Genomic DNA, 57,671 nt, shown 5'->3' with positions numbered 1-57,671 from the left:
GAGTCGAGCCCGCAGGCCACCCGCATCAGGTGGCGGACCGCCTCCTCGTCCTGATGCTGGTAGATGGCGGAGACCACCTCGGCCGCATCCAGACCGTGGAAACGCTGCAGCCACAGCAACACCTGCTCGCCCTGCCCCTGCGCCAGGCTGCAGTAAAGCTCGGTGCGGTTGCAGGTCGAGACGATCACCGCCTCGCTTACACCGGGTTGGGCGACCAGCTCACGCAAGGCGCGATCGATGCAGTCCGGGCCGAAGGCGACCCGCTCCCGCAAGGCGACACTGGCGGTGTTGTGGTTGATTCCGAGGGCAAGCAAACTCATGAGTGGGCGTGGATCGTATCTGTGCGCTGGGAGTAAAGGCTGCCAATTGTACGAGAAAGGGTAAGTCTTTAAAAGCAATACGGCCGCCCCGTATACTGTGGCAAATCCCCTTTTCCGGAGCATGACCTTGTTGTTGCGTCTTTTCACCCTTGGCTGCCTGCTGTTGCTGGCCGGTTGCGCCACTACCCAACCCCAGCGTGATCAGGTCAACTGGCAGCAGGAACGTACCCGCCTCGAGCAGCTCAGCCACTGGCAGCTGTCGGGCAAGATGGCCATCATCACCGCCCAGCAGAAGGGCAGCGCCCGGGTCAACTGGCAGCAGGATGGCGACGACTACCGTCTCAACCTCACCAGCCTGATCGGCACTCACATCCTCGAGCTCTCCCGCAGCAAGGGCGAGATCACCCTGATCGACAACGAGGGCAAGCCGCACCAGAGCCAGGATGCCGAGGCGCTCATCTATCAGCTCACCGGCTGGAACATTCCGGTGGCCGGGCTGCCGGAGTGGATCAAGGGCCTGCCGGGCCAGGCCGCATTCGAGCTCAACCCCGACCGCAGTCTGGCCAGCGTGCGGGACGGTCAGTGGCAGATCGTCTATGGCGACTACCGGGATCAGGACGGCTACCGCCTGCCGCACCTGCTCACCATGACCGGCCAGGGCAGTCGCCTCAAGCTGCAGATCAACCAGTGGACCATAACCCGCTGATGGCGGCCATCGACAAGGACTCCCCCATGAGCGCCATGCGCTGGCCGGCTCCGGCCAAACTGAATCTCTTTTTGCACGTCAACGGCCGTCGCCCGGACGGCTACCACGAGCTGCAGACCCTGTTCATCTTCCTCAACCACGGCGACTGGCTCGAGTTCGATCCGCTCACCGATACCGACTTGCTCACCCTGAGCCCGGCCATTCCCGGTGTGCCCGACGAGCAGAACCTGATCATCCGCGCCGCCCGCCTGCTGCAGGCCAGGCTGCCAAGCCCGCAGGGAGCCCATATCCGGCTGGAGAAGGTACTGCCCATGGGCGGTGGCATCGGCGGCGGTTCGTCGGACGCCGCCACCACCCTGGTCGCCCTCAACCACCTGTGGCGGGCCGGCTTGAGTGAAGACGAACTGGCCGAGCTCGGCGTGCAGCTGGGCGCCGACGTGCCGGTGTTCGTGCGCGGCAAGGCGGCCTTTGCCGAGGGGGTCGGTGAGCGGTTGCAGCCGGTCGAGCTGCCGAGTGCCTGGTATCTGGTGCTCAAGCCCGATTGCCATGTGGCGACCGCCGCCGTGTTCCAGGATCCGGACCTGCCCAGAGATACCCCGAAAATGGCATTGCACAATCTGCTGGAAGGGGAGTGGAAAAACGATTGCGAATTGCTGGTGAAAAAGCGCCACCCCGAGGTTGCCAATGCGCTCGGCTGGTTGCTAGAATACGCGCCGTCAAGAATGACGGGCACAGGAGCCTGCGTCTTTGCTCAGTTTGAAGACGAAGTGGCTGCTCGGGAAGTGTTGGCAAAAGTGCCGAAAGGATGGGATGGGTTTGTCGCCAAGGGCGAGAACATATCACCACTCTTCGCTGCATTGCAACAAGTCAGTGATTGGGGTATCGCCAAGCGGTAAGGCAGCGGGTTTTGATCTCGCCATTCCTAGGTTCGAATCCTAGTACCCCAGCCATCTCCTGAACATCGAACAGGGTATATCGATTCACCTGCCGCAGCAGTCTTGCCGGGAGTGCACACTCCCCCTCGCCGGTTGCAGCATCCATCGTTACCCGCTCGTTGTCGGGAGGTCACTGGTCATCATGGATGACGGGGCGTCGACCAGCACGACGCTCAACCGACTTGCCGCATGCAACGTGGGCACCTGGCCTGAAAGCAGCCTATAGTGGTCTGACCCGTCAACTTGATAAATCGTTTGCCCCAAAACGATAAGGGTCTGAATAAGACTCCCCACATACTGGATGCAACCCCGAGGTTTCAAACCGTGCCTGACATGAAGCTGTTTGCTGGTAACGCAACGCCGGAACTAGCCCAGAAGATCGCAGATCGCCTGTTTATCAAACTCGGCAATGCTGCCGTAGGTCGCTTTAGCGACGGCGAGATCAGCGTACAGATCAACGAGAATGTACGTGGTGGCGATATCTTCATCATTCAATCCACCTGTGCCCCGACCAACGACAATTTGATGGAATTGATCGTGATGGTGGATGCTCTGCGTCGTGCTTCAGCTGGCCGTATTACTGCCGTTATCCCCTACTTTGGTTATGCCCGTCAGGACCGCCGCGTCCGCTCCGCCCGTGTTCCCATCACCGCCAAGGTCGTCGCCGACTTCCTCTCCAGCGTCGGTGTGGATCGCGTGCTGACCGTTGACCTGCATGCCGAACAAATCCAGGGCTTCTTCGACGTCCCGGTCGACAACGTGTTCGGCAGCCCGGTGCTGCTGGAAGACATGAAGTCCAAGAACCTCGAATCCCCCGTGGTCGTGTCGCCGGACATCGGCGGCGTGGTACGTGCCCGTGCCATCGCCAAGCTGCTGGACGATACCGACATCGCCATCATCGACAAGCGTCGTCCCCGCCCGAACGTCTCCCAGGTCATGCACCTGATCGGTGACGTGGCCGGCCGCGACTGCATCATCGTCGACGACATGATCGACACCGGCGGCACCCTGTGCAAAGCCGCAGAAGCCCTCAAGGAGCGCGGCGCCAAGCGTGTATTCGCCTACGCCACTCACCCGGTCTTCTCCGGTTCCGCCGTGGAGAACATCAAGAACTCCGTGATCGACGAACTGATCATCACCGACTCCATCCCGCTCACCGCGGAGATGAAGGCGGTCGACAAGGTCAAGCAGCTGACGCTCTCTTCCGTGCTGGCCGAAGCCATTCGCCGCATCAGCAACGAAGAGTCCATCTCTGCCATGTTTGAGCATTGATAGACCCTGTTGTGACAAAAACCGCCAGCTGGCGGTTTTTGTCTTTTTAGTCCCAGTTACACCCGGTACTGCCCTGCCCCGTCGCAGGTTAAGGATTGTTCCATGAATCGCTTGCGCCCGCTGCTGCTCCTTGCCTTCTGCAGCTTCCTGTTCGCCTGTCAGCCCGGCAATGAAGGCCAGCCCTTCGTGCTGACCCTGGCTCATATGAACGACACTCACTCCCAGTTTGACCCGGTCAACGCCGAGCTGAAGGGGCCCATCTTTGGCAAGCAGGGGGAGACCGACACCCTCTACACACGCTTCGGCGGCTATCCGCGCCTGCTCACCATGGCGAAATCCTTCCAGGCCGATGCGCTGGCCAAGAACCAGCCGATCTTGCTGCTGCACGGCGGCGATGCCTGGCAAGGCAGCGGCTACTTCAAGCTCAACGAGGGGATGGCCAACGCCGAGCTGCTGAGCCAGTTCGGCCTCGACGCCATGGCCCTTGGCAACCACGAATTCGATCTCGACAACCAGAAGCTCACCCGCTTCATCCAGGGGGTCAACTTCCCGGTGCTGGCCGCCAACCTGGATACCCGCGACGATCCGGATCTGCGCCACGCCACCAATCTCAAGCCGTTCGTCATCTACGCCTTCGATGGCAACCAGAAGAGTCCGGTCAGCGATCTCAACAACCTGCCCCAGGGCAAGCAGCTGGTCGCCGTGATGGGGCTGGTGCTGGAGGACATGGCCAACATCTCCCCCAACGTTGGCAAGCTGCGCTTTGGCAACGAAGTCACCTCCGCCCAGGCGACGGTGGACCTGCTGCGCCAGCACGGCATCAACCAGATCGTGGCGCTCACCCACATCGGCAACCAGCGAGATCTGGCGCTGGCGGCCAAGGTGAACGGCATCGACGCCATCGTCGGCGGCCACTCCCACAGCCTGCTCGGCGATTTTCGCAACATCGGCTGGGGCAACACCGGCGAGTACGCGGCGCTTGTCACCAACCCGGACGGGGTCGGCATGACCTGCGTGGTGCAGGCCGGCTCCTACGCCCAGGCCATCGGACTGGCTCAGGTGAGCTTCGATGCCCAGGGCCGGGTCATCGCCTGCAAGGGCCAGAACCAGCTGCTGGCCAGCCACGACTTCTTCGCCGATCCCGCCCGCCAGCAGGCGCTGGACGCAACCCGCAGCCAACAGGCTGCCAAGTTCATCGATGCCCAGCCCAACCTGGTGACCGTGGATGAAGATCCCCGCCTGCGCGGCATCATCGACAGCCACTACAAGCCCGCCCTCGAGCAGGCCTTCGGCCCCGTCATCGCCACCCTGCCGGCCGCCCTGCAAAATGCCCGTCGCCCCGGTGACAACGGCAGCGACAGCCACGGCTCCGACGTCGCCCCGCTGGTAGCCGAGGGTCAGTACTACTGGGCCAATACCCCGGCAGTACAGGCGCTGACCGGCGGCCCGGTCCACTTCGCCCTGCTGGCTGTGGGCGGCGTGCGCGCCGATCTGCCGGCCGGCGAGCTGCGCGAAGGGGATGCGGCGCTCACCCTGCTGCCGTTCAAGAACCAGCTCTCGGTGCTCACCCTGACCGGCGCCGACGTGCGCGCCCTCTTGACCGAGACCATCACCGCCACCCTGCCCGCCAGCGCTCACGCCGGCAAGTTCCCCTACGGCGGTCACCTGCGCTACACCTTCACCGAGACCACGCCGGGCAAGCGCGGCGCCCTGACCCAGTTGCAGTGGCAGGACGCTGACGGCCAGTGGCAGGATCTGGTGGATGCGACGCGCTACCGGGTGGTGATGAACGCCTACAGCGCCAACGGCAACGACGGCTGGCAGGCGCTGGCCCGCGCCCAGGCCCAGCACGCCGAGCGCCAGGATCTCGCCTGGCAGGATGGCAAATTGACGGCGTTCCCGGTCGAGCGGGTGGAGCAGAGCGGCGATCAGCTGAGCGCCCGCTACACCGCCGGCCATCAGCTTGACTGCAAGGCGAGCGGCATGGAATGCGGCACCGACGCCGCCTCCTTCGTGCAGTATGTGCGCGAGCAGCGCCCGACTCTGACGGCGCTGGCGGAAGAGACTGTCACCCTGGTGCGTGCCGCCCAGTAAGTCGGCTCTGCCACCGGCAAGCCACACCACGGGCCCCACGCAGGGGCCCGTTTTGCTGCCGTTGGCCACCGGTTCTCCCGCTTTTCCCCGGCACTGGCCGAGCTTTGGTTGAGTGATCGCCAGTCGGCGGCTAGAATATTGCGTCCCATTGCCCTGGGCAGTCGGCCCATTGCAAGCAGCGAGTGAAGAAATCAAGCGTGACAAGCCAAATCAAACTGATCGTGGGTCTGGGCAATCCCGGCCCGGAATATGCCAAGACCCGCCACAACGCCGGGGCCTGGTATGTGGAGCAACTGGCACGCTGGCACAACGTCAGCCTGCGCGAAGAGCCCAAGTTCTTCGGCCACACCGCCCGCATCCAGGTGGATGGCCAGGATGTGCGCCTGCTCATCCCTAACACCTACATGAACCTCTCCGGCAAGGCGGTGGCTGCGCTGGCCCGCTTCTACCAGATCGAGCCGGAAGCCATGCTGGTGGCCCACGATGAGCTGGACCTGCCCCCCGGCATCGCCAAATTCAAGCAGGGCGGCGGCCACGGTGGCCACAACGGCCTCAAGGACATCATTGCCAGGATGGGCAACAACAATAATTTCTTCCGGCTGCGACTGGGGATAGGTCACCCGGGCGCCAAGGAGCTGGTCGCCGGTTTCGTGCTGACCAAGGCCCCCAGCAGCGAACAGAGCCTGATCGACGCCGCACTGGACGAGTCCCTGCGCGCCACCGACATTCTGTTCAAGCAGGACATGACCAAGGCCATGAATCGCCTGCACAGCTTCAAGGCCGAGAAAGTCTGAATACAGATACCTGACACGCGTCAGGGTCGAACAATATGACAGGGTCGCCCAAGAACCTGTTCATGCTCTGCAACGAGAGGTTGTCAGCAAGGTAAAGCGCAGCGCAGGAACCGGAGCGTATAGTCATACGTGAGCGCTCTTGGTTTCACATAAGCGAGCAGCGCATGATCCTTGATCACAGCCTCGCAGCAAGAGCATGGGCAGGTTCTGCGGCCCTCACACAGCATCCATCAAGTAAGGTAACAATCCATGGGTTTTAAATGCGGTATCGTGGGCCTGCCCAATGTAGGCAAATCCACCCTGTTCAACGCGCTGACCAAGGCCGGTATCGAAGCCGCCAACTTCCCGTTCTGCACCATCGAGCCGAACACCGGCGTGGTACCGATGCCGGATCCCCGCCTCGATCAGCTGGCAGCCATCATCAATCCGCAGCGCGTTGTGCCGACCACCATGGAATTCGTGGACATCGCCGGCTTGGTGGCCGGTGCCTCCAAGGGTGAAGGTCTGGGCAACCAGTTCCTGGCCAACATCCGTGAAACCGAGGCCATCGGTCACGTGGTGCGCTGCTTTGACGACGAGAACATCGTCCACGTCGCCGGCAAGGTCTCCCCGGCCGACGACATCGAGGTGATCAACACCGAGCTGGCCCTCTCCGACCTGGATGCCTGCGAGCGCGCCATCAACCGCCAGTCCAAGCGCGCCAAGGGCGGCGACAAGGATGCCAAGCTGGAAGTGGAAGTGCTGGAAAAGATCAAGGTGGCGCTGGAAAACGGCCAGATGATCCGCGGCATGAAGCTGGACAAGGATGAGCTGGCCGCCGTCAGTCACCTCAACTTCCTGACCCTCAAACCCACCATGTACATCGCCAACGTGGCGGAAGATGGCTTCGAGAACAACCCCTACCTCGACAAGGTGCGCGAAATCGCCGCCGCCGAGAACGCGGTTGTGGTGGTCGTCTGCTGCGCCATCGAGGCTGACATCGCCGAGCTGGACGATGCCGACCGCGCCGAGTTCATGGCTGACCTTGGCATCGAGGAGCCGGGCCTGAACCGGGTGATCCGCTCCGGTTACGAGCTGCTCAAGCTGCAGACCTACTTCACCGCTGGTGTGAAAGAGGTGCGTGCCTGGACCATCCCGGTCGGCGCCACCGCTCCGCAGGCGGCCGGCAAGATCCACACCGACTTCGAAAAAGGCTTTATTCGCGCCCAAACCATCGCCTTCGAAGACTTTATCACCTACAAGGGTGAGCAAGGTGCCAAGGAAGCGGGCAAGATGCGCGCCGAAGGGAAAGAGTACATCGTCAAAGATGGCGATATCATGAACTTCCTGTTCAACGTCTAATCCCATGAGAGGCCAGCATTTGCTGGCCTCTTTTTTAACTGGCCAAGGCTCGTATCTGCTGGCAAATGTCGTAAAAAAAACCAGATTGTTGGGCTTTTGCACGACAGCGACCAATAACTCGCCAAACGCACCCAAATTCGGTTTTTCAAACAAAAAAAGGGTTGACGCCCCAGAGCCAGATACGCATAATTCGGCCCGCACAGTGACGAGGCAACGAGGCACTGGAAGCAAGGTTGGCTATGTAGCTCAGTTGGTTAGAGCATCGCACTCATAATGCGGGGGTCACAGGTTCGAATCCCGTCATAGCCACCATCTCTAGTTGGGGTATCGCCAAGCGGTAAGGCAGCGGGTTTTGATCTCGCCATCCCTAGGTTCGAATCCTAGTACCCCAGCCATTTTTCAAAGATGTTTGATAGAATCTGTCAGGCATCGCAGTTGGGGCATCGCCAAGCGGTAAGGCAGCGGGTTTTGATCTCGCCATACCTAGGTTCGAATCCTAGTGCCCCAGCCATTTTTAAAAAGATGTTTGATAGACTCTGTCAGGCATCGCTGTTGGGGTATCGCCAAGCGGTAAGGCAGCGGGTTTTGATCTCGCCATCCCTAGGTTCGAATCCTAGTACCCCAGCCATTATTCTGTTCTCTTCCACACAGTGGTTGACAACAAACGGCTATGTAGCTCAGTTGGTTAGAGCATCGCACTCATAATGCGGGGGTCACAGGTTCGAATCCCGTCATAGCCACCATTTTTAAAAACGTTCCTTCAATCATCTGATTGCAAAGAACACTGTTGGGGCATCGCCAAGCGGTAAGGCAGCGGGTTTTGATCTCGCCATACCTAGGTTCGAATCCTAGTGCCCCAGCCATTTTTGCTTGTATTCGACGCGAGTCGTGCACAAGACGGCTATGTAGCTCAGTTGGTTAGAGCATCGCACTCATAATGCGGGGGTCACAGGTTCGAATCCCGTCATAGCCACCATTACTCCTGCGGAAGTGGCGAAATTGGTAGACGCACCAGATTTAGGTTCTGGCGCCCTAGGCGTGAGAGTTCGAGTCTCTCCTTCCGCACCATAAAAAGCAGTACCAAACAGACCAGCTCAGGCTGGTTTTTTTGTATCTGGCGTTTGCCGCTCTCTTCCCCCTCCCCATCTCATCGCCCGCCGGCAACTCCTGCCATGTATCAATGGCTGGGTCTTTTGCTCTCCTCTACGACGGCGCTGATGCCCGGCTTTCGCTTTACCCCGCCCTTTGCATGTCACAGAGCACAGCGGGCAATAAAAAGGCGGCCCGCTGGCCGCCTTTCTCATCGATACAATCAGAACGGGAAGAACCAGGGAATGGCGATGACGCTCACCACCATCACCAGCAAGGTGAAGGGCACGCCGATGCGCACGAAATCCACGAACCGGTAGTTGCCGGGGCCCAGCACCAGGGTGTTGACCGGCGAGGAAACTGGCGTCATGAAGGCCGCCGAGGCGGCGATTGCGATGGTCATGGCGAACGGATAGGGGGAGATCCCCATCTGCTGCGCCGTGCCCAGCGCAATCGGCGCCATCAGTACCGCCGTCGCAGTGTTGGAGATGAACAGCCCTATGATGGCGCACAGGGCAAACAGACTGGCCAGCATCACCCGCGGCCCCATCTCCCCTACCGCCGAGATCAGCGCGCCGACGATTAGATCCACCCCGCCGGTCTTTTGCAGCGCCAGCGCAAAGGGCAGCATGCCGACGATGAGGATCAGGGTCGGCCAGTGAATGGACTTGTAGGCGCTCTCCATGTCGATGCAGCGGAATTTGCCCATCAGCAGGCAGGCGATCAGCGCCGCGATCACGTTGGGCACCGGATCGGTCACCATCAGGGCGATCATCACCCCGAGGCAGATGAGGGCGTGAATTGCCTGGCTGCGGGCTGGCGCCATCTCGTCCACTTCGGCCGGCAACCCCAGCAGCAGGAAGTCGCGGCTGTGGGTCTGCAGCAGGCGGATCAGGCTCCAGTTGCCCACCACCAGCAGGGTGTCCCCCAACTGCAGCGCCTCGTCCACCAGCTTGCCGCCAAGCGCCTCGCCGGCGCGGCGGATCCCCACCACGTTGAGGCCGTAGTGGGAACGAAACGCCACCTCGCGGATGCTCTTGCCGAGCAGGCGGGATTCGGGGATGAGCGACACTTCTGCCATGCCCACCTCCCGCGCCTGATCGGAGAAATACTCCCCGCGCAGGATCATGGGCTCGAGTCGCGCCTCGCTGCAGAACTCGCGCACGTCCACCTCGGGATCGGACATATCGATGAGCAGCACGTCCTTGGCCTGGAACTCGGTCACCCCGGAGACGGTGACCATCACCCGCCGAAACTTGCGCCAGCGCTCCACCCCGATGACGTTGGCCCCGTAGCGGGCTCGCAGTTGCAGCTCGTCCAGAGTCTGGCCGATCAGCGGTGAATCGGGCCGGATCGCCAGCCGGCGTGCCCGGCCGGCCAGCCGGTAGTCGCGAATGAGATCGCGCATGGTGCTGCGGCCGATCTGCTTGCTCTTGCCCTCCTCACCTTCATGCACCAGGGAGGTGCGCATCAGCAGCATGTAGAGGATCCCCATCCCCAGAATGATGACCCCCATGGGGGTGAAGCCGAAGAAGCCGAAGCCGTGGATGTCGTGGCGCATCAGCTCGCTGTTGACCACCATGTTGGGCGGCGTTGCCACCAGCGTCATCATGCCGCTGATGAGGCCGGCAAAGCCGAGCGGCATCATCAGCCGACCGGCCGGGATCCCCATCCGGTTCGCCACGCTCAGCACCACCGGGATGAAGATGGCCACCACCCCGGTACTGCTCATCACGGCCCCGAGCAGGGCGACCGCCACCATCAGCAGTACCAGCAATCGGGTCTCGCTGCTGCCGGCCACCTTCACCAGCGCATCCCCCACCTGATAGGCGATACCGGTGCGCACCAGCCCCTCCCCCACCACGAACAGGGCGGCAATCAGGATGACGTTGGGATCGCTGAACCCCGCCAGCGCCTCTGGCAGGGTCAGGGTGCCGCTCAGCACGAACAATATGATGATCAGCAAGGCAACCACGTCCATGCGGACCTTGTTGCTCACAAACAGATAAATGGCGCCCACCAGCATGCAGAGGACCCAGACCAACTCGGAATTCACACTTGCTCCTTTTGTTCAGCTCCACCCCGGCCGGAGCGGATTCCATCAGACCACAGCTCATTTCTCCCCGATTTGTTACATATCAATAAAGGGGCAGGGCATCATCGCATATCAGGGCGCCATCGGGGGCCTAAAGTTGCCCCTGCTGTTTCTCCATTCTTTGAGGTGGCTCGGCCCGGGTCGGACAAAAGTCCTGCCAGCCTCCCCCCGTCGCCCCTAGAATAGGCCCGGTTCACGCCCCCAATTTTTAAAGGAAACGAAAATGAGCATATTCGAGTGGTTCAGCATCAATCACACCCTGATGACCATACCGCTGGGCGGTGGTTACGCCATGTCGTGGATTGAAGCCGTCGGCACCCTGTTCGGGCTGGCCTGCATCTGGTGCGCCAGCCAGGAGAAGACCATCAACTACCTGTTCGGGCTCATCAACGTCAGTCTGTTCGCCATCATCTTCTTCCAGATCCAGCTCTACGGCTTGTTGCTGCTACAGCTGTTCTTCTTCTGCGCCAACCTCTATGGCTGGTACGCCTGGACCCGCCCGGCCAACGCCCAGGGGGATACCCTGCAGATCCGCTGGCTCAGCAAGTCCAAGCTCATCGCCACCGCCGCCGTGAGCGTGCTGGCCATCACCCTGCTGACCCTCTACATCGACCCGGTGTTCGCCACCCTGGCGCGCACCTCGGTCGCCCTGCTCAACCTGTTTGGCGCTAATCTCGCCACCCCTGAGCCCTCCCCCGATGCCTTCCCCTTCTGGGATGCCAGCATGACGGTGCTCTCCGTGGTGGCCCAGATCCTGATGACCCGCAAGTACGTGGAGAACTGGATCCTCTGGGTGGTCATCAACATCATCAGCATCGGCGTCTATGCCGCCCAGGGGGTCTATGCCATGTCCCTTGAGTACCTGATCCTGCTGTTCATTGCCGCCAACGGCACTCGCCTGTGGATGGTCAGCGCCAAGCGCCCGCAACAGGAAGCGATCGCATGAGCCTGCTGCCCCATCTGCAATGCCGCCCGGACCAGATCGCCGAACGGGTGGTGCTGTGCGGCGACCCGGCCCGGGTCGACCGCATCGCCGGCCAGCTCGACGGGTGTGACGTGCTGGGCCAGCACCGGGAGTTTCGCCTGATCAACGGCCGCTACCAGGGACTGCCCGTCACTGTGTGCAGCACCGGCATCGGCGGCGCCTCCGCCGTCATCGCGCTGGAGGAGCTGGTGCAGGCGGGCGCCCGCGCGCTCATCCGGGTCGGCTCCGCCGGCGCCCTGCAGCATGAGATCGCGCTGGGGGATCTCATCGTGGTGGAGGGAGCGGTGCGCAGCGAAGGCGCCTCGCTGGCCTACCTGCCCCCCGAGTACCCCGCCTGCGCCGACATCCGCCTGCAGGCTGCCCTGCTCGCCCATCTCGGCGCCAGCGGCCAGCCTCACTGGCACGGTCTGGTGCGATCCCACGACAGCTTCTATCGGGATGACGAGCAGAAAGTCTGTCGCTACTGGCACCAGCGTGGGGTGCTCGGGGCGGACATGGAGACCGCCTCCCTGCTCGCCGTGGGGCGCCTGCGCAAGGTGCGGGTAGCCGCCGTGCTCTGCAACGTGGTGGCCTTCGAGCAGGACGTGCAAGCGGGGGTGAGCGACTACGCGGCCAGCGAAGCCGCCATGATGACCGGCGAGCGGCTGGCCACCGCCGCCGCCCTCCACGCCCTGACGCAATAGACCGGGTCTGCCGGGGCCGCAACGGCCCCGGCAAAACGTTAAGCCCGGCACATTCAGAGGCGCCAAAGCTGGCATCCCGCCTGCGCTCTTGCTAGCCTCATGGCCCTCGTCAAGCCGGGCCTTCACCATGCAGCAACAACCCTATCCGCTCGGTCGCTTTCACGCCGAGCTTGCCGCACTCGAACCGCGCTTTGCCGCGGCGCTGGCAGACTGCACCCTGTTTTCGCGCCGCTACCTGCCCGGTGAACCCATCATGCGTCAAGGTGAGCGGTGCGAGCAGCTCTATCTGGTGGCCCAGGGGCGGATTTCCCTCAACAGCGCGGTGCACTCAGGGCGGCTGTTTCAACTCGGCGAAATCGAGTGCCATCAACAGATCTTCGGCGAGATGGAGTTCTTCAGCGCCACCCCGGTGCAGTGGAGCGTGGTGGCCGAGGCCGAGTTGGACGCCGCCGTCATCTGCGCCGACAAGCTCGCCAAACGGCTGCTGGCCGAGCCAGAGCTGACCCTCTTCTTCGCCGCAGCGCTCGCCAGCGACTATCTGGATACCCTGGACATCACCACCAGCCGATTGCTGCACCCCATCGCCTACAACATCGCCTTCGAGCTGTGGCGCGAGCGCCAGCGTACCCCCATGCTCGGCTCGCGCAAGCGGGCCCACGAGGCGGCGCGCTTTGGTACCACCGAGCGGGTCTATCGGCGCGCCCTCAAGGAGCTGATCGAACAGGGCATAGTTGCCGACGGCAGCGACGGCCCGGTCATCGCCGATCTGGCCAGGCTGCGCGCCTACCTCGACCTTTGATTTCCATTCATCCCATTTCGATTCACTCTGTCAGGAGCCACCATGTCTACTCACACCTATCCAGAGTTCACCTTCTTCAGCCGCTTCGTTGCCGACATTCAGGCGGGCCGCAAGACCATCACCATCCGCGACGAGAGCGAGGCCAACTGGCAACCCGGACAGCGGCTGGCGCTGTTTACCAACCCGGAGCACCAGCCCTTTGGCACCATAGAGGTGCTTTCGGTCAAGGCGGTCGCCTTCGATGAGCTCAATGATGAGCATGCTCGCCAGGAGAACATGACCCTCCCTGAGCTCAAACAGGTGATCCGCGATATCTACCCCGATCTGCCGCCGCTCTATGTCATTGAATTCAAACTGCTTGCCTGAGCCGGATTTGGTCTTTGCCGAGCGATGTGTTAATAGTGTCCTCTTTTGAATCAGGGAGGTGACCCGAGTGTTTGAGATAGCGAGCCTGCGAGAGGGCATGATGCACGGGGTCGAGCTGTTCCAGCTGCTGCTGGAGATCATCTCCATCGCCTGCGTGGTGATTGGGCTGGGCAAGACCCTCTGGCTGGCGGCGCGGGTGCGGGATCACGAGCCCGGCTTTCCCCATATCCGGCTCTGTTTCGGCAGCTGGCTGATTCTGGCGCTGGAATTCCAGCTCGCCGCCGACATCCTGGCCACCACGGTGGCGCCGAGCAAGGAGGAGCTGATCCGCCTCGCCATCATCGCGGTGATCCGCACCTTCCTGAACTACTTCCTCGGCAAGGAGCTGGAAGCCCAAGCGGAACGCCAGCAAGACAAGGCAGAGCGCCAGCAGGAACAGCGCAGCGAGCAGGCCAAGGCGGCTCAATAGCCCGTTTCCTTGCAGCAGCATCATCGCTGAGTGCCGTGCTATCCCGACCACAGCCGTGGCTCGGGATGGCCCAGTTGTGACCCTCCCCTCACTTTTGGCAATCAGCCAACTATGGAACCCTTTTCAAGCCTTTCCCCACCCTGTCGAGGGCCTGCGCATCTGCGTAAGATAAACCATCGCTTCCCCCAACCGGCCCAGCTGATGAACCCGCGACCTCTCCACACACCCGACATCGACCTCGATAACTGCGTCATCTACCAGATCTACCCCATGAGTTTTCAGGACAGCGATGGCGACGGCATGGGCGACATCAACGGCATCCGCCAGCGCCTCGACTATCTGGCCACCCTCGGGGTCGATATGCTCTGGCTCACCCCCCTCTATCGCTCCCCCAAACGGGACAACGGTTACGACGTGGCGGACTACCGCGCCATCGACCCCGCCTTCGGCACCCAGGCCGAGATGGAGCAGCTGATCGCCGAAGCGGCCGCTCACGGCATCGGCATCATGATGGATATCGTCGCCAACCACACCTCCACCGAGCATGAGTGGTTTGTGCAGGCACTGGCCGGCGATCCCCGTTATCAGGGCTACTACGTGTTTCGCGACCAAGCCTTTGTCGATGCCCACCCGGTCACCTCCATCTTCGGTGGCAGCGGCTGGCAGTATGTGCCGGCGCTTGATCGTTACTACCTGCACAACTTCGATGTGAGTCAGGCCGATCTGGACTGGGACAACCCGGCGGTGCGCGCCGAAATGGCGCAGGTGATCAACTTCTGGCTGGGCAAAGGGATCAAGGGATTTCGCTTCGATGTGATAGACATGGTGAGCAAGGAGTGGGACCGGCTTGCCATGAGCAACGGCCCGCGCCTGCACAACTATATCCGCGAGCTCAATGCCGAGAGCTTCGGCGGCAAGGGGATCATCACGGTGGGGGAGACCTGGGCAGCGGATCTCGCCCATATGCAGAATTATTCAAACCCCGATGGCAGCGAGTTCAGCATGGTGTTCAATTTCGAGCATCTGGGGCTCGGCAGTGACAAGTGGACCTCCCGCTTCGACCCCCTCGCCTTCAAACAGGCCATGGCCCGCCACCAGCAGGGGCTGCACGGGCGAGGCTGGAACAGCCTGTTTCTCGGCAACCACGACCTGCCCCGCGCCGTCTCCCGCTTTGGCGATGACAGCCCGACTTGGCGGGAAACCAGCGCCAAGCTGTGGGCCATGGTGCTGCAGCTGATGCAGGGCACTCCCTTCATCTATCAGGGCGAAGAGCTAGCCATGACCAACCGCCACTGGCAGCCGAACGAACTGCGCGACGTGGAGGCGATCAACTACAGTACCAGCCAGGCGGGGCTGGATCCTGCCGAGCTGAGTCGGCGGCTCGATGCCATCGGCCGCGACAACGCCCGTACCCCGATGCAGTGGGACGCTGGCCCCCACGCCGGATTCAGCACGGCCACGCCCTGGATTGCCCTCAATGCCAACCACCTCGAGATAAACGCCGCCGAGCAACTGGCCCGCCCCGACTCGCCGTTTCACTGCTATCGCCAGCTCATCGCCTTGCGCAAGGCTCACCCTGTCGTTCGCCACGGCGACTTCGAGCTGCTGGATGGGGACGACCCAGATCGCATCGGCTATCGCCGCCGCTGGCAGGATCCGGCAAGTGCAGAGCGGCATACCCTGCTGCTGCTCGCCAACCTCACCGAGCACCCCCTGATCATGCCGCACTTTGATCAGGTGGAGGCAGGTGCCACCCTGCTGATGAGCAACTACCCGGGGCAACCCGTCGCCACCTTTGCCCCCTATCAGGCGGCCGCCTGGCTGCTGCGAGCAAGGGAGTAACGGGCAGCGCTATCCCTCGTGCCATCCTCCGCCATGGAGGATGGCCCCTGCCCACTGATGATATCCCTCCCCTCGGCGGTCGATACGCCCCAGCGATTTACCCACTTAAAAACTTCGCGTTTTCAGGCCCGCACCGCCTTGCCAGGCAATATCCAACCACGGCTCGCTATCGACAATTGAAATAGTTCAACACCCTGTTTTTATTGGCAATAACTGCCATCAAAAACGTCGTTTTTATCATCAAGCGGCGATATTAAACGCTGTTTAGTCAGGGTTAAAAGTCAATTCAGATTTGCGCCCTTGTGGTTCTTCGCCGGCTCCTTATGGTTTCCATCCGAAGCGTGCGGCACCGCGCCGCACGCCGACGTTCAGGCTCGCGGGCACTCTCCCGCCATAACAACAGGAAATCATCATGCGCAAAACCGGCGTGGCACTCGCCCTCTCCACCCTCTTCTGGTTCCACTCGACCATGGCGGCCCCTCTGATCTTCCCGGATGACCCCACCCTCACCGACGGCCAGCACTCCCCCGCCCTCTCTCGCAGTTTCCAGCTGGCTCAGGACGATCTGGGCAACCGGATCCACCAGCTCCACCTGCCCCTCCAGACCGAACCGGAACTGGTGGCCGAGCTGGAGCAGATCGGCAGGGAACAGGGGTTCTCGGTCAGCACCCACGCTGACATGTACACCTGGACCGAGGACAACATGTGGCTGTCGCGCGATGGTGCCCTCATCTTCCGCCCCCAGGCACCGCTGGCCAACAAGGGGCGCTACCACGCCTTCGTCACCGCCCTGACCGAGCAGAGCCCGGAGGCCGAGCAGGAGGGGCACCACAGCCTCGGCAGCCAGGATTCCCAGGGGCTGGATGATTACATGCTCTCCCAGGCCAACTCCTTCGCCGAGGCGCAGGGGCGCGAGCTCATCCCCACCTTCTCCATCATCGATGGCGGCAACATGCTGACCGGCCAGCGAGCCGACGGCACCCCCTATGCCCTGATCGGCCGCGATGCCCTGCTGCAGACCACCCTGCACCACAGCCGGCTGGACAGTGAGCGCATCGCCGCTCTGCAGGAGAAGATGGAGCGCGACGGCGAGTTTCGGCTGCAACTCAGCGAAGAGGAGTGGCTGGGCAGACCCAATACCTTCCAAAAGGGCCATGACACCGAGGTGGACCTCATCCTGCTGGAGGCGGCCAACCTGCTGCCGCAAGGGCTGGATGAGCCGCAGCGCCACGCCTTTGCCAAGACCGCGCGCGCCAAGGCCGAGCTCGCCAAATACGAAGTGGACGGGTCAACCCGGGGAGCGGCGGAGCAGCGGATGTTTCTGAGCCCGCAGCAAGGGGAGCGGATTGCCGAGCGCTATCGCGCCATCCATGGCCAACCGCTGCCGGCCTCCTTCGATCTGCTGACCCGCCTCAAGCAGGAGTACGCCAGCCTGGTGGTAACCGCCGAACTTCACTCCGAGTTCAATGATGAGCAGATAGCCCAGGCACTGCCGACGCTGGCGGCCGATGCCGCCACCCTGGCCCGGCTGGGCCGCATGTTGCAGGCCGGTGGCTACCAGCGAACAGGGCTGACTGGCGCCGAGCAAGATCATCAGACCCGCCGCTTCCTCGCCATGATGGCCATCAGCCAGCACCTGATGGCGCAGGAGCTCAAGGTGGCCGAGCGGGATCTGGTGATCCTGGCCCAGCCCGGTTTCCACCTCGACATGGCCATGCGCCCGCTGACCGACGGTCGCATCTTGCTCAACGATCATGCAGCCAGCGCAGCGCTGATCGAGCAGGTGCTGGCTAGCAATGCCACCCTGAGCGACAGCGAGCGGCAGGAACTTGGCCAGAGCGTGACCAACCTGCGCCAGCAGAGCGAGCGCTGGCACAAGATCCACGCCCTCATCCGCCAGCAGTTGAGCGATGCCGGCCTGACCCCCATCGCCACTCCGGGCGCGTTCACCGTAGGCAAGCGGCCGGTGAACTGGATGAACGGCATCATGGGCACCCGCCAGCAGCCCTTCTACATCACCAATGCCGCCAGCATCGCCCCCCTCAATCAGGCATTCGCCGCCTGGCTGCAACGCGAGGTGGCCGGGCTCACCCCCTATTTCGTGGGTCAGGCTGCCAGCAGCAAACGGGAGGAGTTCAACCAGGCAGAAGCCCTGCTGCGCGGCAGCGGCGGGCTGGATTGCATCACCCTGCACCATGAGTAGCACCCCTCTCACGGGCTGGCATCGCATCAGACGGGTCCATTCCCCGAGGCCAGGTGCAAGGGAAATGATGGTGGCAGAGAGCCGCTAAGGTGATTCAAAAGGGCTCCTTAAGGAGCCCTTTTTATGACTAATGTGAAAGGCCCTCCCGCACCATGACCCTGTCATCTCGGCCATGAAACACTCTCGCATCGCCCGACGGCGCAAATTAATTTGCCGCTTGATTATTTATTTACGAGCCCGGATCGACCTATTTTGCGCCCGATCCAGTTAATCGAATTACCCTCAACAACCATCCCGCCCGACCCTCTGCCGACTTGCCCCCGTCACCGGCGATAGGCCGCCATCGCGCGCCGCCGCTGCCTTTGGCATGATTATTTATCCCGTTTGTTCCGCGTTTATTTCCACTCTTACTATGGCGGCGACCTATCCATGGCCGGCTGATCACAGCCGTCATTCAAACTGGCATAGCAAGTGGGCAATTCATGATCACCACAGACGGAAACAACGCGGTCGCCTCGGTGGCCTACCGCACCAGCGAAGTCATCGCCATCTATCCCATCACCCCCAGCTCCAGCATGGCGGAACAGGCGTCAGCCTGGTCGAGCGATCGAGGCCTGAACCTGTGGGGCGACGTGCCTCGCGTGGTGGAGATGCAGTCGGAGGGGGGCGCCATTGCCACCGTCCACGGCGCGCTGCAGACCGGTGCACTGGCGACTTCGTTTACCTCGTCCCAGGGCCTGCTGCTGATGATCCCCAACCTCTACAAGTTGGCGGGCCAGCTCATCCCCTTCGTGCTGCACGTGGCGGCGCGCACCGTGGCGACCCATGCCCTGTCGATTTTCGGCGATCACTCCGACGTGATGGCGGTGCGCCAGACCGGTTGCGCCCTGCTCTGCGCCAGCAATGTGCAAGAGGCCCAGGACTTTGCCCTGATCGCTCAGGTAGCCAGCCTCAACAGCCGACTGCCCTTCATCCACTTCTTCGACGGCTTTCGCACCTCCCACGAGATAGCCAAGATAGTGCCGCTCGATGACGACACCCTGCGCGCCCTGCTGCCGGCCGAGGCGATTCGTGCCCATCGGGAACGGGCGCTGACCCCCGACAAGCCGGTCATTCGCGGCACCGCAGCCAACCCTGACACCTATTTCCAGTGCCGGGAGGCCACCAACCCCTGGTATGACGAGGGCTACCGCCATGTGAGCGAGGCGATGAACGCCTTCGCTGAGCGTACCGGCCGCCACTACCGTCCATTCGAGTACGTGGGTCACCCAGAGGCCGAGCGGGTGCTGGTGCTGATGGGTTCCGCCATCGGCACCTGCGAGGAGGTGATCACGCGGCTGATTGAGCAGGGCGAGAAGGTGGGGCTGGTGAAGGTACGGCTCTACCGCCCCTTCTCAGCCTCGCATCTGCTGGCGGTCATTCCAGAGAGCGCCCGTAAGGTAGCTGTGCTGGATCGCACCAAGGAGCCGGGCGCCCTGGCCGAGCCCCTCTATCTGGACGTGGTGAGTGCGCTGGCCGAGGCGGTCAGTCGGGGAGAAAGAGCCAGCCTGCCGCGGGTCATCGGCGGGCGCTACGGCCTCTCCTCCAAGGAGTTCAACCCGGCCTGCGTGCAGGCCATCTTCGACGAGCTGGCGCTGGATAACCCACGGCCGCGCTTCACCGTCGGCATCTTCGACGACGTCACCGGCCTCTCCCTGCCGCTGCCGGCCCTCGATTATTCGAGTCCCAGCCTTGGCAACCAGCACAAGCTGGAGGCACTGTTCTACGGCCTTGGCAGCGACGGCACAGTGTCGGCGGCCAAGAACAGCATCAAGATCCTCGGCAACCACACCGACCTCTACCCCCAGGGCTACTTCGTCTACGACTCCAAGAAGGCGGGCGGCCTCACCGTCTCCCACCTGCGGGTCGGCGAGCGGCCGCTGCAGTCGGCCTACCTGGTGGACGAGGCGGACTTCATCGGTTGCCACCAGTGGCAGTTTATCGACATGTACCAGATGGCGGAGCGGCTGAGGCCAGATGGCATCTTCCTGCTCAACAGCCCCTACGACGCCGGGCAGATCTGGCAGCGGCTGCCCCAGGAGGTGCAACAGGCCCTGCGCCAGAAGCGTGCGCGCCTCTACACCATCAACGCCGCCCAAATTGCCCGCGAGTGCCAGCTCGGCAACCGCATCAATACCGTAATGCAGATGGCCTTCTTCCAGCTGACCGCCATCATACCGCCGACAGAGGCGACCGAGCTGCTGCGTCAGACCATCGCATCGAGCTATGGCAGCAAGGGGCAAACGCTGGTCGAGCGCAACTGGCAGGCCCTGGCCGCCACCTGCGAGGCCCTCGTGCAGGTGCCGCTGCAGGCACTTGACCCCGCCAGCCACCAGCGCCCGCCCGTGGTATCGACCAAGGCCCCCGACTTCGTGCAGACCGTCACCGCCGCCATGCTGGCGGGGCTCGGCGACAGCCTGCCGGTCTCCGCCTTCCCGCCAGACGGCACCTGGCCGGTGGGCACCACCCGCTGGGAGAAGCGCAACATTGCCAAGGAGGTACCCATCTGGCAGGCAGACCTCTGCACCCAGTGCAACTACTGCGTGGCGGCCTGCCCCCACTCCGCCATCCGCGCCAAGGTAGTGGACAAAGCGTCGCTGGAGGGTGCCCCCGCCACCCTGGATGCGCTCGATGTGAAGGCCCGCGACATGCGCGGCCAGCAATACGTACTGCAGGTGGCGCCGGAGGATTGCACCGGCTGCAACCTCTGCGTCGAGGTGTGCCCGGCCAAGGATCGCACCGAACCGAGCCGCAAGGCGATCAACATGGAATCGCGGCTCGACCACCTCGAGGCCCAGAAGGCCAACTACGACTTCTTCCTGGACTTGCCCGAGCGCACCGCCGAGCAGCTGGAGCGCATCGACATCCGCACCTCCCAGCTCATCTCGCCGCTGTTCGAATACTCGGGTGCCTGCTCCGGCTGCGGCGAGACCCCCTACATCAAGCTGCTGACCCAGCTCTACGGGGACAGACTACTCATCGCCAACGCCACCGGCTGCTCCTCCATCTATGGCGGCAACCTGCCCAGCACCCCCTACACCACCAACGCCGACGGGCGCGGGCCGGCCTGGGCCAACTCCTTGTTCGAGGACAACGCCGAATTTGGCTTGGGCTTTCGGCTCACCGTGGATCAGCATCGCGAGCGGGTACGCCGCCTGCTGGCGAGCCTGGGGGACGCCGTCCCAGTCGGGTTGCAACAGGGGCTGCAAGATGCCAGTCTGCCGGTCTCCGAGCAGCGCGCCCATATCGAGCAACTGCGCGCCCTGCTGCAGGGGCGCACCGACGCCGCGGCCCAGGAGCTGGCCCGTGATGCGGACTACTTGGTGGAGAAATCGGTCTGGCTCATCGGCGGCGACGGCTGGGCCTACGACATCGGCTACGGCGGGCTCGATCACGTGCTGAGCCTGGGGGAGAACATCAACGTGCTGGTGCTCGACACCCAGTGCTACTCCAACACCGGCGGTCAGCAGTCCAAGGCCACTCCCCTCGGCGCCATCACCAAGTTTGGCGAGCAGGGCAAGCGCAAGGGACGCAAGGATCTTGGCGCCAACGTGATGATGTACGGTCACGTCTACGTGGCGCAGATCTCCCTCGGCGCCCAGATGAACCAGACGGTGAAGGCCATTCAGGAGGCGGAAGCCTACCCAGGTCCGTCGCTCATCATCGCCTACAGCCCCTGCGAGGAGCACGGCTACGATCTGGCCCAGAGCCACGAGCAGATGAAGCAGCTGACCGCCACCGGCTTCTGGCCGCTCTACCGCTATGACCCACGCCGCAGCGAGGAGGGCAAGGCGCCGCTGGCACTGGACTCTCGGGCCCCCAGCGCATCGCTGGCCGAGACCCTGCAGCAGGAGCCCCGCTTCAAGCGGCTGGAACGCCAGTTGCCGGAAATCGCCAGCCAGCTCTATCGGGAGGCGGAGCTGGACGCCAACCGCCGCTTCGCCTGGCTGAGCCAGCTGGCCGGCAAGGAGGCGCCAGCCCAGGAGTAGAAACGCAGACCCACCAACAAACAGGGCTCCCCATGGGGAGCCCTGTTGCCATGTCGCGGTGACGCCATCAGGCGTGGATGCTGGCCAGCTCGTGGCGTTTCAACGCCAGCAGGGTGATGAGCAGCGCGGCGGTGGCGATCAGCGCCATGCCGATATAGGTGGCGCTGAAACCGGGTGCCAGCTCGGCCGGGCTCAGACTGGCCAGGTTGTGGCTGCTGCCCGCCGGCAGGGCTGAGTGGAACAGCACGGAGCAGATGGCCACCCCCACTGCGCCCCCCAGCTCACGGCCGAAGTTGAACAGCGACATGCCGATGCCGCGATCTTCTCGTGGCAGGGCGTTTTGCACCACCACTGACAGCGCCGGCAGCACCAGGCCCAGCCCCAATCCGGCAAACCCCAGTCCCATTCTGGCCCAGAGGTCGAAGTGGATTTGCCAGAGCGCCAGCGCCGACAGGGCGAACCCCACCACCACGAAGCGCTTGTAGTAACCGGTGCGGCCGATCAGCTTGCCGCCGACGAAGGCCCCCGCCGTGATGCAGACCATGAAGATCACCATGTAGAGACCGCTCTCGCTGGCCCCCATCCCCTTCTGCCACTGCATCTGCAGCGGCAGGTAGACCAGCACGGCGAACATCAACAGCTGCGAGGCCAGCGCCAGCAGCACGCTGACCAGATAACCGGGCAACCGGGCCAGATGGGCCGGCAGTATGGGATCGTGGGCCCGCCGCTCCACCAGGATCAACAGCAGCAGGGCTAGCGCCAGTCCCGCCGCCAGCCAGATGGCGGGCAGGGCGGTCTCCGGCGAGAGCAGCAGCAGGCTCAGGGTGGTGACGGTGATCAACAGCGCCGCCCCCTTCCAGTCGAAGCGACTGTGGCGGCGCACATTGAGGTGACCCAGGTTGCGGTTCACCAGCCAGAGCGCGAGCGCCCCGAGCGGCAGGTTGATCCAGAAGATCCAGCGCCAGCTGAGCTGCTCGGTGAAGTAACCACCGAGCAGGGGCCCGGCGATGCTGGAGACCGCATAGACCGCCGAGATGTAGCCCTGATACTTGCCCACCTCCCGCGGCGGTATGCTGTCGGCGATGACGGTGAAGGCGAGCGCGATCAGGCCGCCGCCGCCCAGTCCTTGCAGCACGCGGGCCGCCAGCAGGGTCGGCAGATCCTGGGCCAGGCCGCAGGCCACGGATCCGGCCAGAAACAGGCCGATGCCGATGTTGAGCATGCGCACCCGGCCAAACATGTCGCTCAGCTTGCCGTAGATGGGCAGGGCGGCGGTGGCCGCCAGCAGGTAGGCGGTGACCACCCAGGTGAGGGCGGCGCCGGCGTTCAGCTCGGCACCTATGATGGGCAAGGGGGTGGTGACTATGCTCTTTTCCAGTGAACCCAGGGCGATCACCAGGGCCACGCTCGAGAAGATGGTTTTTGGGGACATATAGGGGCTCGCTAATTTGAAATGCCAGGATCTGCGGCGCAGAACTTATTATTGTCTCATAAATCACCAGTCGATGGCCAAAACCACTGCCATGGCGCCGCCGACCCGCAACCATGACCCCGGTCGCGGCATTGCCTCCTGCATTCTGATAGGCTGGCTGTTCACACCCCAAGAGGAAGCAGCCCCATGTCCGAGCAGTTCCGGTTTGAGCAATACGATGCCCTGATCTTCGATATGGACGGCACCCTGGTCGACTCCATGCCCCTGCATCTGGATGCCTGGGAGGAGACCAGCGCCGAGATCGGCCTACCCTTCGATCGCGCCCAGCTCAATGAATTCGGCGGCATTCCCACCCGCAAGATAGTCGCCATCCTGGCCGAACAGCATGGGCTGGATATCGATGTGGACGCCTTCACCCGGCGCAAGGTGGCGCTCTATCTGGAGCATATCGACAAGGTCAGCGTGTTTCCCGCCATGTGGGAGCTGGTCAAGCGCTGCCACGGCAAGGTCCCGATGGGCATAGGCACGGGCTCATCGCGCGAGCACGCCCTGCACATTCTGAAGAACACCGGTCTGGATGCCTATATCCCCGTGCTGGTCAGTGCCGATGATATCGACAACCACAAGCCCCACCCCGACACCTTCCTGAAAGTGGCCGAGCTGCTCGGCGCCAACCCCGCCAACTGCCTGGTGTTCGAAGATACCCAGATCGGCCTGCAGGCCGGCCGAGCCGCCGGGATGGAGACGGTACTGGCGCTGGAGGGCGAGCTCTATCAGCGCTAGGCCACACTGCCCCTGCCACCAATGAAAACGCCTCCGCAAGGGAGGCGTTTTGCATGCAGCAGTGCCGGGATGACCCGGCCCCGCCTTACATGGCGTTGGTGGATTCGAAGATCTTGTCGGCCGAGGCTTCGACGAAGCCCGGGTAGAGTACGCCGTCGGCCTGCGGGTAGCGCAGGGCGAATTCGTAGAAACAACTCGGGATGGTGCGCACGCCGTCGGTGAAGGCCACGTCCGCCTTGTCGGCCATGGTGGACGACTGCTCCAGCATCACCTGCGGGTCCCCTTTCACCTCGCCACCCACGCCATTGAGCACGAAGCCTGCGGCCTTGAGGGCTGCGTTGACCTGCTGGATGGTGTCAAAGTCCTTCAGGCGGTTGATATTGACGGTGAAGTGGTTGGCACGATAACCCCAGGCAGCCATCCAGGCCGCATACTCGCTCTCCGCCAGCAGGGTCTGGTAATCGGCCCAGGAGACCTGCCAGGGGGCGCCGGCATAGAGGAAGGCCTGGGTGTCGGTCAGATGATCGGGCACCTGAGCCGCCAGCTTGTGGATGATGGCCTGGGCCGCGTCGGAGAGCTCTTCCACCTTCAGCTCGCTGATGAACACCTTGGGCGCGTCCGGGTCTTTATGCTCGAAGTGCTTGGCGTAGAGCTTCTTGGCCTTGAACACGTACTCGCCCTTCTGCTCGTAGCCGAGCGCCAGGAAGTGGGCGGCCAGCTTCTCCAGCCCCAGCTTGGGCAGGTTGTAGGTGCGAAACGCCACGTGGTCGTTGACGATGGGCTCGCCGCCACCCAGCAGTTGATGAACCTTGTGGGCACTCGGGGTGACTTGAATGTAGTTATCCCACAAATGACCGAACAGGGTGTCGATATCCTTTTGCATCTCTCTTTCCTTTGATTGCGGGTACAGACAAGGGCACCAGTTCAGTGCCCCTTTTATTGTCGTGGTCAGGCGCTGGCGCCAACACAGAGAGCGCCCGCCTTTGCCTTGTTTAGAACGTCAGACCGGGAGACAGCTGATCCGGCATGGCGGCCTTGCTGTCTTCGACGGAAGCCACCGGATACGCACAGTAGTCGGCGGCGTAGTAGGCGCTCGCCCTGTGGTTGCCGGAGGCCCCGATGCCACCGAACGGTGCGGCACTGGAGGCGCCGGTGATGGGCTTGTTCCAGTTGACGATGCCGGCGCGAATACGCTTGAAGAAGTGCTGCCAGTCCGCCTCGCTGTCGCCGAGCAGGCCGGCCGAGAGGCCGAAGCTGGTGGCGTTGCCTTGATCGATGGCGGCATCGAAGTCGTCGTAACGAATGAGCTGCAGCAGCGGGCCGAAGTACTCTTCGTCCGGAAGCGCGCTGACTGCAGTCACGTCTATGATGCCTGGGGAGACGAAGCCGGTGCCCGCTTCCAGATGCGTGAGAGTGAGCAGGCTCTCGCCACCGAGGCGCTGCAGGTTGGCTTGCGCCTCGACCATGCCAAGCGCTGCTCGCTCGCTTATCATGGCGCCCATGAACGGCTGTTCGGCGGCGTCATAGAGGCCGACCTTGATCTGGCCAACCACCTCTACCAGGCGCTTGACCAGGGCATCGCCCCGCTCGCCGCGCTCGACAAACAGGCGGCGCGAGCAGGTGCAGCGCTGGCCGGAGGTAATGAAGGCGGACTGCACGATGGCATGGACGGCGCCGTCGATGTCGCTCACGTCTTTCACGATCAGCGGGTTGTTGCCGCCCATCTCCAGGGCCAGGATCTTGCCCGGCTGGCCGGCAAACTGCTGGTGCAGGAAGTGACCGGTACGGGACGAGCCGGTGAAGAAGAGGCCGTCGATGTCCGGATTGCCGGCCAGCGCCTTGCCGGTGTCGACCTCACCCTGCACCAGGTTGAGCACGCCCTTGGGCAGCCCCGCCTCCTGCCAGATTTTCAACATGGCCTCGGCCACCATGGGGGTCAGCTCGGAAGGCTTGAACACCACGGTATTGCCGGCGATCAGCGCCGGTACGATATGGCCGTTGGGCAGGTGGCCCGGGAAGTTGTAGGGGCCGAACACGGCCACGACGCCGTGGGGCTTGTGGCGCACGAACGCCTTGGCGCCCGGCATGGGGTTCTCCACGGTGCCGGTGCGCTCGTCATGGGCGCGGATGGAGATGGCGATCTTGCCCTGCATGGCGGCCACTTCGGTGCGGGTCTCCCACAACGGTTTGCCGGTTTCGCGGGCGATGGTCAGCGCCAGCGCCTCCTTGTGCTCGCCGAGCAGGTCGGCATAGCGGCGCACAATGGCCAGACGATCGTCGAGGGCCAGATCGGACCAATAATAGAAAGCATGGCGGGCAGCCTTGACGGCAGCCTCCACCTGGGCGGCGCTGGCGGCCTCTCCTTGCCAGATCACCTGATTCTTGGCCGGGTCCTTTGACTCGAACGGCTTGCCTGCACCGGCCAGCCACTGACCGTCAATAAACTGAACTAACTGGCTCATCCTTCACTCCCTGTGGTTCGCAGGCAGCCTTGGCTGCCTGTTTCATATGCGGTTTTACTGCTGATATGGCTCAATCAAGATCGACGGCGCGCACCATGTCGCCATCCTGCACCTTGAGTGCGGCCGCCATCTTGGGCGGGATGATGGCTTCGTGCTTGTCCAGGTCGACCCGGATGTTGCCGTAGCAGGCGCGATAGTGCTCGTAGCGGGTATTGCAGACCAGATGGGTTTTGCCACCGATGGGCTCACCCACCAGCACCCGCAGCTTCTGGCTGCGGCGCACGCTGCGAATGTTCTTCACGTCGCACTCGACGGTGGGGCCGGCATCGAAGATGTCGACATAGCCGCGATTCACGAATCCTTCGTCCTGCAACATCTTGATGGCCGGACGGGTCTTCTCGTGGGTCTGACCGATGACGGCGCGCGCCTCGTTGCTCAGCAGATTGACGTAGATGGGGTACTTGGGCATCAGCTCGGCGATGAAGCGCTTCTTGCCGATGCCGGTGAGATAGTCGACGGTGGGAAAATCCATCGAGAAGAAATGCTTTTGCAGCCACTCGTAGAAGGGGCTGTGACCATCGGCATCGGAGACACCACGCATCTCGGCGAAGACGGTCTCGTCAAACAGCTCGGGGTGTTCGGCCATGAACAGAAAGCGGTGCTTGGAGAGCAGACGGCCGTTGAGCCCCTCGCGGGCGCATTCGCGCAGAAACAGGGTGCAGAGCTCGGAATTGCCGGTGTAGTCGTTGGAGAGGGTGAGGGTTTCCACGACGTTGTAGATGCCGAGCTTGGGGGAAGAGTGCACCACCTTGCCGATATGATAGTTGTAGAACGGCTGGGACAGGCCCACGGCCGCATCGATGGCGCAGGTACCGACCATTTCGCCGGTCTCCAGATCCTCGGCGACGAAGAAATAGAGGCAGTCACCCTTGCCCGCAGGCTTGTCCGAAAAGGTCTGGGTGGAAGCGTCTATCTTGCGCTGCAGCAGTTCATCGTTGACGGGCAACGAAGTCATGCCGGTGCCGGATTCGATGGCACAGGTCTTGAGACCGGCAAAGTCTTTTTGCTCGATGGGACGGATAACCAACATAAATGACAACTCCCTTTCATTGACGACAGGTGGGGTCCCGGCTCCTGCCGGGAGGGCTCCCCACCTCAATTTGGATCAGGCGTTAACCACCTGGGCAACCGCTTTCTCGAACCGTACCAGCCCTTCCTTGATATCCGCTTCCGGAATAACCAGAGACGGCGCAAAACGCACCACGTTGGTGCCGGCTACCAGCGCCATCAGCCCCTGGTCGATGGAGGCCAGCAGGAAGTCGCGCGAGCGTCCCTTGTAGTCGTCGTTCAGCACGGCGCCCAGCAGCAGACCCTTGCCGCGCACTTCACTGAAGCAGTGATACTTGGCGTTGATGGCTTCGAGACCCTCGCGGAACAGCTGTTCGCGCTGCTTGATGCCGCTGAGCACTTCCGGGGTGTTGACCACGTCGATCACCGCCTCGGCCACCGCGCAGGCCAGCGGGTTGCCGCCGTAGGTGGAGCCGTGAGTGCCCACTTTCAGGTGGGAGGCGATGTCGGTAGTGGTCAGCATGGCGCCGATGGGGAAGCCGCCGCCCAGCGCCTTGGCGCTGGTGAGGATATCCGGCGTGACGCCCAGACCCATGTAGGCAAACAGATCGCCGGTACGACCGACGCCGGATTGCACTTCGTCATAGATCAGCAGGGCGTTGTGCTTGTCGCACAGCTCGCGCACCCCTTTGGCAAACTCGTCGGTGGGACGAATGATGCCACCTTCACCCTGCAGCGGCTCCATCACCACGGCGCAGGTATTGTCGGAGATGACGGCAGCCAGCTCCGCCAGATCGTTGTAGGCCACGTGGGTGATGTCTGCGGGCTTCGGACCGAAACCATCGGAGTAGGCAGCCTGGCCACCGACGCTGACGGTAAAGAAGGTACGACCGTGGAAACCCTGGTGGAAGGCGATGATCTGGGTCTTGTGGGCACCGAACTTCTCGATGGCGTAGCGACGGGCCAGCTTGAGGGCGGCTTCGTTGGCTTCGGCACCTGAGTTGCAGAAATAGACCTTGTCGGCGAAGGTCGCGGCGACCAGCTTCTTGGCCAGGCGCAGGGCCGGCTCGTTGGTCATCACGTTGGAGAGGTGCCACAGCTTCTCGCCCTGGGTTTTCAGGGCCTCGACCAGCTTGGGATGGCAATGGCCCAGGCCATTGACGGCGATCCCGCCGGCGAAATCCACATACTCACGGCCTTCCTGATCCCAGACACGTGACCCTTCACCACGCACCGGGATGATCTTGGCGGGCGCATAGTTGGGAACCATCACTTCATCAAACACTTCACGTGTCACTGCCAACAACTCTGACATATTGCTCTCCTTCGATCTGGCGACAGAATAATCCACCGCCCAAAAGTTAAATCCATGTAAACACATCGGCATTGTCACAGAAAAAAAGCTAAAAGTCTGCAACAAAGCGCGTTACAGGGAACAATGTTCGACTGCCCGTGAGATTTTAGGCAACCGCATTGCATAACGGCTCAGGGGGTGTTGGCAAGAGATAATTTGGACAGGGAGGGAGGTGAATAAAGTGTCAGGGAAAATATTTTTGGCCTCCTTTCAATTCTGGGAGGCCGATCACAACTATTCAGGGATTAGCCAAAAAATTGGCCAGCAACTGATGACCCTGCTCGCTCAAAATGCTCTCCGGATGGAACTGAACGCCCTCTATATTCAACTGCTTATGGCGCAGGCCCATGATCTCGTCCGGGCTGCCATCGGCATGTTCGCTCCAGGCGGTGATCTCGAGACAATCGGGCAAGGTATCGCGCTCCACGATGAGCGAATGGTAACGAGTGACCCGCAGCGGGTCGTTGAGCCCCTTGAATACCCCCTCGCCGCGATGGCGAATGAGCGAGGTCTTGCCGTGCATCATCTGGCGCGCACGTACAACCTGAGCACCGAAGGTCTGGGCCAGCGACTGGTGGCCGAGGCAGACGCCGAGAATGGGGAGCTGGCCGGCAAAACGGGAGATGGCCGCCAGCGAGATACCCGCCTCATTGGGGGTGCAGGGACCGGGAGAGATCACCAGATAACGGGGAGAGAGCCGGGCAATGGCGTCCAGCGTCAGCTCGTCATTGCGCTTCACCACTACCTCCTGTCCCAGGGCGCCAAAATATTGCACCAGATTCCAGGTAAAGGAGTCGTAGTTATCGATCAACAACAGCATGGGTCAACCAGGGCAGAGAATTAACGGTCCAGATAGCGACCCTGTTCCATTTCACGCTCGCGCTGGCACTCGGCCAGGTAGATGGCGGCGGCGATGGCAGGGGTTTTGTGGTGCTTGTCGATGGCATTGGAGACCATCAGTTGCAGGGTATTGAGGTTTTTGGCCTTGCGAAACTTGCGCAGCCAGTGACCCTTGTCACCCAACTCTTCAATCGTGGTATTTGATTCGACAGACATGCTAACTCTTGGGGCAGACGCCCGCGTTTGAAATTGGAAGATGAAATAACGAATAGCAGGTCGGGTAAAACAAAGAAAGCCAGGCAAATACCCAGCTCTCTTCTACTACACCTTCCCAGTATGTCAGGCTCGAGGAACGAAGCCGACTACATCATATACGCTGGCCAGGGTTTTTTCAGCCCTTTCCCGCGCCTTTTGTGCACCGGCCGCCAAAATGGCCTGCAGATGAGCCTCATCCTGACGCAGCTCGTGGAAGCGGGCCTGAATCGGCTCCAGCAGGGCAACCACGGCCTCGGCAGTTTCGGTCTTGAGGTGACCGTACATCTTGCCTTCGAAATGCTGCTCCAGCTCGGGGATGGAACGGCCGGTCACCCCGGACATCAGGGTCAGCAGGTTGGAGACCCCCGGCTTGTTTTCCGGATCGAAACGCACCACCGCCGGCTCGTCGGAGTCGGTCACCGCGCGCTTGATCTTCTTGACGATCTGCTTGGGATCTTCCAGCAGGCCGATGAAGTTGGCCTCGTTGTCGTCCGACTTGGACATCTTCTTGGTCGGATCCTGCAGGCTCATCACCCGGGCACCTTCGGTCGGAATGAAGGGCTCCGGCAGGGTGAACACCTCGCCGTAGAGGTTGTTGAAGCGGGTGCAGATGTCGCGGGTCAGCTCCAGATGCTGCTTCTGGTCGTTGCCCACCGGCACCTGATTGGCCTGATAGAGCAGGATGTCGGCCGCCATCAGCACCGGATAACCGAACAGGCCGACGTTGACGTTGTTCTCGAAGCGAGCGGACTTGTCCTTGAACTGGGTCATGCGTGACAGCTCGCCCATCTGGGTGTAGCAGTTCAGGATCCAGCCAAGCTCGGCGTGCTGCGGTACGTGGGACTGGATGAACACGGTGCTCTTGGCCGGATCGATGCCGACCGCCAGATAAAGGGCGGCGGCGTCCAGGCAGGCCTTGCGCAGGGCGGCCGGATCCTGGCGGGTGGTGATGGCGTGCAGATCGACGATGCAGTAGAGGCAGTCGAAGTCATCCTGCATGTTGACCCACTGACGCAGGGCCCCCATGTAGTTGCCGATGGTCAGCTGGCCCGACGGTTGGGCCCCGCTCAATACGATAGGTTTAGTCATCAGAGTGTTGATCCTTGTTATTCGGCCTGCCTGGCCAGCTTATTCGGCCAGCAGCGCGTCGAGCTGGGCAAACTGTTCGCATACCCAGTCCGGGCGGGAATCTGCGATGGGACGGCCGTAGTTGTAGCCATAGGTCAGTCCCACCACCTTCATGCCGGCAGCCTGGGCGGCCAGCACGTCATTTTCGGAGTCGCCCACCATCAGGGTGCGCGACGGGCTGACGCCCAGCTCGTGGCAGGCCAGCAGCAGCGGCTCCGGGCTCGGTTTCTTGACGGGCACGCAGTTGCCCCCCAGCCAGAGTGCGAAACAGTCGCCGATGCCGAGGGCATCGAGGATCGGCTGCACGAAGTGGCTCGGCTTGTTGGTCACGATCCCCTGCTGGTAACCCAGCGCCTGCAGGCGGCGCAGGCTCTGCTCGACCCCGTCATACATGGCCAGCCCTTCCAGCAGGCAGGTATGATAGTGGCGATCAAACAGCGGACGGGCGCTGGCAAACAGCTCGGGCGCCGCGCGATAGTCCAGCGCGCGCTGGATCAGCTTGTCGGCACCGTTGCCGACCCAGGTCCGCACCACGGCTTCGTCGGCCTCGGCAAGCCCGAGTTCGGTCAGCGTACGGTTGACCGCCAGCGCCAGTTGCGGGGCGCTGTCGATCAGGGTGCCGTCCAGATCGAACAGCACCAGGTCAAAATCACGTTCAGCGTTTGACATGAGAGAGCTCCGCCCGCATCTCGTCGATCACCGCCTTGTAGTCCGGACGACTGAAGATGGCCGAGCCGGCCACGAACATGTCGGCACCAGCCTGGGCAATTTCACGGATGTTGTCGACCTTGACCCCGCCGTCGATCTCGAGGCGAATGTCGCGGCCGCTCTCGTCGATCAGGCGGCGCACCTGACGCAGCTTGTCGAGGGTACCGGGGATGAAGCTCTGACCACCAAAACCCGGGTTGACCGACATCAGCAGGATCACGTCCAGCTTGTCCATCACGTACTCCAGACAGGTGAGCGGCGTTGCAGGGTTCAGCACCAGGCCGGCCTGGCAGCCCTGCTCCTTGATGAGGCCCAGGGAGCGGTCAACGTGGTCGGACGCTTCCGGGTGGAAGGTGATGAGGGAAGCACCCGCCTTGGCAAAATCGGGAATGATGCGATCCACCGGCTTGACCATCAGGTGCACGTCGATGGGGGCTTCGATACCGTAGTCACGCAGGGCCTGGCAGACCATTGGGCCTATGGTCAGGTTGGGCACATAATGGTTGTCCATCACGTCGAAATGGACCACGTCGGCACCGGCGGCCAGCACCTTGGCGACATCGTCCCCCAGACGGGCAAAGTCGGCGGAGAGGATCGAGGGGGCAATCAGAAAGTCTTTCATCAGCGTCATCCATTGGCAGCGTGGCAGAAAAAGCGGCGCAATTTTACCGCAAATAGATGCTGAAAACGACCCGCACACGGTACGGAAAAAGCGAACGCCATCATCACCGCAAATGGATGCCGAAAACGACCCATACGCAGTACGGAAAAAGCGAACTCCATCATCACCGCAAATGGATGCCGAAAACGCCCCATACGCAGTACGGAAAAAGTGAACACCATCATCACCGCAAACAGGCACTGAAAACGGCCTGCACACGATACGGAAAAAGCGAACGCCATCATCACCGCAAACGGACGCTGAAAACGACCCATACACGATATGGAAAAAGCGAACGCCATCATCACCGCAAACGGATGCTGAAAACGACCCGCACAGGGTACGGAAAAAGCGAACGTCATCATCACTGCAAGCAGATGCTGAAAACAGGCTTCAATGCTATCAATAAACCGTGTTTACCCAGCCCCACCATCATCGGCCGCAGCAGATATAAAAAACGGCACCCCGAGGTGCCGTCTGTATCAGCCGAGTGGCGCCAGTTCGGCATCGCTCGGGTAGTAGCCCTGCTCCGGCTCGATGCCGGGCGGATAGAGCGCCAGCAACTCGGCCACCTTGTTGCGGGTGCCGCCGTTGCGGCTGATGGTGCGCTTGACCAGGATCTCGTCGAGGCGGGCACCGCGATAGAGCTCGCGGGTCAACTCGATATCGTGGTTGCTGATGAGTACGGGCACCCCTTTGCGAGCCGCGGTATGGCGAGCCAGCCTGGCCAGCACGGCCTGATCGTCCAGAGTGAAACCGCCGGCCGAATAGGTGGTGAAGCTCGCGGTAGTGGAGAGCGGGGCATAGGGGGGATCGCAATAGATCACCCAATCCTTTTCGGCGCGCTGGATGGCATCGGCATAGCTTTCACATATGAAGGTCGCCTTCTGCGCCTTCTCGGCGAAGGCCCACAGCTCTTTTTCCGGGAAATAGGGTTTCTTGTAGGAACCGAACGGGACGTTGAAGCCCCCCTTCTTGTTGTACCGGCACAGGCCGTTGAAACCGTGTCGATTCAGAAACAGGAACAGCAGGGCGCGCTCGAAGCTGGTGTCGGTCTGGTTGAACTGGGTACGCAGCCGGTAGTAGGCCGCCTTGTGGTTGTGCTCGGTCACGAACAGCTTGCGCGACTCAGCGATGAACCGATCCGGCGTCAACTTGAGATGATTGTAAAGACCGATCAGATCCGGATTGATGTCGTTGAGCACATAGGCGTCGTAGTCGGTGTTGAGAAACACGGACCCGGCCCCGACGAAGGGCTCCAGCAACACACGCCCGGCCGGCAAACGCTCGGCAATCTCTTCAACCAGGGAGTATTTTCCCCCGGCCCATTTTAAAAAAGCGCGTGTTTTTTTCATGGAAATCCGGTGTTAAGAAGGCATCGACCAAAAAAGGGGGACGATTCTACCCCCTTCCCGGCCAAAATGGCTATTGCTTCAACTCTTTTTGTACCTGCGCAAACGACTTGGGCCAGGGTTGACCCTTCAGCAAGGCGGGTGACAGCTTGCGAATGGCGGCCTTGGCCTGGTTGCTGCTGGCGTAGTCACCCTGCAGCACCACGTACCAGGGGCTGCCGCGGAACTTGGTCTGATAGACCCAGATCTTGCCGGCCAGACCATTTTCGGCAACAAACTTGTCGACCGCCTTGGTGTTGCTCGCCCCCATCAGCTGGATGCTGTAGTGGTTTCTGGGCTTCTTGTTCAGAGTGGCAGCTGGGGTCAGCGCCACCTTGGGAGCAGGTGCCGCCACCGGTTCAACCACGACTGGATTGGCCACCGGCTTGCTGGCCGCTGGCGTGACTTGGGCCTTGGCGGTGTTTGCCGGCTGGGCAGCCTGAGCGGTGGCATTGGATGTGACAGCCTGCTCAGCAGGAGCAACCTGAGTGGCCGCTGCTTGCGAATCGGCCCCGGTCAGCTCATCCACCACCGCGGTGGGCAGGGCGCCGCTGACGTTGGGCTGCTTCATCAGCTTCTCGACCACCTCGTCGGAGATCACCACCCGGCGCCCTTCGTAGTTGGTCGATTCGGTGGTCACGGTGTCGCTCTCCACCGCCTTGGGCAATACCTTGGCATCCGGCTGCCAGTCGCGGACCACACCGCCGGGATTGCTGGCGGCACCATCACTGACCGCACTCTGGCTGCCGTTCTGGCTGGTGTTGCTGCCACCGATGGTCAGCGGATCGCCACCCGAGACGGGGATGGGCAACGCTGTGGTTTGGGTGGGCTCGGGGGCGGAACTCTTGCTGTCGCCGCCAAACAGGGCCGGCAACAGATAACTCAGCGCCAGCAGACCGCCGGCCAACAGGGCCAGCAGGGTCGCAATCTTCTTGACGGGCAACTCGGCCTGACGTTTCTTGGGCCTTCTGTCGGTCATGATATCCTCCAGTAACTGCATGATGGTGGACGGATGTCCATTTGCCACTTTCAGGATCTCTTCCACTTTCGGCTTGGGCAAGAGGGCTGTCGGGATCTTGAGCTCTTTGGCCTTCTCATACAAGAAGATGCGTTGTTCGGGCGCGCCAAGCGGCGCGACTTCCAGCTCCAGCGCCGGCATCGCGCGCCCTTTCAGCTGCGCCTTCTGATTGCGACACCAGACGTCACTGCCGGAGAGCACGATGGCCAACTGATGGGGGATCTTCAGGGTATCGTTGTGACGACACAGGCTCCACAGCTCGCCGACCAGCTCGGCAGGCAGCTCGTCGGCCCGCTCAATGAGCAGCAGCAGGGTGGCGGGTTTGCCTTCCAGCATACGGAAAAAGCTGTCTGCCAGCGCATCCTGCGGATTGAACAACGGCCGGGCCACCACCTGAGGCAGCAGCAGCTGGCGCACGTCCACCATCTTCATGGCGGGGCTGCCGATCAGGCTGACGACCCGCACTTTTTCCGGCAACGCTCCCAGCAGGGATTCGCACAGAGTGCCGCGACCACTGCCTGGTTTGCCGGAAAGAAAGATAAAAGGATGATTGAATTCAATCAGATGCAGCAGCCGGTCAACCAGCTGCCGCTGGGAGGGAAATTTCAGCAGTTTATTCGTCACGACCAGACTCGATCACCGCCAGCAGTTCAGCATCGGAGACATCGGCCACTACCTGGGCATGACCTATCCCGACCGGCAGCACCAGACGCAGTTTGCCTTCCAGCACCTTCTTGTCACGGCGCATGTGGCGAATGAAGGCCGCAAAATCCATCTCTGACGGCGCCGTCACCGGCAGCTTGGCCGCCAGCAGCAAGGCTCGAATACGCTCTACCTGTTGCTCGGTCACGTCACCACGGGCCAGGGCGGTATTGGTGGCCAGCATGGTGCCTGCCGCCACGGCTTCGCCGTGCAGCCAGTTGCCATAGCCCTTCTCGGCTTCAATGGCATGGCCAAAGGTGTGGCCCAGGTTAAGCAGGGCACGCACACCGTGTTCGGTCTCGTCCTGGCCAACTACATCGGCCTTGATCTCGCAGCAGCGGCGGATGGCATAGGCCAGCGCGGCCGGCTCCTGCGCCTGCAGACGGGACATGTTGGCTTCGAGCCAGCAGAAGAATTCGACATCCCAGATGATGCCGTATTTGATCACCTCGGCCATGCCGGCGGCAAATTCGCGGGCAGGCAGGGTCTGGAGGCACTCGGTATCGATCACGACGTGTCTGGGCTGATAGAAGGCCCCGATCATGTTCTTGCCGAGGGGGTGGTTGACGGCAGTCTTGCCACCAACGGAGGAATCAACCTGGGAGAGCAGTGTGGTAGGCACTTGAATGAACGGAATGCCACGTTGATAGCTTGCAGCAGCGAAGCCGACAACGTCCCCTATCACACCGCCACCCAGGGCAATCAGAGTGGTATCACGACCATGGTTGGTTTCCAGCAGAGCGGACATGATCCGCTCAAAGGTAGCCAGGGTCTTGTAGGCCTCGCCATCCGGCAGGATCAGGTGTTCAACCTGATAACCCGACAGCAACTGGACAATCCGCTCAAGATACAAGGGCGCAACCACTGTGTTGGTCACAATCATGACCCGCTTGCCCTTGATGGTTTGCGTCAGCACCTCTGCGTGCTGCAACAGACCTGCGGCTATCTCGATGGGATAGCTGCGTTCACCCAGTTCGACCTTCAACCTTTCCATGGACGTCCTCTATATTACATGCCGATCAACTTAACGATTTGATTGGCAACAACTTTAGCGCTCTGGTCATCAGTCTGGATGACAAAGTCAGCCACTTCTTCATACAGGGCGTTGCGTTCTTGTGCCAGACGCTCGAGTACTTCGCGCGGCGGCTCTTCGGTTTGCAGCAAGGGGCGACGCTTGTCTCTTTGCGTACGTGCCAGTTGCTTCTCAATGGTGGTTTCGAGGTACACCACGATACCGCGAGCAGAGAGCTTGTTGCGTGTTTCACGACTCTTGATGGCACCGCCACCCGTCGCCAGCACGATACCCTGCTGTTCGGAAAGGTCACCGATGACCTTCTCTTCGCGGATCCGGAAACCCTCTTCGCCTTCAACATCGAACACCCAGCCGATATCGGCACCACTGCGGCGCTCAATCTCATGATCTGAGTCGAAAAACTCCATATGCAGTTGTTCTGCCAGATGTCTACCTATGGTGCTCTTGCCCGCACCCATGGGACCTATCAGGAAAATATTGCGTTTCTCAGCCATGTCTTTTCGTTAGTAATTACAAACTGTACGACCCCGACAAACTCTCGATCGGGGTACCTATGAACCTTATCTTGCGATGGATCAGGAGGGGGATTATCTCAATAGAAATCAGGACTGGCAACCGCAGCCCTTACGCCCCAGCCTCATTGGGGCGTAAGGTTATATGTGTTTTACCTTCACATGTAAAGTCTTCAGAAGGCGTCGGTGACTATCTTCGGCGTCACGAAAATCAGCAGCTCACGCTTTTTGTTCTCGCTGGTTGTCTTGCGAAACAACACGCCCAGACCCGGGATGTCACCCAGCAAGGGCACCTTGCTGACGTCGCTCTTGATGGTCTGTTGATAGATGCCGCCAAGCACCAGGGTCTCGCCATTGTTGACCAGCACCTGGGTAGTGATGGACTGGGCGTTGATGGAGACGGCATCACCGGTACCAGTCGGCACGGTTTCACCCTTGGTATCCTGGGTCACGGTCAAATCCAGGATCACCCTGTTGTCAGGGGTGATCTGCGGCGTCACTTTGAGGCTCAGTACCGCCTTCTTGAAAGTAACCGAGGTTGCCCCGCTGGAAGAGGACTCCACATAGGGGATCTCGGTACCCTGCTCTATCAGCGCCGGTTTCTGGTTGGCCGTGGTGACCCGGGGACTGGCGATGATCTCGGCCTTGCTCTCTTTCTCCAGTGCCGACAGCTCGAGATCCAGCAAGGTACCATCTGCCAGCCGCGCCACCTGGAAGGCCAGGGTGCCGGCCGCATTGGTCACCGGCAGATTGACGTTAAGCCGATCGTCCACCCCGGGTCGGGTGATGGTCGAACCGCCATTGTTGTTGCCGGAACCGTCATTGCCCTCGATGGTGCCCGAGGTGCTGTTGCCGTGGCCGTCGTTCTTGGTTACCCCCCAACGCACCCCGAGCGCCTCGTCAAAGCCGTCATCAATGGTCACCATCCGCGCCTCGATCACCACCTGCTTGACCGGAATATCCAGGATATCCAGCATGCGCTTGATGTTGCTGATGACGTCGGCAGTGTCCTTGACCACCAGCACGTTGGTCCGCTCATCGACGCTCACCGCCCCCTTGGAAGAGAGGAGCTTGGTGCTCTTGGACGAAAGCAACGTCGCCACTTCGGATGCCTTGGCATAGTTGATCTGCAGATACTCGGTATAAAGCGGTGCCAGATCGGCAACCTGGTTGCGACTCTCCAGCTGCTGTTTCTCGCGAGCGGCAATCTCTTCTGCCGGTGCGACCAGCAGGATGTTGTTGTCCAGCCGCTTGTCGAGCCCCCGTACCTTCAAGATGATGTCGAGTGCCTGCTCCCAGGGCACCCCGTCCAGCCGCAGGGTGATGTTGCCCGACACCGAATCCGTGGTCACCAGATTGAGGTTGTTGAAATCCGCGATGAGCTGCAGCACGGTTCTCACCGGGATATCCTGAAAATTGAGAGAGATGGGTTTGCCCTGATACTGCTTGCCGGCAGTCGCCGCGGTGCGCTTTTTCACCTCGACGATGAACATCTTGTCCGCCTGATCGTAACGGTAATCAAACTGGCCGTTGACCGAGAGTTCGAACAGGGTGTCGTTACCCTGGCGGAACACCTCAACCTGAGAGACAGGGGTAGCAAAATCCTGCACGTTGATCAGGTTCAGCAAATCGTCCGGTACCCGGGTGCCGTGAAACTTGGCAAGTACCGTCTGGCCACGGCTGCTGACGTCAACGGCGGCGGAGCTGTTATCCAGCGTCACCAGAAATTCCCCCTGCCCATCCTTGCCACGCCGGAAGTCGACCCCCGTCACGGAATTGAAGTAGGCACCACTGGCTGCCGTCTGTGGTGATGGCAAGACCGGCTTGCTGGCCACGGACGCTGCCACTGGAGCGCTCTGGCGAGCAAGCTGCTGGCTGTTGATCAGGGCGGACGAGGCTGCCGGCTGGGTATTGATAAGTGCAGACGAGGTCGGCTGGGGGGCCACCAGCCCGGAGGATGCAGTGGTGGCTGGCAGCGGCATGGCTGCTTTTTCTCCCAGCGCCACCAACAACTTATTGCCTTGCTGATGCACCTGATAGGGGGTCAGTTGATCGAGAGCGATCTTGATATCGAGACCAGCCCCTTTGCCCTCGACCTTGAGGTTGTCCACCCCTTGCTGCTTGATGGGCAACGGGTTCACGTTGAGCGCACCCACTGCCCCAGGCACATGCAGCAGCAGCTGGTTGGGTTCATAGGAGAGACGATCGGTAAATCCACTGACCGGTTCGCTGAAGCTCAGCTCCAGCAACAGCTGGTCCGCCATCAGCGGATTGACCTTGACCTCCTGCAGGGTTGCCACGGCCCAGGCCTGGCTCCATGCTCCGGCGCAAAACAGCAGGGTAACTCGGGCTACCATACCTATTGTTGTTTTCATCGCATCATCCCTGATTATCGTTTTGCTTCAAGATTGGCCATGCCCAGCTGAGTTTCTCGGGTCACCCAGCATCCTTTGCCATCCGGTATAGTCTCAATCAAATCCACATAGGTATCAGTGATCCTGATCACCCGTCCCTGATCCAGTCCCATATGTTGATTGAGGCCCACCCGGATGGATTGACCATCAGGTGTCCTGATCAAGGCCCACAACTGTCCCTGCTTGCCAAGTGAGCCCTGCATGCTCAGGCTGGCCAGTGAATAACGTTCAAGTACTTCTTTCTCTCTGTTGGCCACTATCTGGGCGCAATCCGGCTTCACCTTGGCATCCACCTTGGCACTGCTGGTTTCAGGCTGGGGGGCGATGAAGGGGCTGCGCTGATCGCTGAGGTGGTAAGCCATCGGGGAAAAGGGTTTGATTTCTGGAAGAGGCTCGATGGGTACTGGTTTTCTGGCCTTGGTGGCCGCCACATAGTTGTCCATGTCATCCTGCCCACCGCAGGCGGTCAACAACAGGACAGGCAACAACACGCAGAGTAGCTTCATTTGGTCTGCCCCACGGTTTTGCCATTGTATTTGTAGGTTTTGGCCAGCATCGACATGGCAATCATGTCACCCTGCTCCTTGCCCTGTCCCAGCGTGAACGATTCCAGGATGACGATACGCGGCAAGGCCGCCATGTCGGCCGTGAACTTGCCTATCTCATGATAAGTGCCCACCACTTCGATTCGCATGGGCAGCTCGGTGGAGAACTCGTGTTTGATCTCGGGCTCCCAATTGATGCGATTCAATTTGAGCCCATTGTCGGTAGCAATGAAACTGATGTCATCCAGCAATCCGGCCACTTCGTGAGTATTGGGCAACTGCTTGAGCTGGGTATCCACCAGCTGTTCGAGCTGCACCATCTGTGTCTTGTAGGCACCGAGGTTGGCAGCCAGCATCGCCTTGCTCTCGAACTGCGCCTTGAGTTCTGCCTCCTTGTTGGTCTCTTGGGTCAACAGGGTCAGTGAGTTGGCAATCACGTAGTAATAGATGGCCCCCCCCAGCAAGGCACAGAAGAACAGGATGAAAATCCCCTTGGCCAGCTTGGGCCAGCTGGCAATGTTGTTGAGATCCAGTTCATTGAGCTGTTGTAGATTCATTGCTGCCCCTTAGCCACATCGACCGTGGCACCTGCCGCACCCGCGACCTGGAACATCATGGAGAACTGGCTGAGCGAAACGGGCGCCACATCGGCCGCAAAAATCGTGCTGATCTGCGACTGCCCCAGCCAGCCGGAGCCATCTATGCGACGCATCATGCTGGCTACCCTGCCATAGGCCTCGGTCTTGCCATTCACATCTATTTGATTGTTCTGCAAGGCAAGCGTGTTCAGGTACACCCCGTTGGGAACCAGAGAAGGCAACTGGTTGAACAGGCGAACCGGCAGATTGCGGCGCATCTGCAGGTGCTCGATCAATTGCATGCGATCGATCAACTCCTTGCGTCGCTCCTTGAGCAGGCGGATCTCGCCAAGCTGGGCATCGAGGATGGTCATCTCCTGCTGCAAGCGCTGGTTGCGCTGCTGCTGATGGCCTATCTGCTGCTCCACCAGCCAGTCGGCGGCAAAGCCGAGTGAAGCCGTGATGGCCATGAAGATGCCCAGCATGACTCCGAATTGCTTCTTCTGCCGCTGTGCTCTGGCCTCACGCCAGGGCAGGAGGTTTATATTTGACATGGCGTGAAGCTCCTCAATGCCAGACCCAGTGCCGTCATGAACTTGGCACCGTGGACCGCCCCCTCCCCTTTCGGCTTGCCGAACAGAGCAAAGGGATCAGGGTGCAATACCTCACAATTCAATTCATTGCCGACCTGAGCCACCAGCCCGGGCAGCAGACTGCCACCGCCGGTCAGCACCAGTCTGGAAAGCTCTCTGTGCCCGGAAGAGCTACAAAACAGCTGTACATTGCGTCGAACATGCTGCAACAAAGTATTCATATGGGGCATTAAAACATCGAGTTCATAATCTGCAGGCAATGAATTCTTGGTTTTAGCAACCTCTGCTTCTTCTTGCGTCATGCCATAGAAAGAAGCTAAAGCATGGCTATATTGATCACCGCCAAAATTTTGAATTCTGGAGTAAATGGTTTGCCCCTTGACCAATGCAACAAACGTCATGGTACTCGCCCCGATATCGATCACGCCGACCGGCTTCTCCCACTCCTGCAGCTCCGGCAGGCAGGCAAGCACAGCACGCCCCAGCGCATGAGCGCCCACATCCACCACCTTGGTGATCATGCCGGCCTCCGCCAGTGCGGTTACCCGCCCGTTCACGCTTTCGGTACGGGCCGCACTCAGCAATACTTCCTGACGATCCTGATCGGTCACCTTGCCCAAGATCTCGAAATCCAGGCTTACTTCATCAAGGGGAAAAGGGATGAGTTGCTCAGCTTCGAGCTGAACCTGATTCTCCAGCTCGCTGTCGCTAAGACGGGTATCAACGAGAATGACTTTGGTAATCACATTGGAGCCGGTGACGGCGGTTGCAGCATATTGACTGCTGCCGGAGATGAGGCGCTTGAGGGCCTTTAGAGACTGGCTGACCCGCTCGATATCCTGCAGCTGATAATCGACAAGAGTGCCTTTGGGAGTGGCGACTTCGGCCACCGATTCGAGATGCAGCTTGCCGGGACGACCGGTAATGGTCACGGCCTTGATGGTCTGGCTCCCAAAATCAATACCCGCCAGAGGAAGCAGAGAACCTTTGTTGAATAGCCCAAACATATACACATCCATGCGTTATTGGGTTTTAGGATTGATTGTAGGACAGCTAATCAGAAGATGATGGCTTAACGCATCCTAAATGCTCTATCTATCAATGTCATAAAGTTTATGCCGAAAAGTGATACAACTCGCTTTCCGGCTGCCCCTCGCCTCCCCTTGGTTATTGAGCCGCAGAATGCTAACCTCCCGCCTCTTCTCGAGGAGCCGGGCTGCCGTCAGGAAAACCTCGAATTTCCGGAGGCAAAAGGGCTATACTCTGCGCCCGTTGGCTAATTTTAAGACGATTGGTAGTTCTTCCATGCTGAAATGGCTCGTACGCCTGTTTATTGTCATGATGCTGGGTGCTGTGCTGGGTGTTGCCAGCCTCATCGGTATCTACTTCTACATCAAGCCCCAGTTGCCGGATGTGACCGCGCTGCGCGACGTCAAGCTGGCCACCCCGATGAAGGTGTACAGCCGGGACGGGGAATTGATCTCCCAATTTGGCGAAATTCGTCGCATCCCGCTGCATCTGGATGAAATCCCCCAGTCCATGATCGATGCGGTACTGGCGACCGAAGATGCCCGTTTCTATGAGCACCCGGGGATTGACCCCATCGGCATCATTCGCGCAGCCACCGTCTGGGCCGTCTCCGGTCAGGCCCGCCAGGGCGCCAGTACCATCACCCAGCAGGTCGCCCGCAACTTCTTCCTGAGCAATGAAAAGACGCTGGTGCGCAAGATAAAAGAAGTCTTCCTGGCCTGGCGCATCGAGCAGAATCTCTCCAAGGACGAGATCCTGCAGCTCTATCTCAACAAGATCCCGCTCGGCTACCGGGCATTCGGGGTCGGTGCCGCAGCCCAGGTTTACTTTGGCAAGGAAGTCAAAGACCTGACGCTGGACGAGATCGCCATCATCGCCGGTTTGCCCAAGGCGCCGTCTATGTTGAACCCGATCCGCTCGCCGGAACGTGCCTTTGCTCGCCGCAACGTGGTACTTGGCCGCATGCTGGAAACCGGCAAGATCACCCAGGCCCAGTTTGATGAAGCATCCAAGATGCCGGTCAAGGCCCGCTATCACGGGGCCGAGATCACCTTGAATGCCCCTTACCTGGGGGAGATGGTGCGCCAGAAGATGGTGGAGCAGTTTGGTGAAGATGCCTACACCATGGGTCTGCACGTCTACACCACCGTCACCGCCAAGCGCCAGCGCGCCGCCCGTCAGGCCTTGCTCGACGGCGTGTTCGACTATGACACCCGCCATGGCTACAAGGGTGTGACCGCCCAGCTGTGGAAAGCGGGCGAAGCCGATTGGGATTATGACAAGATCATGGCCCATCTGGCCAAGCAGCCGACTTATGAGCCACTGATGGCCGCTGTGGTCACCAAGCTGGCTGACAAGAGTGCAACCATAGTGCTGAAGAACGGCAAGCAGGCTGAGCTTGGCTGGAACGGCATCAAGTGGGCACGCGCCTTCATCACCGATGATCGTCAGGGCTTTGCGCCCCGCTCGGCCCGCGACATGCTGAAAGTGGGCGCCCAGATCTGGGTTCGGGAAAAGGGTGAAGAGCTGCTGCTCTCCCAGATCCCCGAAGTCAACGCCGCTCTGGTGGCCATGAACCCGCAGGATGGTGCCATCGAGGCGCTGGTCGGCGGCTTCAGCTTCGAGCTCTCCAAGTTCAACCGGGTTGATCAGGCACGCCGCCAGATAGGCTCCAACATCAAGCCTTTCCTCTATGCCACCGCGCTGGAACAGGGCTACACCCTGGCCTCTCTCATCAACGATGCGCCGATCAACCAGTGGGATCCCTCCAAGGGCCCCATGTGGCAGCCCAAAAACTCCCCGGCCATCTATGAAGGCCCCACTTCCCTGCGCCTCGGCCTCGCCAAGTCGAAGAACGTGATGTCGGTCCGGCTGATGCGCGCCATCGGGCTGGATACCTACATCGACGGCCTGACCCGCTTCGGCTTTGCTCGCGATACCATCTCGCCCAACGAGTCGCTGGCCCTGGGTGCTGCCGAGTTCACCCCGCTGGAAGTGGTGCGCGGCTACTCGGTCATGGCCAACGGCGGCTTCCAGGTCACCCCCTACTTCATCACCGAAGTCACCGACAGCTTCGGCGCGCCTCTCTATCAGGCCAACCCGGCCGCTGCCTGCCGTGATTGTGGCGTGCTGGCCGCCGCCGGTCTCGACAGTGCAGATGCCTATGCCAATACGGCGCCGGACTGGAAAGCCCAGTGCCCCATCGATCCGGTCGTTCCCGGCAACATGGCACCGCAGACCATCAGTGCCCAGAGCACCTTCCTGGTGACCGACACCCTGACCACCGCCATCTGGGGCGGCAATGGCTGGCGCGGTACCGGCTGGCGGGCGGCGCGCGACCTCAAGCGCCACGATATCTCCGGCAAGACCGGGACCACCAACGAATCCCGTGATGCCTGGTTCTCCGGCTATACCCCGAATCTGGTCGCCACCTCCTGGATCGGTTTTGACAACCACCAACGTGGTCTGGGCCGGGCCGAATTTGGCGGTGGTGCCGCACAGCCCATCTGGATCGACTTCATGAAGACGGCGCTCAAGCAGGTGCCTGAGCGCAAGATGCCGGTACCGGAAGGGATCATCACGGTGCGGATCGATCGTGAGACCGGCCTGCTGACCAACCGGACCGACGGCAGCAGCACGGAAGAGTTCTTCAAGGAAGGCACCGAGCCGACCCGCTACGCGACACAGAGCTCGGATGGCAATCAGGTGTACGGCGGTGATGGTTCGTCCACCGATGGTCCCGTCTCCACCGACGATATCTTCTAAACCACCGCAGAAGATAAAAAAACCGGCGCAATGCGCCGGTTTTCTTTTTTGTGGCCTTGTAGTAGCGATGCGCAGTTAGCCAAGCAGGCTCTGCATCAAGCGCGAGATACGGGCGGCCAGCTCGTTGAAGCAGGGCCGGCGTACCGAATAGTGGCGATAGAGCAGCGCTATGGTACGCCCAGGCACGGGATCTATCACAGGTCGATAGCTGACACCTCCCTCTTCGGCATTGGCGGGCACGGCGAGCCTGGGCACCAGCGTCATGCCGCTGCCGGCGGCCACCATGTTGCGCAGGGTCTCCAGGCTGGTGCCCTTGAAGCGCTGATCCTCGCCGATTCCGGCGGCAAAGCAGAATCCCATCGCCTGATCCCGCAGACAGTGACCATCGGCCAGCATCAGCAACTTCTTGCCCTTGAGATTGCTGAGCGGCACCGCCTTGGCCTTGGCCTCCGGATGCTGCTGGGGCACCGCCAGCCACATGGGTTCCTGATAAAGCGGGATAGAACCAAACCCGTCCATGCCCTCCAGCTCGGCCAGGATCAGGCAATCCAGCTCCCCCTCTTCCAGCCGCTTGAGCAACACCTGGGTCTGCTCTTCATAGAGGTAGAACTCCAGCTTGGGAAAGTGCTCGCGCAGATCCTGAATAATGTGAGGCAGCAGATAGGGGCCGACGGTAGGAATGAAGCCGATGTGGATTTCGCCGGACATGGGCTCGGCAAAGTGCTGGCCGATGCTCTTGAGCTCACGCACCTCTTTGAGCACCTTGCGGGCCTGCTGGGCCATGGCATCGCCAGCCGGGGTAAACAGCACCTTGCGCGAGGTACGCTCGATCAGGATCACCCCGAGTTCATCCTCCAGCTTGCGCAGCTGGCCGCTCAGGGTGGGCTGACTGACGAAGCAGCGCTCCGCCGCCTTGCGAAAGTGCTTCTCCTCTTCCAGCGCCACCAAATACTCGAGATCGCGAAGGTTCATACATCCAGAATCCTGCCAACCAATGGGGACATTAGCATGCCCAAGAACGGCGGAGCGAACAAGGGATGGTGCAAGAGGGACAGTCGACTGGCCGATAAAACAAGGCGGGCCCGGATCCAGGATCCGGGCCCGCAGCTGCGAGCATCCAACCCGCCTTTACACCCGGAAGCGGCGCACCATCTCCTGCAACTGGGTCGCCAGGTGATTGAGGTCGTTACAGGCCTGTGCCATCTGGGTTGCACCAGCGGCCACTTCCTCGGAGGCATGGCTGATATTGACCACGTTGCGGTTGAGCTCTTCACTCACCGCCCCCTGCTCTTCGGTCGCGGTCGCGATCTGGATATTCATGTGGGAGATGCTCTCCACCGAGCCGCTGATCTCGGAGATGGATGCCCCTGCCTCCCGCGCCGTGCTCACGGTGGAATTCATCATGTCCTGGCTTTGTTGCATGGTGGTGCCGGCCTGCTCGGCCCGCTGCTGCAGTTCGGCGATGATGGTGTTGATCTGGGAGGTGGAATCCTGAGTCCGCTTCGCCAGAGTACGCACCTCGTCGGCCACCACCGCAAAGCCGCGGCCCTGCTCACCGGCCCGGGCCGCCTCGATGGCGGCGTTGAGCGCCAGCAGGTTGGTCTGCTCGGCGATCCCGCGGATCACCTCCAGCACCATGCCGATGTTGCGGCTGTCGTCGCCAAGCTGGCGGATCACCACGGCGGTGCTCTCGATGGCGCCGGCAACCTGCTCAATACGCTTGATGGAGTCGTTGACAGTGCGAGCCCCCTGTTCGGCGGTGCTGCTGGCAGCACTGGCGGCGCTGGCGGCATCGCTGGTGTTGCGGGACACTTCCTGCACCGTGGCCTGCATCTCGTTCATTGCAGTCGCCAGCTGATTCAGCTCGTGCTGCTGGCTGTTCATGTTGTTGGCGGACTGGCGTGCCACCGCGCTGATCTCTTCGGCTGCCGAGCTCAGTTGCACCACAGAGCCGGAGACTTCGCTGACCAGGGTTCGCAAGTTCTTCTGCATCTCGCTAAAGCCCTTGGCCAGTTGCCCCAGTTCATCGTTGTTGAACTGGCTGGCATCAAGATGGGCTGCCAGATCGCCTGCTGCGACCTTGCGGGTCTGCTCCAGCAGTGCCATCACCGGATTGCGGATCTGGCCGGTCAGCAACCAGGCAACCACCACCACGAACAGCACTGTGATGAGGCTCACCACGATACTCATGGTACGCGAGCTGCTATAAAGATCGGCCACCGACTTCACCATGCTGTCAGCCAGCTCGTTGTTGATCTCGCGCAGACGATAGGATTTGGCCCCCGCCTCTTCCAGGGCGGCGCGAGTCTCGTTTTTGCGCAGGCTCTTCACTTTTTCCAGATCGCCGCTGGCAAAAGCCGCAATCAGCTGCTCGTGCACCGAGAAGTACTTGGCGCCAGCGGCCACCAGCTGCTCGTAAGTCTGCTTCTCCTCATCGGTGCTGAAGGGCAACGAACCATACTTTTGCGCCGCCGCGTCAAACTCCTGCTTGGCCTTGTTGAAGGTGATGGTGCGTTCGCTCACCTCCTGGGCATCCTTGTTGAGGCCGCCAATCACCTGCGCCAGTTCGGAACGGCGGGCATCGAGAATGGCTACATGCATCTGGCTGGCATAACGGGTCGATGGCAACAGGTTGCCCGAGATGGTGGCGGTATCGGCATAAAGATGGGACAGCTGAGTGATGGAGAACCACGCCAGCCCCACCACTAGCAGGGCCAATACGGCAAAACCGGCGCTCAACTTCTGACCTATAGACATATTTTTGAACATGATTGGTATCCTTGGCGGCTAGACGCAAGCCCGTAGCCTCAAACGCCCGGGCTATCCCCATAGAGCATAGCGCGATGATCGCAAGCGGATGATTTTCAAACTGTCCGCTACTGAATATATCGTCCCACCTGGGGATAGCATGAGTGCCGGATAGGTGGGAAAAATCTGCAACGAGCACCTCGGACGCAGCACATCCGCCACCGGATACGACCTGCTGTTCACTCAATGATTCATCATGAGCTGGATCTGGCGAGCAAACTCCTGCGGTTCACCCAGGAAGGAGGAGGCGGACAAGGGGGTGACTTTGTCGCCCTGCACCAATCCCAGGGTCGGGTAGCCCTGCCCGCCGAGACGGCGCATCCAGCGCTGGCTGTCGGCCAGATGGCTTGCCAGGTCGGCCTGCTGGTAGGCCTTCACAAAATCATCCGCGCCAATGTTCTGCTCCGCCGCCAGGCTGGCCAGATGCTCGAGAGAACCGATCCAGATGCCATCGCGATAGTGGGATTGCTGGATGCGGTGCAACAGGCTCAGGCCGTTGCCACCCAGCGCCGTCACCGCCAGGATGGCGCGGATGGGCTGTTCCGAATCGAGCAGCAGACCATCGCGCAGCAGCAGCTCGTTGAAATAACGCTCGCCGAAAGGCTGGCCGGTCAGCGCCTGGATCCGCTCGTCATGGGGGCGGACGTAATCGCGCAGGGCCTGGCCCATCGCCTGCCTGCGCCCACCAAGCCAGAGACCACCAGCGTGCAGCTCGATGCGCAGCTCCGGGATAGCAGCCGCAGCCTTCAACAGCGGCGCGGCGCCGTAGCACCAGCCACAGAGGGGGTCGTATACATAATGCAGAGTCGTTTCGTTCATATCATTCACTCGTTCATTCGGCTAAAAAAACCGGGCCCTCGGGCCCGGTAAAAAAACACAGGGAAGTAGGCGTCAGGGGTTTACCACTTCATCTCGCCGGTGTTGACCTTGGCACCGATGGCCAGACCGTCGTCGACCGGCAGGGATGGGTAAGCCTTCTTCAGTGCTTCAATCAGCTGACCGGAGTTCTTGGCTTTGGCCAGCTCCTGTTCAAAGCGCTCTACGTAGTCACGGGTAAAGGTCACGGCTTCGGTACCCTTGGGCGCAGTCCCCAGGAAGTGACCCGGCACCACACGCTCGGGCTTCAGCGCCAGCAGATTGTTCAGCGCCTTGACCCAGTTGCTGCGAGCGGCTTTGGTCTGACTGTCAGCCATCCACACGTGCACGCCGCTGTAGACCGGTACGCCACCAAACGCCGTCTTGATGGATGGAGCCCACAGATAGGCATTCGGGGTGTTCATCTCTTTGATCTCGATCTTCTCGCCATCCAGTGTCAGATGGCTGGCCGTCATCACTTGCGGCACGGTCAGGCTCTTCGGTGCACCCTTGCCAAGGATGGGGCTCCAGTAGCTCAGTTTGGCGTCCTTAGTCTGGTTGATATGGTCGACCACATGCTGGTCCGCCAGTACCTTGACGTCCGGGAAGGCTGCCTTGATGGGCTCCAGACCGAAGTAGAAGTCGGGGTCACCGGCACTGATATAGACGGTGGTCAGCTTCTTGCCGCTCTTCTTGATCATGTCGACCAGTGCCTGGCCGTTTTGCACGTCGAACTGGGCATCGATCAGGATTGCTTCTTTGTCGCCAGTCACCAGGGAAGAGGAGACAGGAAAGATTGCCTTCTCGCCCGGGTTGTAGACGGTCACTGTGAGCGGGGCGGCCATGGCGGCACCGCTCAACAGGGTGGTGGCCAGGGTCAGGTTGCGGATCAGGGAGTTGTTCATCATCTATTCCTCATTAAGTATTCGGGGGTTCATTTGATGGACACAGTTTATTGGATCAATTACGGTACAAATACAGCATAATAAGCGCATCACTGTTGCATTAATCGAGCATATAGAGAGCCTGAAATGGATCGACTGACCGCATTGCGGGTCTTTGTCAGCGTAGTCGAACAAGGCAGCCTGAGCGGCGCCGGGGAGAAACTGGAGATGTCGCGCGCCATGGTGACGCGCTACCTGGCGGAGCTGGAACAGTGGATGGGGGCACGACTGCTGCACCGCACCACTCGCCGGCTCAGTCTGACCGGCCCAGGGGAAGAGGCGCTGAACCGGGCCCGCGCCATGCTGGCACTGGGAGAAGAGATGGAGCAGATCGCCGTACGCGGCGACGAGGCCCCCAAGGGCCAACTGCGCATCACCAGCAGCTATTCACTCTCGGAAGCCCTGCTGGTGAGCGCAGCCAACGACTACCTTGCGCGTTATGCGGGCACCGCCATCGACATCCTGCTGCTGGACCGCACCGTCAACCTGGTGGAGGAGCGAATTGATCTCGCCGTTCGCATCACCAATGACCTCGACCCCAATCTGGTGGCCCGCCGGCTCGGCACCTGTCACTCGGTGGTCTGTGCCAGCCCGGCCTATCTGGCCAAACACCCGACCCCGCACAAGGTGCAGGATCTCGCCCTGCACAACTGCCTCACCTACACCTATTTCGGCAAGAGCCTGTGGGAATTTCAGGGACCGGCCGGGCCCGAATCGGTACCGGTGAGCGGCAACCTCAGCGCCAACATCTCCAACCTGCTGCTGGAGGCGACCCTGGAGGGGGCCGGCATCAGCCTGCAGCCCCGCTACTCGGTCCAGCCCCACCTCGACAGCGGCACCCTGGTGCCGCTGCTGGAGCAGTGGCAACCCAAGCGACTCGGCGTCTACGCCGTCTACGGCACCCGCAAGCAGATGTCACCATTGTTGCGCAGCTTCCTCGACTTTCTGGTGGAACGCATGGCCGTCGATCCCATGTGGCGAGAGTAGTGACGGAAACAAGAGACAACGCAAACATGCGAAAGGGGCCAGCAGGCCCCTTTCGCGCATATGTCACACCAGTCCGCTGGCGTCAGGCTTCGAAGCCGGTCTGCGGGGCTTCGGCAGGCGCCTCCTGCGTCACGTCCAGATAGATATCCCGGTAGGCCACATAGATGGAGTAGTTGAGCGCCGGGATCACCACCAGCAGACCCACCAGCATCAGCGCCGCGCCGAACAGCATCAGGATGGCGGCGATCAACCCCCACCAGAGGAAGGGCCACATGTTGGTCAGGCAGCCTTTGAAACTCAGTTTGGCCGCCTGCAGGATCCCTACATCGTGGAAAAAGATGAGGGCGGGGGCGAAGGTGATGGCCATCAGCACCGGGATCAGCAGTGCCAGCCCCAGCAGCAGACAGAGCAGCAGCCCCTGGGCCTGGGCTGCCGTCACCACCAGAGATTCGGGATCCTGGGTCAGCAGGGAGGTGAGCCCCCACATGGAGAGCAGGCCCAGGCAGATGAGGCCGATCAGGCTGAACAGGGCCAGCACCAGCAGGCCCCCAAGCATCAGCGGGGTCAGCTTGTGGCGAAAACCGGAGAAGAAATCGGCAAAGCGCAGCGGATTACCTTCATAACCGTGACGGGCCACCGCCACCCAGCCGGCACCCCAGACCATGTAAAGCAGCTGGGAGATGAGGCTGCCCGCCGGCAGACGCTCCAGCAGCAGACCGACCGCAAACCAGATGAGGACCATGGCAACACTGACCCCCATCCCCTTGTTGAAGACATCGAAACCGGATCGCACCCAGACCCAGCCACGCCCGATGGGGTGACGAGCAGGTTCTGCGCGCAGGGGGGACAATCCATTCATAACATTTCCTCGGTTCAAAACGGCTGGTTGCCGATTCTAGAGCCATGGGCCGACCGACTCAATGGCGGGTCACCGCCGAGACCGGTTTTGCACGTCATGGCTGCTTGTATCAGACGTTACGGTTATCATAAGAGACCCCTTTGCAAGGGGCATTCACTTATTCAAGAGAATCCAAAATGCGTACATCTCACCTGGCGCCAATTCTGCTGGCCTCCCTGTTGCTCAACCTCTGGCAGTGGCAGGCCGCCCCTGTCAAACCTCAGCCGGGATCCGACACTGCCAGCCCCACCAACAGCCCGTCGCAATGCGATTCGGTCACCAGCCAGAACAGCGGCCAGAGCACCGGGCAGAGCCTGCTGGCCAAGCTGCCCGGCAAGGGAAGCCAGAGCGAGCCTCCCCCCGCCCAGGATGTGCTGCCTCCCAATCCCGAGCTGGAAGCCGCCATCAGCCAGTGGAGTCAGTCGAGCGAAGGATCCGTGCTGATCGAGCGACTCTATGACGCCGAACAGGGCAGCCAGCTCACCACCGTCTTTGACCGGCTCGACATAGTGGAAGACGTGCGCGGCCAGGTCCAGGAGCAACTGCGCGAGCTCTATCGCCTCGGCTTTGACCATCCCGATGCCTATGAGCAGGAGAGCCAGCGCATCTGGGGCAACCTCAGCAACCTGCTGGGGGAGGATACCCGTACCCGGCTCGAACAGGAGATCTACTCTGGCGATACCAACCGCCTGCTGGAGATCCAGGGTCGCCTGGCCGAGCACGGCGAGCTGCTGGCACCGGCCCAGCGCCAATCCCTGACGCGTCTGCTGAGCGAGGCGAACCAGCAGCTGGCCCAGCAGGAGAGCGGCGATGCCGGCACCTATCTGGAGAACCAGCGCGCCTATACCCAGCGGGTACTGGAGAGCAGCCGCGGCTTCCTCAATCCGGATCAGCTCAAGGTGGTACAAGACATGCTGGAGCTGGACCTGGTACGCCAGGAGGTGTCGGTCCAGATGGAGGCCATCTACCAGCGCTTCCAGCCAGCGTCCTGATTTCGTTACCGTTTCGTTTTAGTCAACCCAGCCTGGAATCATCATGAGAGTCGTTTGTTGTCTATTGTTGCTGCTGGCCAGCCAGTCCGCCCTCGCCGAGGGCTTCATCAGTCGCCTGCTCAACCACCCGGTGCCGGGGGGCGTCGCCGTGGTGGCGCTCGGCAGCGAGGCGCAGGCCCCGACCGCCCGCTATCAGGGCAAGCCAGTGTTGGTGGTGCGTGAAGAGGGCAAACGCTGGATTGCCATCGTCGGCATCCCCCTCAAGAGCCAACCCGGCCCCCATCAGCTGCAGGTGAGCGATGGCCGCACCCTCGGCTTCACGGTCGGCACCAAACACTACCGGGAGCAGCACATCAAGCTCAAGAACAGTCGTCAGGTCAACCCGCTGGCGGAAGACATGACCCGCATCAACCGCGAACTGGCGGAACAGACACGTGCCTACCAGACCTTCAGCCCGACCCAGCCGAGCAACCTGCTGTTCGACAAACCGGTGGAAGGGCCGCTCTCCAGCCCGTTCGGGCTGCGCCGCTTTTTCAACGGCGAGGAGCGCAACCCCCACTCCGGCCTCGACTTCGCGGTCGGTGCCGGCACCCCCATCAAATCGCCGGCGGCGGGCAAGGTGATCCTGATCGGCAACTACTTCTTCAACGGCAATACGGTGTTCGTCGATCACGGTCAGGGCCTCATCAGCATGTTCTGCCACATGTCGAAGGTCGACGTGAAGTTGGGCCAGAGCCTACCCCGCGGCGGCATCGTCGGCCGGGTCGGCGCCACCGGCCGTGCCACCGGTCCCCACATGCACTGGAATGTCAGCCTCAACGACGCCCGTGTCGATCCCGCCATCTTCATCGGCGCCTTCAAGCCCTGAACCGCTGACCTGTCAGGGGCGCTCAAAACGAAAAAGGCAGCCTGGGCTGCCTTTTTCATGGCCGACTGACCACATGTCAGGCTGCGCTATGCTGGCGCGCCTCCTTGTTCATGGCCCGCCACATCACCAGGACCAGCAAGGTGCTGCAGGTGGGCAATGCCAGCCAGACGCCGGATACCCCCCACAGGGAGGAGAAGCCCCACAGGAAGCCGCCGATCAGCACCAGCTTGCCGCCGGTGAGCAGGGAGGCGATGCGGGCCCGGTTGATCGCCTGGAAGTAGGTGGCCCCCACCAGCAGCAGGCCTTCCATCGGCAAACCCCAGAAGTAGAGCCAGATGCCGAGGCTGGCCACCGGCAAGAGGGCCGCGTTGTCCCCGGCAAACAGGTAGACCACCCCCTCCGGCCACAGATAGAGCGGCAGCATGCCGCACAGGGCCACCAGCAGGGTCACCCCCAGCGCCAGGTTGCGCACCCGCAGCACCCGTGCCCAGTTGCCCGCCCCGGCGTTGAAACTGGCGATGGGCTGGATGCCCATGGCGATCCCCTCGAAAATGAGATAGAAGAAGGCCTCGCTGTAGCTGATGACGCCGTAGGCCGCCACGTGCAGCGAGGTACCCACCGCCAGCAGCGCCTTGTTGTGCAGCGCCAGTACCACCGACAGATAGAGGTACATCAGAAAGCTCGACACCCCGAGTCGCAGCGTCTCCCCCATCAACCGCCAGTCGGGTCGCAGGGTGTCCCAACCAATGCGCAGCTGGCTGCGCGGGGTGAAGAAGTGCCACAGACAGAGGCCGCCGGTCACCGCCTGGGAAAGCATGGTCGCAATGGCGGCACCCGCCAGCCCCCAGGGGATCACCGCCATCAGCAGGTAATCGAGCAGCACGTTGAGCACGCCGCCCCCCACCAGGATCCAGGTGGTGAGGCCGGGTCGCCCGTCGTTGCGAAGCAGGGCGGTAAACGCCATGGAGAGCACTGCATAGACCCCGAGCCAGGCGTACCACTGCAGATAGGCGAAGCCGGCGTCAAAGATGAGCCCCTCCGCCCCCATCCAGATCAGCATGGCCTCGCCGTAACGGATGCCGATGAAGGCGAGCAGCCCAGAGGCGATGAGCACCATCATCAGCGCGTTGCCGACGATGTGGCGTGCCCTCGCCTGCTCCCCCTTGCCCAGATAAAACGAGGCGAGCGCCGAGGAGCCCATGCCGATCAGCGCCCCCACCGCATAGAGCACGGCGCAGATGGGGTACGCCAGCATCATGCCGGCCAACCCGTCCTGACCCAGAATATGGCCGACGAAGATGCCGTCTATGGTGACATAGATGCCGGTGACCAGCATAGCGGCCACGGTCGGGGTGACGTAGCGCCAGAACAGGCGGGAAAGAGGGGCCGTGCCCAGATCGACTGCGGACATAAAACGCTCAACGGAGGGAAAAACGGCCAGAATGATAGCCAAAGCGGGCCGGGAACGCCCGTTATTTATGTTACAAATCATTAATATGGAAAACTTTACCCGCCCCGGCCCCTGCTTTAGGCTAGGGCGACCTCACCTGAACGGAAACGTGCGCCATGTTGCAACGCCTGCTCTGCCTGCTGCTCTCTCTCACTCTCCTCACTCCCCTTGTCCAGGCTGATGACGCCATCACCCAGGTGGAAGAGCTGCTGCAGAGCGTGCCCAAGACGGACACCCCGGAAAACCAGAAGTTGCGGGAAAGTTACCAGCAGGCGCTGCAGTTTGCCCGGGAGGCCCAGCGTTATCGCGAGCAGGGCAAGGCCTATCAGCAGATCCTCATCGACTATCCCAAGGAGTCGGCCCGCCTCAAGGAGAGCCTGCACAACTACCAGCCCCAGCCTCGCCCGGCCCTCTCCTCCCTGAAGGAGGAGGCGCTGCGCCAGGCCATCGGCCTGAGCAGCAACCGCCAGCTCAACCTGCGCAAGGAGCGCCAGGGGGTGATGGACAGCCTCAACCAGCTGGAGAGCACCGGCCAGGAGTATCACCTGCGGGTCGACGAGCTGCGCAAGCAGTTGCAGCAGACCCGCGCCCTGCTCGACCGGCTCAGCTTCAGCAGCGAATCGGATCGCCAGCAGGATGCCCAGCAGCTGGTCACCCGCCTCAAGGAACAGAGCCTCTCCGACCGGATCCAGATGCTGGAGCTGGAGCAGCTCTCCGCCCAGCAGCGCAACGATCTCGGCAAACTCAGGCTGCAGGAGCTCAACCTCGCCATCACCGACGAGGATGAGTGGCAGACCAGCCTGCTCAACCAGCAGAACCAGCTGCGCCGCGACAAGACCGAGCAGGCGCTGGCAGAGAGCGAGCGGCTGCGCAAACAGCTCACCTCCGACATGCCGCTGCTGCTGGAGCAGCAACAGCAGAACCAGGCGCTCTCCATCCAGCTCGGCGCGCTGGAGGATCAGATAGAGCGGGTACAGGATGAGCAGCGGGTGATCGACAAGAACCTGTCGAGCCTGAACGATCTGGTCAACTCGGTGCGCGAGCAACTGGAGTGGCTGCAGATCAGCAACGCCTACGGCGAGAACCTGCGCAGCAAACTCTCGGATCTGCCCGCCTACTTCCCTCTCGACAAGCTGGAGTCGGCCATCGTCAACGCCCGCATGGCCAAGTACCAGTACGAGACCGAGCAGGACGCACTCAAGGACCCGCGCCAGATGCGCGATCAGCTGCTGGCCGCCGACGAAGTCGCCCTCGATCGCGCCCAGCAGGCGGTGCTCGACAACCTGCTCAAGGCCCGTCGCCAGCTGCTGACCCGGCTCAACGACGCCTCCGACAGCCTCATTCAGGAGCAGACCCGGCTCAAGCTGCTCTACAGCCGCCAGAACAGCAAGATCGACGAGATCCGCGAGCTCAGCGCCAGCCACCTGTTCTGGATGCCGGACGTGCGCCCGCTCACCCCGGCCGTGCTGCTCGGGGTGCCGGCGGCCCTCGGCCTCGCCCTCAACCCGGTCAACTGGCTGCAACTGCCCCAGGCCATCGCCGAGAACAACCCTATCACCCTCACCTTCGCCGGCATCGGCATCCTGGTGCTGGCCTGGTGCTGGTTCAAACTGGCTCGCCACCTGACCCACTACAGCCAGCACATAGCGCCCCGCATCGGCAAGGTGACCCAGGACAAGTTCAGCCTCACCAGCCGGCTGCTGATGCGCTCCCTGCTCGCCTCCCTGCCGCTGCCCGCCATGGTGCTGATGGTGCGCGGCCTGCTCGACGGCGCCTGGCAATATCCGTTTGCGGTGGCGGTAGCCCGTGGCCTCGGCGAGATCTGGTTCCTGCTGTTGGCGCTCTTGATGGCCCGTCACCTGACGCTGGAGAAGGGGATCCTGATCCTCCATTTCCGCTGGCAGAAGGAGCGGGTGCAGAAGGTGTGGAGCCAGTTTCGCACCCTCTTGCTGGTGATCATCCCGAGCTTCTTCGTGCAGGGCATGGCCAACAGTTATCAGGAGCACGCCTTCTACGACTCCCTCGGCCGACTGGCCTTCATCGTCGGCGCCCTCTGGCTGCTGCTGTTCTTCGCCCGCCTCAACCGGGAGCGGCTGCCGCTCACCTGGGGCCAGGCCGACATGACCAAGCCGCACCTGCTGCACCACTTCATCTGGAACAGCCTGATGCTGGCCCCCTTGCTGGCGGTGATCGGCTCTCTGCTCGGCTACTTCTATACCTCCCGCATCCTGCTGCGCCAGCTGGAGCTGAGCCTGCTGATGGGGCTGGGCTGCCTGCTCGTCTATTATCTGGCGCACCGCTGGATGCTGATCCAGCGCCGCCGCCTCGCCTTCGAGCGGGCCAAGAGCAAGCGGGCCGAGATCCTGGCCCAGCGCGGCCGGGAAGAGGGGCATGACGAACTCAGCTCCGAGATCCCGGACGTGGTGGAAGACACAGAGCTGGATCTGGATACCATCAGCGCCCAGTCGCTCGGGCTGGTGCGCACCCTGCTGATGCTGGGCTTCACCATGCTGGTGGTGGTGCAGTGGTCCGAACTCAACTCGGCGTTCAGCTTCCTGCGCAGCATCGAGGTGTGG

The 57,671-nt window shown here is 61.5% G+C and carries 48 protein-coding genes and 9 tRNA genes (2 of these 57 cut by a window edge); 29 read left to right on the top strand and 28 right to left on the bottom strand.

Annotated features, from left to right (window positions below; all coding sequences use genetic code 11):
- A protein-coding gene (gene hemA, locus AACQ43_RS07635) for a glutamyl-tRNA reductase (RefSeq protein WP_168966773.1) crosses the window boundary here: on the bottom strand, positions 1 to 320 show its beginning. 940 nt of this gene lie to the left of the window's left edge; the window shows 320 of its 1,260 coding nt (coding positions 1–320); the start codon lies at positions 318 to 320; its stop codon lies off the left edge, out of view.
- 121 nt (positions 321 to 441) lie between these two features.
- On the opposite strand from hemA, the gene lolB reads away from it, so the two are divergent.
- The 15 genes from lolB (at position 442) to AACQ43_RS07560 (ending at position 8,530) form a co-directional block, all read left to right on the top strand.
- Positions 442 to 1,026 carry a lipoprotein insertase outer membrane protein LolB gene (lolB, locus tag AACQ43_RS07630; RefSeq protein WP_168966771.1) on the top strand — a complete coding sequence of 195 codons (585 nt, stop codon included), beginning with the start codon at positions 442 to 444 and terminating at the stop codon, positions 1,024 to 1,026.
- Between the two features lie 26 nt (positions 1,027 to 1,052).
- Entirely contained in the window at positions 1,053 to 1,922 is an 870-nt protein-coding gene (gene ispE / locus AACQ43_RS07625) for a 4-(cytidine 5'-diphospho)-2-C-methyl-D-erythritol kinase (protein ID WP_168967155.1), read from the top strand.
- A tRNA-Gln gene (locus tag AACQ43_RS07620) sits at positions 1,902 to 1,976 on the top strand. The genes ispE and AACQ43_RS07620 overlap by 21 nt, the downstream gene beginning before the upstream one ends.
- A 309-nt stretch (positions 1,977 to 2,285) precedes the next feature.
- A complete protein-coding gene (locus AACQ43_RS07615; protein WP_005298464.1) occupies positions 2,286 to 3,233 on the top strand; it encodes a ribose-phosphate pyrophosphokinase in 948 nt (315 codons plus the stop codon).
- Positions 3,234 to 3,335: 102 nt separating this feature from the next.
- Entirely contained in the window at positions 3,336 to 5,327 is a 1,992-nt protein-coding gene (locus AACQ43_RS07610) for a bifunctional metallophosphatase/5'-nucleotidase (RefSeq protein ID WP_168966769.1), read from the top strand.
- A gap of 197 nt (positions 5,328 to 5,524) precedes the next feature.
- On the top strand, positions 5,525 to 6,121 hold the full coding sequence (pth, locus tag AACQ43_RS07605) for an aminoacyl-tRNA hydrolase (RefSeq protein ID WP_005298460.1): 597 nt from the start codon (positions 5,525 to 5,527) through the stop codon (positions 6,119 to 6,121).
- Positions 6,122 to 6,370: 249 nt separating this feature from the next.
- Positions 6,371 to 7,462: a redox-regulated ATPase YchF gene (gene ychF / locus AACQ43_RS07600; RefSeq protein ID WP_016351608.1), complete on the top strand. Its 1,092-nt coding sequence runs from the start codon at positions 6,371 to 6,373 to the stop codon at positions 7,460 to 7,462.
- Positions 7,463 to 7,697: 235 nt separating this feature from the next.
- A tRNA-Met gene (locus AACQ43_RS07595) sits at positions 7,698 to 7,774 on the top strand.
- 8 nt (positions 7,775 to 7,782) lie between these two features.
- A tRNA-Gln gene (locus AACQ43_RS07590) sits at positions 7,783 to 7,857 on the top strand.
- 41 nt (positions 7,858 to 7,898) lie between these two features.
- Positions 7,899 to 7,973: transfer RNA gene (locus AACQ43_RS07585), tRNA-Gln, on the top strand.
- 42 nt (positions 7,974 to 8,015) lie between these two features.
- A tRNA-Gln gene (locus tag AACQ43_RS07580) sits at positions 8,016 to 8,090 on the top strand.
- Between the two features lie 38 nt (positions 8,091 to 8,128).
- Positions 8,129 to 8,205, top strand: a tRNA-Met gene (locus AACQ43_RS07575).
- 45 nt (positions 8,206 to 8,250) lie between these two features.
- Positions 8,251 to 8,325, top strand: a tRNA-Gln gene (locus AACQ43_RS07570).
- 36 nt (positions 8,326 to 8,361) lie between these two features.
- Positions 8,362 to 8,438, top strand: a tRNA-Met gene (locus AACQ43_RS07565).
- 8 nt (positions 8,439 to 8,446) lie between these two features.
- A tRNA-Leu gene (locus tag AACQ43_RS07560) sits at positions 8,447 to 8,530 on the top strand.
- A 244-nt stretch (positions 8,531 to 8,774) separates the two neighbouring features.
- Here AACQ43_RS07560 and AACQ43_RS07555 read toward each other — a convergent pair.
- Complete coding sequence (locus tag AACQ43_RS07555; protein ID WP_168966767.1) at positions 8,775 to 10,607, bottom strand: SLC13 family permease; 1,833 nt, start codon at positions 10,605 to 10,607, stop codon at positions 8,775 to 8,777.
- Positions 10,608 to 10,869: 262 nt separating this feature from the next.
- Here AACQ43_RS07555 and pnuC point away from each other — a divergent pair, with 262 nt between their 5' ends.
- The 8 genes from pnuC to nifJ all read left to right on the top strand — a co-directional run bounded on the left by pnuC (position 10,870) and on the right by nifJ (position 22,021).
- Entirely contained in the window at positions 10,870 to 11,592 is a 723-nt protein-coding gene (gene pnuC / locus AACQ43_RS07550; RefSeq protein ID WP_168966765.1) for a nicotinamide riboside transporter PnuC, read from the top strand.
- Complete coding sequence (locus AACQ43_RS07545) at positions 11,589 to 12,314, top strand: nucleoside phosphorylase (protein ID WP_168966763.1); 726 nt, start codon at positions 11,589 to 11,591, stop codon at positions 12,312 to 12,314. Before pnuC ends, AACQ43_RS07545 begins: the two co-directional genes overlap by 4 nt.
- A 127-nt stretch (positions 12,315 to 12,441) precedes the next feature.
- On the top strand, positions 12,442 to 13,113 hold the full coding sequence (locus tag AACQ43_RS07540; RefSeq protein WP_168966761.1) for a Crp/Fnr family transcriptional regulator: 672 nt from the start codon (positions 12,442 to 12,444) through the stop codon (positions 13,111 to 13,113).
- A 42-nt stretch (positions 13,114 to 13,155) separates the two neighbouring features.
- The gene (gene yqfB / locus AACQ43_RS07535) at positions 13,156 to 13,479 is read left to right on the top strand and encodes a N(4)-acetylcytidine aminohydrolase (protein WP_168966759.1); all 324 of its coding nucleotides are present in this window, start codon (positions 13,156 to 13,158) and stop codon (positions 13,477 to 13,479) included.
- A 67-nt stretch (positions 13,480 to 13,546) separates the two neighbouring features.
- Complete coding sequence (locus AACQ43_RS07530; protein WP_016351614.1) at positions 13,547 to 13,948, top strand: DUF1622 domain-containing protein; 402 nt, start codon at positions 13,547 to 13,549, stop codon at positions 13,946 to 13,948.
- A 201-nt stretch (positions 13,949 to 14,149) separates the two neighbouring features.
- The gene (locus AACQ43_RS07525; RefSeq protein ID WP_168966757.1) at positions 14,150 to 15,790 is read left to right on the top strand and encodes an alpha-glucosidase; all 1,641 of its coding nucleotides are present in this window, start codon (positions 14,150 to 14,152) and stop codon (positions 15,788 to 15,790) included.
- A 412-nt stretch (positions 15,791 to 16,202) separates the two neighbouring features.
- The gene (locus AACQ43_RS07520; protein ID WP_168966755.1) at positions 16,203 to 17,993 is read left to right on the top strand and encodes a hypothetical protein; all 1,791 of its coding nucleotides are present in this window, start codon (positions 16,203 to 16,205) and stop codon (positions 17,991 to 17,993) included.
- Positions 17,994 to 18,475: 482 nt separating this feature from the next.
- A complete protein-coding gene (gene nifJ, locus AACQ43_RS07515) occupies positions 18,476 to 22,021 on the top strand; it encodes a pyruvate:ferredoxin (flavodoxin) oxidoreductase (RefSeq protein WP_168966753.1) in 3,546 nt (1,181 codons plus the stop codon).
- Positions 22,022 to 22,088: 67 nt separating this feature from the next.
- Here nifJ and AACQ43_RS07510 read toward each other — a convergent pair whose 3' ends face one another.
- Positions 22,089 to 23,453, bottom strand: coding sequence for an MDR family MFS transporter (locus AACQ43_RS07510; protein ID WP_168966752.1), 1,365 nt, complete (start codon positions 23,451 to 23,453; stop codon positions 22,089 to 22,091).
- 186 nt (positions 23,454 to 23,639) lie between these two features.
- Between AACQ43_RS07510 and AACQ43_RS07505 the strand changes: the two genes are divergently transcribed.
- Entirely contained in the window at positions 23,640 to 24,236 is a 597-nt protein-coding gene (locus AACQ43_RS07505; RefSeq protein ID WP_168966750.1) for an HAD family hydrolase, read from the top strand.
- Between the two features lie 85 nt (positions 24,237 to 24,321).
- Here the strand turns inward: AACQ43_RS07505 and AACQ43_RS07500 are convergent, their stop codons facing one another.
- The 19 genes from AACQ43_RS07500 to tapM all read right to left on the bottom strand — a co-directional run bounded on the left by AACQ43_RS07500 (position 24,322) and on the right by tapM (position 42,517).
- A complete protein-coding gene (locus AACQ43_RS07500) occupies positions 24,322 to 25,119 on the bottom strand; it encodes a DUF1338 domain-containing protein (protein ID WP_011706954.1) in 798 nt (265 codons plus the stop codon).
- Between the two features lie 109 nt (positions 25,120 to 25,228).
- Positions 25,229 to 26,698 carry a succinylglutamate-semialdehyde dehydrogenase gene (gene astD, locus AACQ43_RS07495; protein WP_168966748.1) on the bottom strand — a complete coding sequence of 490 codons (1,470 nt, stop codon included), beginning with the start codon at positions 26,696 to 26,698 and terminating at the stop codon, positions 25,229 to 25,231.
- A 70-nt stretch (positions 26,699 to 26,768) separates the two neighbouring features.
- Positions 26,769 to 27,788, bottom strand: coding sequence for an arginine N-succinyltransferase (gene astA / locus AACQ43_RS07490; RefSeq protein ID WP_011706956.1), 1,020 nt, complete (start codon positions 27,786 to 27,788; stop codon positions 26,769 to 26,771).
- Positions 27,789 to 27,863: 75 nt separating this feature from the next.
- Positions 27,864 to 29,081 carry an aspartate aminotransferase family protein gene (locus AACQ43_RS07485; RefSeq protein WP_029299369.1) on the bottom strand — a complete coding sequence of 406 codons (1,218 nt, stop codon included), beginning with the start codon at positions 29,079 to 29,081 and terminating at the stop codon, positions 27,864 to 27,866.
- Between the two features lie 277 nt (positions 29,082 to 29,358).
- Entirely contained in the window at positions 29,359 to 29,940 is a 582-nt protein-coding gene (locus AACQ43_RS07480) for an aminodeoxychorismate synthase component II (RefSeq protein WP_168966746.1), read from the bottom strand.
- A gap of 20 nt (positions 29,941 to 29,960) precedes the next feature.
- Complete coding sequence (locus AACQ43_RS07475; protein WP_011706959.1) at positions 29,961 to 30,176, bottom strand: hypothetical protein; 216 nt, start codon at positions 30,174 to 30,176, stop codon at positions 29,961 to 29,963.
- 123 nt (positions 30,177 to 30,299) lie between these two features.
- Complete coding sequence (trpS, locus tag AACQ43_RS07470) at positions 30,300 to 31,304, bottom strand: tryptophan--tRNA ligase (RefSeq protein ID WP_005298400.1); 1,005 nt, start codon at positions 31,302 to 31,304, stop codon at positions 30,300 to 30,302.
- A 39-nt stretch (positions 31,305 to 31,343) separates the two neighbouring features.
- Positions 31,344 to 32,012: a phosphoglycolate phosphatase gene (locus AACQ43_RS07465; RefSeq protein WP_168966744.1), complete on the bottom strand. Its 669-nt coding sequence runs from the start codon at positions 32,010 to 32,012 to the stop codon at positions 31,344 to 31,346.
- The gene (gene rpe / locus AACQ43_RS07460; protein WP_016351625.1) at positions 31,999 to 32,673 is read right to left on the bottom strand and encodes a ribulose-phosphate 3-epimerase; all 675 of its coding nucleotides are present in this window, start codon (positions 32,671 to 32,673) and stop codon (positions 31,999 to 32,001) included. Before rpe ends, AACQ43_RS07465 begins: the two co-directional genes overlap by 14 nt.
- 5 nt (positions 32,674 to 32,678) lie before the next feature.
- Positions 32,679 to 33,080 (bottom strand): hypothetical protein, encoded by a 402-nt coding sequence (locus AACQ43_RS07455; protein ID WP_168966741.1) that lies wholly within the window; start codon positions 33,078 to 33,080, stop codon positions 32,679 to 32,681.
- Positions 33,081 to 33,194: 114 nt separating this feature from the next.
- Positions 33,195 to 34,067, bottom strand: coding sequence for a Dam family site-specific DNA-(adenine-N6)-methyltransferase (locus tag AACQ43_RS07450; protein ID WP_168966739.1), 873 nt, complete (start codon positions 34,065 to 34,067; stop codon positions 33,195 to 33,197).
- Between the two features lie 70 nt (positions 34,068 to 34,137).
- Positions 34,138 to 35,745 carry an SPOR domain-containing protein gene (locus AACQ43_RS07445; RefSeq protein ID WP_168966737.1) on the bottom strand — a complete coding sequence of 536 codons (1,608 nt, stop codon included), beginning with the start codon at positions 35,743 to 35,745 and terminating at the stop codon, positions 34,138 to 34,140.
- Positions 35,735 to 36,817: a 3-dehydroquinate synthase gene (aroB, locus tag AACQ43_RS07440; protein ID WP_168966735.1), complete on the bottom strand. Its 1,083-nt coding sequence runs from the start codon at positions 36,815 to 36,817 to the stop codon at positions 35,735 to 35,737. The genes AACQ43_RS07445 and aroB overlap by 11 nt, the downstream gene beginning before the upstream one ends.
- Positions 36,818 to 36,831: 14 nt before the next feature.
- The gene (gene aroK / locus AACQ43_RS07435) at positions 36,832 to 37,350 is read right to left on the bottom strand and encodes a shikimate kinase AroK (RefSeq protein WP_005298388.1); all 519 of its coding nucleotides are present in this window, start codon (positions 37,348 to 37,350) and stop codon (positions 36,832 to 36,834) included.
- Positions 37,351 to 37,541: 191 nt separating this feature from the next.
- A complete protein-coding gene (locus tag AACQ43_RS07430; RefSeq protein WP_076360350.1) occupies positions 37,542 to 39,743 on the bottom strand; it encodes a type IV pilus secretin PilQ in 2,202 nt (733 codons plus the stop codon).
- Between the two features lie 14 nt (positions 39,744 to 39,757).
- On the bottom strand, positions 39,758 to 40,288 hold the full coding sequence (locus AACQ43_RS07425) for a pilus assembly protein PilP (RefSeq protein WP_043121182.1): 531 nt from the start codon (positions 40,286 to 40,288) through the stop codon (positions 39,758 to 39,760).
- Complete coding sequence (gene tapO, locus AACQ43_RS07420; protein ID WP_011706968.1) at positions 40,285 to 40,884, bottom strand: PilO family type IV pilus biogenesis protein TapO; 600 nt, start codon at positions 40,882 to 40,884, stop codon at positions 40,285 to 40,287. The genes AACQ43_RS07425 and tapO overlap by 4 nt, the downstream gene beginning before the upstream one ends.
- The gene (gene tapN / locus AACQ43_RS07415) at positions 40,881 to 41,459 is read right to left on the bottom strand and encodes a PilN family type IV pilus biogenesis protein TapN (RefSeq protein WP_011706969.1); all 579 of its coding nucleotides are present in this window, start codon (positions 41,457 to 41,459) and stop codon (positions 40,881 to 40,883) included. The genes tapO and tapN overlap by 4 nt, the downstream gene beginning before the upstream one ends.
- Entirely contained in the window at positions 41,447 to 42,517 is a 1,071-nt protein-coding gene (gene tapM, locus AACQ43_RS07410; RefSeq protein ID WP_146062963.1) for a PilM family type IVa pilus assembly protein TapM, read from the bottom strand. The genes tapN and tapM overlap by 13 nt, the downstream gene beginning before the upstream one ends.
- Before the next feature lie 286 nt (positions 42,518 to 42,803).
- Here tapM and AACQ43_RS07405 point away from each other — a divergent pair, with 286 nt between their 5' ends.
- Positions 42,804 to 45,293, top strand: a complete 2,490-nt coding sequence (locus AACQ43_RS07405; RefSeq protein WP_168966731.1) for a penicillin-binding protein 1A — start codon at positions 42,804 to 42,806, stop codon at positions 45,291 to 45,293.
- 75 nt (positions 45,294 to 45,368) lie between these two features.
- On the opposite strand, the gene oxyR is transcribed toward AACQ43_RS07405, so the two are convergent.
- The 4 genes from oxyR to AACQ43_RS07385 all read right to left on the bottom strand — a co-directional run bounded on the left by oxyR (position 45,369) and on the right by AACQ43_RS07385 (position 49,861).
- Entirely contained in the window at positions 45,369 to 46,265 is an 897-nt protein-coding gene (gene oxyR, locus AACQ43_RS07400) for a DNA-binding transcriptional regulator OxyR (RefSeq protein WP_017409206.1), read from the bottom strand.
- A gap of 156 nt (positions 46,266 to 46,421) precedes the next feature.
- On the bottom strand, positions 46,422 to 48,062 hold the full coding sequence (locus AACQ43_RS07395) for a methyl-accepting chemotaxis protein (protein ID WP_168966729.1): 1,641 nt from the start codon (positions 48,060 to 48,062) through the stop codon (positions 46,422 to 46,424).
- A 222-nt stretch (positions 48,063 to 48,284) separates the two neighbouring features.
- Complete coding sequence (locus AACQ43_RS07390) at positions 48,285 to 48,920, bottom strand: DsbA family protein (protein WP_146062959.1); 636 nt, start codon at positions 48,918 to 48,920, stop codon at positions 48,285 to 48,287.
- Positions 48,921 to 49,000: 80 nt separating this feature from the next.
- Positions 49,001 to 49,861, bottom strand: coding sequence for a Vmh family MBL fold metallo-hydrolase (locus tag AACQ43_RS07385; protein ID WP_076360550.1), 861 nt, complete (start codon positions 49,859 to 49,861; stop codon positions 49,001 to 49,003).
- 126 nt (positions 49,862 to 49,987) lie between these two features.
- Here AACQ43_RS07385 and AACQ43_RS07380 point away from each other — a divergent pair, with 126 nt between their 5' ends.
- Complete coding sequence (locus tag AACQ43_RS07380; RefSeq protein WP_113994193.1) at positions 49,988 to 50,887, top strand: LysR family transcriptional regulator; 900 nt, start codon at positions 49,988 to 49,990, stop codon at positions 50,885 to 50,887.
- 82 nt (positions 50,888 to 50,969) lie between these two features.
- Here the strand turns inward: AACQ43_RS07380 and AACQ43_RS07375 are convergent, their stop codons facing one another.
- Positions 50,970 to 51,746 (bottom strand): BPSS1780 family membrane protein, encoded by a 777-nt coding sequence (locus tag AACQ43_RS07375; protein WP_076360359.1) that lies wholly within the window; start codon positions 51,744 to 51,746, stop codon positions 50,970 to 50,972.
- Positions 51,747 to 51,922: 176 nt separating this feature from the next.
- Between AACQ43_RS07375 and AACQ43_RS07370 the strand changes: the two genes are divergently transcribed.
- Both AACQ43_RS07370 and AACQ43_RS07365 read left to right on the top strand, forming a co-directional pair.
- Complete coding sequence (locus AACQ43_RS07370; RefSeq protein WP_168966727.1) at positions 51,923 to 52,777, top strand: hypothetical protein; 855 nt, start codon at positions 51,923 to 51,925, stop codon at positions 52,775 to 52,777.
- Positions 52,778 to 52,820: 43 nt separating this feature from the next.
- A complete protein-coding gene (locus AACQ43_RS07365; RefSeq protein ID WP_026080256.1) occupies positions 52,821 to 53,645 on the top strand; it encodes a M23 family metallopeptidase in 825 nt (274 codons plus the stop codon).
- A gap of 76 nt (positions 53,646 to 53,721) precedes the next feature.
- On the opposite strand, the gene AACQ43_RS07360 is transcribed toward AACQ43_RS07365, so the two are convergent.
- The gene (locus AACQ43_RS07360; protein WP_168966725.1) at positions 53,722 to 55,056 is read right to left on the bottom strand and encodes an MATE family efflux transporter; all 1,335 of its coding nucleotides are present in this window, start codon (positions 55,054 to 55,056) and stop codon (positions 53,722 to 53,724) included.
- 155 nt (positions 55,057 to 55,211) lie between these two features.
- Here AACQ43_RS07360 and mscM point away from each other — a divergent pair, with 155 nt between their 5' ends.
- On the top strand, positions 55,212 to 57,671 hold the 5' portion of the coding sequence (gene mscM / locus AACQ43_RS07355) for a miniconductance mechanosensitive channel MscM (RefSeq protein ID WP_168966723.1). Its footprint extends 819 nt past the window's final position; 2,460 of the gene's 3,279 nt are visible here — the first part of the coding sequence; the start codon lies at positions 55,212 to 55,214; its stop codon lies off the right edge, out of view.

Origin of the sequence: Aeromonas sp. DNRA1 (assembly GCF_963888745.1) — a bacterium.
In the GTDB taxonomy this organism is placed as follows: Bacteria; Pseudomonadota; Gammaproteobacteria; order Enterobacterales; family Aeromonadaceae; genus Aeromonas; species Aeromonas hydrophila.
Note: the sequence above shows the minus strand (reverse complement) of the source record. Positions and strands in the feature narration are given on the sequence as shown.

Excerpts from the sequence above, each read along its gene's own strand:
- lolB (WP_168966771.1), top strand. The coding sequence starts at position 442 with ATGACCTTGTTGTTGCGTCTTTTCACCCTTGGCTGCCTGCTGTTGCTG.
- ispE (WP_168967155.1), top strand. The coding sequence starts at position 1,053 with ATGAGCGCCATGCGCTGGCCGGCTCCGGCCAAACTGAATCTCTTTTTG.
- AACQ43_RS07610 (WP_168966769.1), top strand. The coding sequence starts at position 3,336 with ATGAATCGCTTGCGCCCGCTGCTGCTCCTTGCCTTCTGCAGCTTCCTG.
- ychF (WP_016351608.1), top strand. The coding sequence starts at position 6,371 with ATGGGTTTTAAATGCGGTATCGTGGGCCTGCCCAATGTAGGCAAATCC.
- pnuC (WP_168966765.1), top strand. The coding sequence starts at position 10,870 with ATGAGCATATTCGAGTGGTTCAGCATCAATCACACCCTGATGACCATA.
- AACQ43_RS07545 (WP_168966763.1), top strand. The coding sequence starts at position 11,589 with ATGAGCCTGCTGCCCCATCTGCAATGCCGCCCGGACCAGATCGCCGAA.
- AACQ43_RS07540 (WP_168966761.1), top strand. The coding sequence starts at position 12,442 with ATGCAGCAACAACCCTATCCGCTCGGTCGCTTTCACGCCGAGCTTGCC.
- yqfB (WP_168966759.1), top strand. The coding sequence starts at position 13,156 with ATGTCTACTCACACCTATCCAGAGTTCACCTTCTTCAGCCGCTTCGTT.
- AACQ43_RS07525 (WP_168966757.1), top strand. The coding sequence starts at position 14,150 with ATGAACCCGCGACCTCTCCACACACCCGACATCGACCTCGATAACTGC.
- AACQ43_RS07520 (WP_168966755.1), top strand. The coding sequence starts at position 16,203 with ATGCGCAAAACCGGCGTGGCACTCGCCCTCTCCACCCTCTTCTGGTTC.
- nifJ (WP_168966753.1), top strand. The coding sequence starts at position 18,476 with ATGATCACCACAGACGGAAACAACGCGGTCGCCTCGGTGGCCTACCGC.
- AACQ43_RS07510 (WP_168966752.1), bottom strand. The coding sequence starts at position 23,453 with ATGTCCCCAAAAACCATCTTCTCGAGCGTGGCCCTGGTGATCGCCCTG.
- AACQ43_RS07505 (WP_168966750.1), top strand. The coding sequence starts at position 23,640 with ATGTCCGAGCAGTTCCGGTTTGAGCAATACGATGCCCTGATCTTCGAT.
- AACQ43_RS07500 (WP_011706954.1), bottom strand. The coding sequence starts at position 25,119 with ATGCAAAAGGATATCGACACCCTGTTCGGTCATTTGTGGGATAACTAC.
- astD (WP_168966748.1), bottom strand. The coding sequence starts at position 26,698 with ATGAGCCAGTTAGTTCAGTTTATTGACGGTCAGTGGCTGGCCGGTGCA.
- astA (WP_011706956.1), bottom strand. The coding sequence starts at position 27,788 with ATGTTGGTTATCCGTCCCATCGAGCAAAAAGACTTTGCCGGTCTCAAG.
- AACQ43_RS07485 (WP_029299369.1), bottom strand. The coding sequence starts at position 29,081 with ATGTCAGAGTTGTTGGCAGTGACACGTGAAGTGTTTGATGAAGTGATG.
- AACQ43_RS07480 (WP_168966746.1), bottom strand. The coding sequence starts at position 29,940 with ATGCTGTTGTTGATCGATAACTACGACTCCTTTACCTGGAATCTGGTG.
- AACQ43_RS07475 (WP_011706959.1), bottom strand. The coding sequence starts at position 30,176 with ATGTCTGTCGAATCAAATACCACGATTGAAGAGTTGGGTGACAAGGGT.
- trpS (WP_005298400.1), bottom strand. The coding sequence starts at position 31,304 with ATGACTAAACCTATCGTATTGAGCGGGGCCCAACCGTCGGGCCAGCTG.
- AACQ43_RS07465 (WP_168966744.1), bottom strand. The coding sequence starts at position 32,012 with ATGTCAAACGCTGAACGTGATTTTGACCTGGTGCTGTTCGATCTGGAC.
- rpe (WP_016351625.1), bottom strand. The coding sequence starts at position 32,673 with ATGAAAGACTTTCTGATTGCCCCCTCGATCCTCTCCGCCGACTTTGCC.
- AACQ43_RS07450 (WP_168966739.1), bottom strand. The coding sequence starts at position 34,067 with ATGAAAAAAACACGCGCTTTTTTAAAATGGGCCGGGGGAAAATACTCC.
- aroB (WP_168966735.1), bottom strand. The coding sequence starts at position 36,817 with ATGGAAAGGTTGAAGGTCGAACTGGGTGAACGCAGCTATCCCATCGAG.
- aroK (WP_005298388.1), bottom strand. The coding sequence starts at position 37,350 with ATGGCTGAGAAACGCAATATTTTCCTGATAGGTCCCATGGGTGCGGGC.
- AACQ43_RS07430 (WP_076360350.1), bottom strand. The coding sequence starts at position 39,743 with ATGAAAACAACAATAGGTATGGTAGCCCGAGTTACCCTGCTGTTTTGC.
- AACQ43_RS07425 (WP_043121182.1), bottom strand. The coding sequence starts at position 40,288 with ATGAAGCTACTCTGCGTGTTGTTGCCTGTCCTGTTGTTGACCGCCTGC.
- tapO (WP_011706968.1), bottom strand. The coding sequence starts at position 40,884 with ATGAATCTACAACAGCTCAATGAACTGGATCTCAACAACATTGCCAGC.
- tapN (WP_011706969.1), bottom strand. The coding sequence starts at position 41,459 with ATGTCAAATATAAACCTCCTGCCCTGGCGTGAGGCCAGAGCACAGCGG.
- tapM (WP_146062963.1), bottom strand. The coding sequence starts at position 42,517 with ATGGATGTGTATATGTTTGGGCTATTCAACAAAGGTTCTCTGCTTCCT.
- AACQ43_RS07405 (WP_168966731.1), top strand. The coding sequence starts at position 42,804 with ATGCTGAAATGGCTCGTACGCCTGTTTATTGTCATGATGCTGGGTGCT.
- oxyR (WP_017409206.1), bottom strand. The coding sequence starts at position 46,265 with ATGAACCTTCGCGATCTCGAGTATTTGGTGGCGCTGGAAGAGGAGAAG.
- AACQ43_RS07395 (WP_168966729.1), bottom strand. The coding sequence starts at position 48,062 with ATGTTCAAAAATATGTCTATAGGTCAGAAGTTGAGCGCCGGTTTTGCC.
- AACQ43_RS07390 (WP_146062959.1), bottom strand. The coding sequence starts at position 48,920 with ATGAACGAAACGACTCTGCATTATGTATACGACCCCCTCTGTGGCTGG.
- AACQ43_RS07385 (WP_076360550.1), bottom strand. The coding sequence starts at position 49,861 with ATGAACAACTCCCTGATCCGCAACCTGACCCTGGCCACCACCCTGTTG.
- AACQ43_RS07380 (WP_113994193.1), top strand. The coding sequence starts at position 49,988 with ATGGATCGACTGACCGCATTGCGGGTCTTTGTCAGCGTAGTCGAACAA.
- AACQ43_RS07375 (WP_076360359.1), bottom strand. The coding sequence starts at position 51,746 with ATGAATGGATTGTCCCCCCTGCGCGCAGAACCTGCTCGTCACCCCATC.
- AACQ43_RS07370 (WP_168966727.1), top strand. The coding sequence starts at position 51,923 with ATGCGTACATCTCACCTGGCGCCAATTCTGCTGGCCTCCCTGTTGCTC.
- AACQ43_RS07365 (WP_026080256.1), top strand. The coding sequence starts at position 52,821 with ATGAGAGTCGTTTGTTGTCTATTGTTGCTGCTGGCCAGCCAGTCCGCC.
- AACQ43_RS07360 (WP_168966725.1), bottom strand. The coding sequence starts at position 55,056 with ATGTCCGCAGTCGATCTGGGCACGGCCCCTCTTTCCCGCCTGTTCTGG.